The organism is Micromonospora sp. NPDC050276 (assembly GCF_044459545.1).
In the GTDB taxonomy this organism is placed as follows: Bacteria; Actinomycetota; Actinomycetes; order Mycobacteriales; family Micromonosporaceae; genus Micromonospora.
Map to the genome: position 1 here is coordinate 170302 of NZ_JBITJA010000003.1, position 57173 is coordinate 227474.

A 57173-nucleotide genomic window follows, 5' to 3' on the forward strand; every position below is an offset into this window, starting at 1 on the left:
CGCGTACCTCGGCACCAAGACCTTCCTCGCTGAGACCGACCTGTGGGGTGCCACGGCGGAGAACCCCAGCGGCATCGGGGTCCCGCTCTACGTGTTCATGGCTTTCCAGATGGTCTTCGCGGTGATCACCGTCGCGCTGATCAGCGGTGCCATCGCCGACCGGGCCAAGTTCGCCGGCTGGCTGCTGTTCGCCTTCGGCTGGGCCACCCTGGTCTACTTCCCGGTCGCCCACTGGGTGTGGGGCGGCGGCATCATCGGCGCGGACATCCACGCACTGGACTTCGCTGGCGGCACCGCGGTGCACATCAACGCCGGTGCGGCGGCCCTGGCCGTGGCCCTGGTCCTCGGTAAGCGGCTCGGTTGGCCGCGCGAGGGCATGAAGCCGCACAACATCCCGTTGGTCGCGCTCGGTGCGGGTCTGCTGTGGTTCGGCTGGTTCGGGTTCAACGCCGGTTCGGAGCTGACCGTCGACTCGGTCGCCGGCCTCGCCTTCATCAACACCCAGCTCGCCACGGCGGCTGCGGTGCTCGGTTGGATCGCGGTCGAGTGGGTCAAGACCCGTAAGCCGACGATGGTCGGCGCCTCGTCCGGCGCCATCGCCGGCCTGGTCGCCATCACCCCGGCCTGTGGCTTCATCGCGCCGTGGGCGTCCGTCCTGCTCGGCATCGTCGCCGGTGCCGTGTGCGCGCTCGCCGTCAGCCTCAAGTACCGGCTCGGCTACGACGACTCGCTCGACGTGGTCGGCGTGCACTTCGTCGGTGGTTGGATCGGCTCGCTCTGGCTCGGCCTCTTCGCCACCAACTCGGTCAACGCCGCGATCACCGACGTGGTGGGCGCCTCGGACGGCCTCTTCTACGGTGGCGGCGCGACCCAGCTCGGGCGGCAGGCCCTCGCCGGCCTGATCGTCACCGTCTGGTCGTTCGGCATCGCCTGGGTGCTCGCCTTCGTCATCGAGAAGACGATCGGCTTCCGGGTCAAGGGTGAGGCGGAGGTCGAGGGCATCGACATCGCCGAGCACGCCGAGAGCAGCTACGACCTGTCCCCGGCCGGTGGCGGCACGGGCAGCGCGTTCGCGATGGCCGGCATCGGCACCCCCGGTGGCGGCGCGACGAGTGGTGCCAAGCCGGAGGCGGAGCCCGCCGAGCCGGTCAGCGAAAAGGTCGCCGGTTAACGTTCCTTGGATGGAGGGGTTGGACATGAAGCTGGTGACCGCAGTCATCAAGCCGTACCAACTGGATGCGGTGAAGGAGGCCCTGCACGCCCTCGGGGTGGCCGGGCTGACCGTCAGCGAGGTTCAGGGGTACGGGCGGCAGAAGGGGCACACCGAGGTCTACCGGGGTGCCGAGTACACGGTCGAGTTCCTGCCCAAGATCCGGGTCGAGGTGCTCACCGACGAGATCGACGTGGAAAAGGTCGTGGACGCCATCGTCGGGGCGGCCCGTACGGGCAAGATCGGTGACGGCAAGGTCTGGGTCACCGGTGTCGAAGAGGTCGTCCGGGTCCGTACCGGCGAGCGCGGCCTCGACGCACTCTGACCTCGACCACGACTGACATGACCTCGTTGATCAAGAAGAACGCGTCAGGGCACGCCGGTGACGGCGACGCGAACCTCTTGATCAACGAGGTCGTCGGCGTTCCCGGGGGAATCGGTGAAGCGGCCCGGCGGGGGAGGGCTGCGGCGTACGACGGCTTTTTGCGGGGGTTGTTGCCGGCGCGGGACGGGGTGGCGCTGCTCGCCGTCGGGGGACTGGGTCGGCGGCAGTGCGCCCCGTACAGCGACCTCGACCTGGTGCTGCTGCACTCCGGGGTGCCCGGCACGGACGAGTTGGCCGCCTCGGTCTGGTACCCGATCTGGGACGCGGGCCTGCGGCTCGACCATTCGGTCCGCACCGTCGCCGAGGCGCTCTCGGTGGCCCAGGACGACGTCAAGGTCGCCCTCGGACTGCTCGACGCCCGGCTGGTCGTGGGCGACCAGGCCCTGGCCGACGGGCTGATCCGCACCGCCGCCGACCACTGGCGGCGCACCGCCGTCCGGCACCTGCCCGGTCTGCGCGAGGTCACCGAAGCCCGTTGGCAGGCCCACGGTGAGTTGGCGTTCCTGCTGGAGGGTGACCTCAAGGAGGCCGCCGGCGGTCTACGCGACGTGGGGCTGCTGCGGGCGATCTCCGCGGCCGGCATCACCGACGCGCTGCGCCCCGCCGTACGCGCCGCCCACCTGCGTCTGTTGGACACCCGCGACGCGCTGCACCAGCAGGTCGGCCGACGGGTCGACCGGCTCGTCGCCCAGGAGCGCGACGGAGTGGCCGTCCTGTTGGGTCTGGAAGACGGCGACGCCCTGCTGCGCCGGGTCGCCGGTGATGCCCGCACGGTCAGCCACGCCCTGGACGACGCCTTCCGGGCCGCGGACCGGCTGCGGTCCGGCCGATCCCGGGGCGGCAACGGCCGCCCTGCTCGCCGCCCGGTCGCCCGAGACGTGGTCGAACACGACGGCGAACTGGTGCTCGCCCGAACGGCGATCGGGGCACGCCCCGACCCGAGCCTCTCCCTGCGGGTGGCCGCCGCGTCGGCCACGACCCGACTCCCCATCGCTCGGGCCACCTGCGAGTGGCTGGCGGCGTACTGCCCGCCACTGCCCGCCCCCTGGCCGGCCGAGGCCCGGGCCGCGCTGACCACGCTGCTCGGCGCCGGTCCCGGCCTGGTGCCGGCCTGGGAGACCTGCGACCGGTACGGGCTGGTCGACGGCTGGCTGCCCGAGTGGACCCGGCTGCGCAGCCTGCCCCAGCACAACCCGGTGCACCGCTTTACCCTCGACCGGCACCTCGTGCAGACCGCGCACGAGGCCAGCCGGCACGCCCGCGAGGTGGAACGCCCCGACCTGCTGCTCCTCGGCGCCCTCCTGCACGACATCGGCAAGGGCCTCCCCGGTGACCACAGCACCGTCGGTGTGCCCGTCGCCGAGGCGGTGGCCACCAGGATCGGTCTGCCCGCCCCGGAGGTCGAGCTGATCGGCAAGCTCGTCCGGCTGCACCTGTTGCTGCCCGACGTGGCCACCCGCCGGGACCTCTCCGACCCGGTCACCATCGCCTCGGTGGCCGAGGCGGTCGGCGACACCGGCACCCTCGAGCTGCTGCACGCGCTGGTCCGCGCCGACGCGGCGGCGACCGGGCCGGCGGCCTGGTCCGACTGGAAGGGTCGACTGGTCGCCGAGTTGGTCGCCCGGGTGCGCACCGCGCTGGACACCGGCGTACTGCCCGAGCCACCCGCCCCGGACCCGGCGTTGCTGGCCGGGCCGCTGCCGGTCGTGCACCTGACCGGGGACCGGGTGTCGGTCGCCGCGGCCGACCGGCGTGGTCTGCTCGCCACGGTGGCCGGCTGCCTGGCGTTGCACCGGCTGGAAGTGATCTCCGCGGACGCCTCCGCCGTCGACGGCCGGGCCCTGGTCGAGTGTCGGGTGCAGCCCCGCTACGGCCTCCCGCCCGACCCGGTCCCCCTCCGTGCCGACCTGCGCCGGGCGGTCGCCGGCGACGTGTCGGTCACCCAACGGCTGCGCGGCCGAGCACTCGCCAGCCGTGGCGGTGGCGCGGCTCCCCGCGTGGTCTGGCACCGCGAGGCGGCCACCGACGCCGTGCTGCTGGAACTGCGCGCCGCCGACGCCGCCGGACTGCTCTACCGGGTCGCCTGCGCGCTCGACGAGGCCGGTGCTCTGGTCCGCGCGGCCCGCATCTCCACCCTCGGCGCCGACGTGGTGGACGCCTTCTACCTGGTCGGGGGTTGGCCCGACGACGCCACCCGGGCCCGCCTGGAGGCCGCGGTGCTCGCCGCCGTCTAACCCCCCACTCCCGCGCCGATCTTGTACTTACTGTCCCCGCATACCGCGCAGAAGACGCATTGCGACGACACAAACTGCAAGATCGCGGGGGTGGGGGTACGCCCGGGGGCGTAGCGGCGGTGCCGCTCGTGGGCGCACGTGAAGGGGCGTCGGCGCGGGCAGAATGACGGCCATGCGACGAGTCGGGCAGTGGCGGTGGCCGGAGGTGGCGGCGGATGCCGCGCTCGCCCTGGTGCTGCTCGGGTTCGGGCTGCTCGCCACCGGTCTGGCCGGAGACAATCAGCCGGGGTCGAGGCCGGTGGACGCCGCCAGTCGGCTGCTGCTCGCCATCGCCGCGCTCGCCATGGTGGTTCGGCGCCGTACTCCGGTCGCCACCCTCGCCGTGGTCACCGTGGCCACCTCGACGTATCTCGTGCTCGGCTATCCGTACGGGCCGATCCTGGTCACGTTCCTGATCGCGGTGTACACCGTGGCGGTGCGGCTGCCGGTGCGCCCGGCGGCGCTCGCCACCGGTGGGGCGTTCGTCCTGTTGTTGGCGCACGTCTTCGTCGGCCGGGGACCGGCTCCGGGTTGGGCGGGAGTGCTGCCCGCGTCGGCCTGGGTGGTCGTACCGTTCGCGGTGGGGGTGGTGGTGCGGGTGAGTCGTGAGGCGGCCGCGCGTACCCGTGCCGAAGAGGCCCGCAGTCGTGCCGAACAGGCTCGACGGCAGGCCGACGAGGAGCGGCTGCGGATCGCGCAGGAGGTGCATGACGTGGTGGGGCACGGGCTCGCCGCGATCAGCATGCAGGCGGAGATCGCCCTGCACCTGTTGCCGAAGCGACCGGAGCAGGCGGAGGTGGCCCTGACCGCGATCAGCCGGACCAGCCGCGAGGCGCTGGACGAGCTGCGGGTCACCCTGGGCGCGGTGCGGCGGGGCGCGGAACGCGAACCGGTACCCGGCCTGGCCCGGCTCCCCGCGCTGCGCGACCGGCTCGCCGGAGCCGGGCTCGCCGTCGACGTGCGCGTAATCGGTGACCCTCGGGAGTTGCCGGCCGCGGTGGACCTGGCCGCGTACCGGGTGGTGCAGGAGGCGTTGACCAACGTGCTGCGGCACGCCGGGGTGGCGAGCGCGCAGGTGACCGTGGGCTACCGCAAGGACGAGGTGACCGTCGAGGTCACCGACCGGGGGACGGGTGCCGGACGCGCCGGGACAGCTCCCGCCGACGACGAGAGCGGGCACGGTCTGGCCGGGATGCGGGAACGGGTCGCGGCGCTGGGTGGGCGGTTGGCCACCGGGCCGCGCGCCGGCGGCGGGTTCCGGGTGTATGCCGCGCTCCCCGTGGAGCCGGCGACGTGATCCGGGTGTTGGTCGCCGACGACCAGGACCTGGTTCGGCTCGGGCTGCGCGCGCTGGTGGAGAGCGAGGACGACCTGGCGTTGGCCGGCGAGGCGTCCGACGGGCTGCGGGCGGTCGAGTTGGCCCGTCGGGAACGGCCGGACGTGGTGCTGATGGACATCCGGATGCCCGGTATCGACGGCATCGAGGCGACCCGCCGCATCGTCGCGGACCCCGACCTGACCGGTACGCGGGTGGTGGTGCTCACCACGTTCGAGCTGGACGAGTACGTCTTCGACGCGTTGCGGCACGGTGCGAGTGGCTTCCTCACCAAGGACACCCGACCGGCCGAGTTGCTGCGGGCGATCCGGCTGGTCGCCGAGGGGGAGGCGCTGCTGTCGCCGTCGGTGACCCGCCGGGTGGTGCGGGAGTTCGCCACCCGGCCGTCCCGGGTGCTGCGTCCGCACCCCCGGCTGGACTCGCTGACCGATCGGGAGCGTCAGGTCGTCGGCCTGGTCGGTGAGGGGCTGAACAACGAGGAGATCGCCGTGCGGCTGGTGGTCAGCCCGGCGACCGCGCGGACCCACGTCAGCCGGGCGATGGGCAAGCTGGGCGCCCGGGACCGGGCCCAGCTCGTCGTCTTCGCGTACCAGTCGGGTTTGGTGTCGGGGTGAGACCCCGGGCCGGGCGACAGCGGCCCTGCGGCCGGGCGGCTACCCTAGCGGTGGCCGGACTCCGCAGTGCCGGTCGCGTTGTGCCCGCCGGAACACTGACAAACGGGATGTTCGCGTGTTTGACACCTTGAGTGACCGCCTGTCCGGGATCTTCACCAAGCTCCGCGGCAAGGGACGGCTCACCGACGCCGACATCGACGCCACCGCGCGCGAGATCCGTCTCGCGCTGCTGGAGGCGGACGTCGCGCTGCCGGTGGTCAAGGGCTTCATCGCGGCCGTCAAGGAGCGCGCCCGCAGCGCCGAGGTCTCCCAGGCACTGAACCCGGCCCAGCAGATCATCAAGATCGTCAACGAAGAGCTGATCAACGTGCTCGGCGGCGAGGGGCGGCGGCTCCAGTTCGCCAAGCAGCCCCCCACGGTGATCATGCTGGCGGGTCTCCAGGGTTCCGGTAAGACCACCCTGGCCGGCAAGCTGGCCCGCTGGCTCAAGGGCCAGGGGCACCAGCCGCTGCTCGTCGCCGCCGACCTCCAGCGCCCCAACGCCGTCGGGCAGCTCCAGGTGCTCGGTGGCCGGGCCGGCGTCGAGGTGTACGCCCCGGAGCCCGGCAACGGCACCGGCGACCCGGTGCAGGTGGCCCGCGCCTCGATCGAGCACGCCAAGCGTGCCGCCCGCGACATCGTCATCGTCGACACCGCCGGCCGGCTCGGCATCGACGCCGAGATGATGCAGCAGGCCGCCGACATCCGCGACGCCGTCTCGCCGGACGAGGTCATCTTCGTCATCGACGCGATGGTCGGTCAGGACGCCGTCCGCACCGCCGAGGCGTTCCGCGACGGCGTCGGCATCACCGGTGTGGTGCTCTCCAAGCTCGACGGCGACGCCCGTGGTGGTGCCGCGCTGTCGGTCCGCGAGGTCACCGGGCAGCCGATCCTGTTCGCCTCCACCGGTGAGAAGTTGGAGGACTTCGACGTCTTCCACCCCGACCGGATGGCCAGCCGGATCCTCGGCATGGGCGACGTCCTCACTCTGATCGAGCAGGCCGAGCAGGCCTTCGACTCCGATCAGAAGGAGAAGATGACCGCCAAGCTGATGGGCGGTGAGCAGTTCACCCTGGACGACTTCCTCGACCAGCTCATCGCGGTGCGACGGATGGGCCCGATCGCCAACGTGCTGGCCATGATGCCCGGCATGGGGCAGATGAAGGACCAGCTCGCCGACCTGGACGACAGCCACTTCGACCGGGTCACCGCGATCATCCGGTCGATGACCCCGGGCGAGCGGACCAACCCGAAGATCATCAACGGCTCCCGCCGGGCCCGCATCGCCAACGGCTCCGGGGTCACCGTGATGGACGTCAACCAGCTGCTCAACCGCTTCGCCGACGCGCAGAAGATGATGAAGCAGATGGGCGGCATGATGGGCCTGCCCGGCGGTGGCCGCCGTAAGGCGACCAAGTCGCCGAAGAACAAGCGCAAGGGCACCAAGGGCGGCGGTCGTCCACGCACCGGGGCCGGCGCCGGCATCCCGGGCGGCTTCCCGGGTGGCATGCCGCAGCTCCCGCCGGGGATGGACCCGAACGACCTCGCCGGCGGCCAGGGCCTGCCGCCCGGCTTCAAGCTCCCGAAGATCGACTTCAACAAGCTCGGCAAGGGTGGCGACAAGGGCCCGCGCTGACGCGTGTTGGTGACGGCAGGCGACTGATCCGGCGCTTAGGGTGATGTCGCCCTCTGGAAGGAGATGTCATGACCGCAGCCCCGATCCTGCCGGAGCGGCACGAGTGGACGGTCGACGACCTCGGTGACCTACCGAAGGACCTTCCGTACGAACTGATCAACGGAAGGTTGATCGTGCCGTCGCCCACTGCCGTGCACCAAGATCTCTGTGTCCGACTGCTGCTGGCTGTCGAAGTCAACTGCCCGCCGGAGTACCTGGTCAGCATCGACCTGTCGATGCGGGTCGACCGGCGCAACGAGCCACGTCCCGACGTGGTGGTCATCCGCCGCAAGCACGCCGGCCGGTCGCCCGTCCCGGTGGAGGACGCCCTGCTCGCCGTGGAGGTCGTCTCACCGACCTCCACCTTCCGCGACATGTACGACAAGGCGAAGGTCTACGCGCACGCCGGCGTCCGGTCCTACTGGGTGGTGGACCCGCTCCAGGAACGCGTCACGCTCACCGAGTACACCCTCGGGTCGACCCGTGAGTACGAACAGGTCGCCCACACCGAGGACCTGTTCGTCACCGAGCGCCCCTGGAAGGTCTCCGTGGACCTGCCCGCGCTGACCACCCGGAAGAACCACCTGCTCGCCCCCGACGAGGAGTGATCGGGTAGGACTGTGCGCATGGCCCTTCATGTGCGCGGCGTGCTGCTCCCCGACGACGAGGTCCGGGAACTCTGGCTGGTCGGCGACCGGGTGACCTTCACCCCGGTGCCCGGCGCGGAGACGGTGGTCGACGGCGGCTTCGTGCTGCCGGGGCTGGTCGACGCGCACTGCCACATCGGCATCGCCCGAGGTGGCGCCCCGATCACCTCGCTCGACCAGGCCCGCGAGCTGGCCCACATCGACCGGGACGCCGGAGTGCTGGCGATCCGCGACGCCGGCTCGCCGTACCCGTACCCGGAACTCGACGACGAGCCGGGCCTGCCGCGACTGGCCCGCGCGGGCCAGCACGTCGCCCCGCCGAAGCGCTACCTGCGCGACATCGGCGTGGAGGTCGACGCGACCGAGGTGGCCGCGACGGTGGCCGCGCAGGCCCGGGCCGGCAACGGCTGGGTCAAGCTGGTCGGCGACTGGATCGACCGGGGCGTGGGTGACCTGGCGCCGGCCTGGGACGCGGACACCCTCACCGCGGCCGTGCGCGCGGCACACGACGCCGGGGTACGCGCCGCGGTGCACACCTTCTCCGAGTCGGCCGTCGAGATCATGGTGCGAGCCGGCGTCGACTCGGTGGAGCACGGCACCGGGCTGAGCCTCGACCTCATCGACGAGATGGCCCGCCAGGGCACCGCGCTCGTCCCCACAATGATCAACATCGCGACCTTCGGAGGCATCGCCGAGCAGGCGCAGGGCAAGTTCCCGGGGTACGCCGAGCACATGCTCACCCTGCGCGACGGCTTCCCCGAGGTGGTCCGCGCCGCGCACGAGGCGGGCGTGCCGATCTACGTGGGCACCGACGCCGGCGGCGGCATCGACCACGGGCTGGCCGCCGAGGAGATGCTGCTGCTGCACGAGCGGGCCGGCATGGCACCCATCGACGTACTCGCCGCCGCCTCCTGGGGCGCCCGCGCCTGGCTCGGCTTCCCCGGCCTGGTCGAGGGCGGCCTCGCCGACCTGACCGTCTACCCCGAGGACCCCCGCAGCGACCTGCGCGTCGTCCGGGCCCCGTCCCGCACGATCCTCCGCGGCCACGTCATCCGCTGACCCCCCGCAAGCGCGCCGCGCTCCGTGCGTGGCGTCGCGTGGCATGGCGTGGCGTGGCGTGGTGTGGCGTCGCGTCGCGTCGCAATATCACGCTCGAAGCAGGATGTAGTGGCCTCGGGCACGGGGGATGCCACTACATCCAGGGCAACACCGTTGCGTTAGCGATCGGTTGCTGGGCGCAAGGGCACGGTGAACCCAGGTCCGTCACTCCAGAAACGCCCCGCCCGCGCCGATCTTGCAGTTTCGGTGGCCGATATGTGCGGAATACCCTCTTATGTCGCGACAGTAAACGCAAGATCGCGGAGGAGGGGCAGCCTGCCCTCGTCGATGATGGAGTTACGGTGCCTGGTTGGCTCGATGCGGGCACTTTGCCACCCATCACAACTCCATGATTGACGGGACAGCGCGGGGTTGACGAACAGCCACTCCGTCTAACGCAACGGTGTTGACATCCAGGGTCGAGCGCGATCTTGCGGCACGAGGCGAGATCAACGAGGAAGATCCGCGCAACATCAGGGATGTTGCTGCCTCCCGCGCGCCGCAGGCAGCAACATCGGGGAAGTTGCTCGGATCTTGCTGCGGGCTGCGGGCTGCGGGCTGCGGGCTGCGGGCTGCGGGCTGCGGGCCTGCGCGGCGCAGGGCCTGCGGGGGTGCGGGGCCTGCGGGGGTGCGGGGCCTGCGGGGTGCGGGGAATGCGGGGTGGGGCCTGCGCGGGGTGTAGGGCCTGCGGGGTGCGGGAGCGTGCCCGGTGCCGACTTGTGGGGCTTCGGGGAGGGTCTCAGCGGGGCGGGCGGGCGGCTGACATGAAGAGGTGCACGGCCAGGTCGGCGAGGGCGGTCGCGGTCTGCTCGATCGGTTCCCGGGGGAGGACGATGTGGCTGACCACCAGGCGGACGATGGTGTCGGCGGCGAAGGCCAGCGTGGTCGGGTCCGCCCCCGGCAGGTGGTCGCCGGCCCAGTCGATCAGCGCGCCGGACGCCTCGGTGAGCACCACCTCGGCACGGGTGGTGAGGTACGGCAGTAGCTCGTCCGACCCGCCCCGGGCGCTGGTCAGGATCGCCTTGACCAGCGGGTTGTCCGCTGCGGTGGCGAGGGTGTGTGCGATGGCGGCGTACGCGCCGGCGCGCACGTCGGAGCCGTGTGCGAGCAGCGCGTCGCGAACATCGCCGACGAATCGGTCCACCTCGGCGCGGGCGAGTGCCTCGGCCAGCCCCGCCTTGCTACCGAACTCGTTATAGACGGTCTGTCGGCTCACCCCGGCCGTGGTGGCCACCCCGCCCATCCGGACCGCGTCCCACCCGGCGGCGATGGTCCGGGCGCGGGCGGCGTCCACGATCGTGTCCCGCAGCCGTTGGCGAGGGGCGTCAGTCGATGCAGCCATGGTGGTCGAATTCTACGGGCGAGCCGCCAGCGCAGCGGGACGGCGCGGGCGCGACGCGGTCCCGGCACGACGCACGGCGCGACGCACGGCGCGACGCGGGGCACGCTGCGACGCGGGGCACGCTGCGACGCGGGGCGACTCCCGGGCGCGGTGTCCGCCCGCGCGGCGCATAGGATGTGCGGTCATGGCACGCGTGCTCACTCCCCGTGCGGAGGATTTCCCCCGCTGGTACCAGGACCTGATCGCCAAGGCGAAGCTGGCCGACAACGGCCCGGTTCGCGGCACCATGGTCATCCGACCGGCCGGCTACGCCATCTGGGAGCGGATGCAGCTCGAGATGGACGCCCGGATCAAGGCGGCGGGTGCGGAGAACGCGTACTTCCCGCTGTTCATCCCGGAGAGCTACCTCAAGCGTGAGGCCGAGCACGTCGAGGGCTTCTCGCCGGAGCTGGCGGTGGTCACGCACGGTGGCGGCAAGCCGCTCGCCGAGCCGGTGGTGGTACGCCCCACCAGCGAGACGGTCATCGGCGAGTTCATGGCCAAGTGGATCGACTCGTACCGGGACCTGCCGCTGCTGCTCAACCAGTGGGCGAACGTGGTCCGGTGGGAGCTTCGCCCGCGGATCTTCCTGCGTACCAGCGAGTTCCTCTGGCAGGAGGGGCACACCGCGCACGCCACCCGTGAGGATGCCCGGGCGTACGCGCGGCGGATCCTGCACGAGGCGTACGAGGACCTGATGGTCAACGTGATCGGCATTCCGGTGGTGGTCGGCCTGAAGACGGCGCGGGAGCGCTTCGCCGGCGCGACGGCCACGTACACCTGCGAAGGCATGATGGGTGACGGCAAGGCGTTGCAGCTGGGCACCAGCCACGAGCTGGGCCAGAACTTCGCCAAGGCGTTCGACATCAGCTACTCCGCGAAGGAGGGCGGCCGGGAGCACGCCTGGACCACCTCCTGGGGCACGTCGACCCGGATGCTCGGTGGCCTGATCATGGCGCACGGCGACGACAACGGTCTGCGCGTGCCGCCGCGGCTGGCCCCGATCCAGGCGTACGTCATGATCGTCAAGGATGGCGAGGGCGTCGCGGAGGCGGCGGCCAAGCTGCGCGACGGCCTGCGCGACGCCGGTGTCCGGGTCGCGCTCGACGACCGGACCGACACCCCGTTCGGCCGCCGGGCCGTCGACGCCGAGCTGCGTGGCTATCCGGTACGCGTCGAGGTCGGCCCTCGTGACCTGGCCGCCGGTAACGCCGTGGTGGTGCGCCGCACCGACGGGTCGAAGACCCCGACGCCGGTGGCCGACGTGGTCGCCGCGGTGCTGGCCGCCCTGGAGACCGATCAGCAGGTGCTACACGACCAGGCGCTGGCGAACCGCGAGGCGCGCACGGTGGACGTGGCCACCCTGGCCGAGGCGATCGAGGCCGCCGCGACCGGCTGGGCGCGGGTGCCGTGGTCGGCGGTCGGCGTGGCCGGCGAGGCCGAGGCGAACGGTCAGGGCGTCACGGTGCGCTGCCTGCTGCGCGCCGACGGCTCGGTGCCGGACTCCGAGGACGAGCCCGACCTGATCGCCATCCTCGCCCGCGCCTACTGAGGTGCGGCCGGGCAACCCGATCGACCGGTTCGAGCCGGGCCGGCTGATTCTGCACCGGAACGTGCGGCATGGGCGGATCGGGTGGGTCCGACCGGCTCGCGTGGTCAGCGACGACGAGCGGGGCCTGCTGCTGTGGATCGCCCGGGACTCGCCGGTGGCCCACGAGGTGACCGAGGAAGGGCTGGGGGCGCGGTCGATGCCGTTCGCCCAGTGGGTTTCGTCGACGTACCGGGTGGCCCAGGGGCGCTGGAACGGCCCGCCGGTGCTGAAGTTCCTGCCCACCGGGGCGGCGCACTCCGTCTGGTGGTTCCGGGACGAGCAGGGTCGGTTCGCCAACTGGTACGTCAACCTGGAGGAGCCCGCTGTCCGCTGGGACGACGGCCCGGTGGCCGGCGTCGACATGGTCGACCAGGATCTGGACGTGGTGGTGCGACCGGACCTCAGCTGGGACTGGAAGGACGAGGACGAGTTCGTCGAGCGGCTCGCCTTCGGTGCGGACTACTGGGTGACCGACGAGAAGGCGGTCCGCGCCGAGGGGGAGCGGGTGATCAGGGTCGCCGAGGCCGGGGAGTTCCCGTTCGACGGCACCTGGTGTGACTTCGTCCCCCCGCCAGAGTGGGGCGTACCGGACAAACTTCCGCCGGGATGGGACCGCCCACCGGTGCGCTGAACGGTGTTCCGGATCACCGGTGACGCGGTGTCCGGGTCCGATGCGGGAGATCGGCATCGGATCTGGCAGAATGGGTCGCTGGTATCCGGCGCGCGTCCGGCGCCCTCTAACCCGGGCACGTCGCCAGTCCACCGAGTAGTCTCCGGCCCAACCCCACTGTGCCGTCGGCGCTCACCCATGCACACCGCCCGTACGGGCCGGTGAGATCGCAACAGGAGCGAAACAACTGTGGCCGTAAAGATCCGGCTCCTGCGGATGGGCAAGATCCGCAACCCGCAGTACCGCATCGTCATCGCCGACTCGCGCACCAAGCGTGACGGCCGGGCGATCGAGTTCGTCGGGGTGTACCAGCCGAAGGAAGACCCTTCGGTCATCGAGGTCAAGTCGGAGCGCGTCCAGTACTGGCTGTCCGTCGGCGCTCAGCCGAGCGAGGCGGTGCAGCGGCTGCTGGAGCTGACCGGTGACTGGCAGAAGTACAAGGGCCTGCCGGCCCCGCCGCCGCTGAAGGTCGCCCCCGAGCGGGCCGACCGCAAGGCGGCGTACGAGGCTGAGGCGAAGGCCGCTGCCGGGCTCGCCCCGGAGACCCCGGCCAAGCCGGCCAAGAAGGCCGCCAAGGCTGCCGAGGCTCCGGCCGAGGCGCCGAAGACCGAGGCTCCGGCCGAGGCTCCGGCCGCTGCCGACGCCGGTGAGCAGGCCTGACATGCCACTGCGTCCGGCGTTGGAGCACCTGGTCAAGGGCATCGTCGACCACCCGGACGACGTCCGGGTGCGGATGGTCGATTCCCGTCGGGGCAAGCGGCTCGAAGTCCGCGTGCACCCGGAGGACCTCGGCACGGTGATCGGGCGGTCCGGCCGGACCGCCAAGGCGCTGCGCCAGGTGATCGGCTCCATCGGCGGGCGCGGGGTTCGCGTCGACATCGTCGACTCGTACTGATGCAACTCGTCGTCGGCAGGATCGGCAAGCCGCACGGGGTCCGCGGTGAGGTCACCGTGGAAGTGCGGACCGACGAACCCGAGGCACGGTTCGCCCCTGGCGCAGTGCTGCGCACTGAGCCAGGGGCGACGCCCCCGCCCGCGCGCAGCACTGAGCCGGGGACGACGCCCGCGCCGGTAGGCGGGCCTGGCGTGCCGTTCCGGGTTCCGGCCGAGCTGACCATCGAGGATGCCCGCTTCCACCAGGGCCGGATGCTCGTCGCGTTCGACGGCATCCTGGACCGCGACACCGCCGAGGCGCTGCGCGGGACCCTGCTCGTGGTGGACAGCGCCGACGTGGCCCCGCCGGACGACCCGGAGGAGTTCCACGACCACCAGCTGGTCGGGCTGGCCGTGGTGACCCCGGCCGGCGAACGCCTGGGCGAGGTCGCCCGCATCGACCACGCACCCTCGTCCGATCTGCTGGTGCTGCGGCGCCCCGAGGGGCGTACCGCGTTGATCCCGTTCGTCCGGGCGATCGTTCCGGAGGTCGACCTGGCCGGCGGACGTGTGATCGTCGACCCGCCAGCCGGACTGCTCGACCTTTAGGACCACCCCGCATGCGCGTCGACGTCGTGTCGATCTTTCCGGAGTACTTCGCCCCGCTGGACCTGTCGCTGATCGGACGGGCGCGGGCCAACGGCGTACTCCAGCTCGCCGTGCACGACCTGCGGACCTGGACCCACGACGTGCACCGCACGGTCGACGACACCCCCTACGGTGGCGGACCGGGAATGGTGATGCGCCCGGAGCCGTGGGGTGAGGCGCTGGATGCCCTGGCGCCGGCCGAGGCTGCGCCGCCCCGGCTGCTGGTGCCGTCGCCGGCCGGTGCCCCGTTCAGCCAGGCCATGGCGTACGAGTTGGCGGCCGAGCCGCATCTGCTCTTCGCCTGCGGCCGCTACGAGGGGATCGACCAGCGGGTCCTGACGTACGCCGCCACCCGGATGCCGGTCACCGAGGTCTCGCTCGGTGACTACGTGCTCTTCGGCGGCGAGGTCGCGGTCCTGGTGATGCTGGAGGCGATCACCCGGCTGCTGCCGGGGGTGCTGGGCAACGCCGGCTCGCTGGACGAGGAGTCGCACGCGCACGGGCTGTTGGAGGCTCCGATCTACACCAAGCCGCCGAGCTGGCGCGGGCACGACGTGCCGGAGGTGCTGCGCTCCGGTGACCACGGCAAGATCGCCCGCTGGCGGCGCGAGGAGGGTCTGCTGCGGACCGCAGCCCGCCGCCCGGATTTGCTGGCCGCGCTGCCCGCCGATCGGCTCGAGAAACGGGACATCGCGGCCCTGGACCAGGCCGGATTTCAACCTCCGCCGGGAGATGTGGCAAAGTAGGGGGGTTGCCGCATCCGTCCGCGCCCGCGGTCGGCTGCGAGGATCCCCGACCGGGGTCGGCTCGCCGATCACCACCCGGGAATCAGAATCACCCACCCGCGCACCGAGTGACGGTGCGCCGTGAGCCTTACGAGGACGCAGCGATGAACATCCTGGACGCCCTTGACGCCCAGTCGAAGCGGACCGACCTTCCCGACTTCCGGGCCGGTGACACCGTCAAGGTGCACGCCCGCGTCGTCGAGGGCAACCGGTCCCGTGTCCAGATCTTCCAGGGCGTCGTGATCCGCCGCCAGGGTGACGGTCTGCGCGAGACCTTCTCGGTCCGCAAGGTCAGCTTCGGTGTCGGCGTCGAGCGGACCTACCCGCTCAACGGCCCGGGCATCGACCGGATTGAGATCGTGACCCGCGGTGACGTGCGTCGCGCCAAGCTCTACTACCTGCGCGAGCTGCGCGGCAAGAAGGCCAAGATCAAGGAGAAGCGGGAGAAGCAGCCCAGCTGACTTCCCGCTCGCCACGCCGCCCGAGCTGCGCGTATGCCGTACCGACCAGAGCGCACTACCCTGGTCGTACGGGCGCAGCTAGGCGGCGGTCCCGCCCACCTGGCGGGCAGCTGTCCACTACCGCCCGTGGAGCCTCGACGAGGCTCCCGGGCGGTGGTTTTTCTGCGGACCGGGGAGTGGCGTGGTGCAGACGCTTGACGAGGACGGCACCGTCGATCCGTGGCGCCGACGGGCTCGCCGCGTCCGCCGGCAGATGCCCCTCTGGCAGGAGTTGCCGCTGCTGCTGGTGGTCGCGTTCTGCCTCGCGGTGTTGATCCGCACCTTCCTGCTCCAGGCGTTCTTCATCCCCTCCGGCTCGATGGAGGACACCCTCCTCATCGGTGACCGGGTGCTGGTCAACAAGGTCGTCTACGACGTGCGTGACCCGCTGCGGGGCGAGGTGGTGGTCTTCCGGGGCACCGACCGCTGGGCGCCGCAGGTCGACGAGCAGCCGAAACCCGGTGTCGCCGGCCGGCTCGCCCGCACCGTCGGCGACCTGGTCGGGGTGAGCCGACCCGGTGAGAAGGACTTCATCAAGCGGGTGATCGGTCTCCCCGGCGACCGGGTCAAGTGCTGCGACAGTCAGGGGCGGGTGACCGTCAACGGCACGCCGCTCAACGAGTCGTACGTTCTGCGGGACTCACCACTGGACCTGCCGCCCAACCCGTCGGAGTGTCGCTCCCGGCGCTTCGACGAGGTCGTCGTGCCGCCCGGTCAGATCTTCGTGATGGGCGACCACCGGGAGGTCTCCCAGGACGCGCGTTGCCAGGGGCCGGTGCCGATCGACAACGTGGTCGGCCGCGCCTTCATGGTGGTCTGGCCGTCGTCGCGCTGGAGCGCGCTGTCGGTGCCCGCGACGTTCGAGGATGTCTCCGCGCCGGCCACGGCCTCTTCCGGGCAGCCTCCGGCGCGGCCGACTCCGCAGGGCGGTGTGCTGCTGATTCTCCCGTTGGCTGCCGCACTCCGTGGTTCCCGCGCGTTCCGGACGGTGCCGTCCAGCCCGGCAACGTAGGCTCCTTGGCGTGATTGACGAGCAGACCGACAAGCCGCGCAGCTCCTTCTGGAAGGAGCTGCCGATCCTGCTGGGTGTGGCGATCCTGGTCGCGGTGCTGGTCCGCGCCTTCGTGCTGCAGACCTTCTTCATCCCCTCCCCGTCCATGGAAAACACCCTCATGATCGATGACCGGGTGCTGGTCAACAAACTGGTCTACGACTTCCGATCACCGCATCGCGGCGAGGTGATCGTGTTCAAGGCTCCGATCGAGTGGAGCGGCAACCCCGACGGTGAGGACTTCATCAAGCGGGTGATCGGCATCCCCGGCGACCACGTGGTCTGCTGCGACCCGGAGGAGCGCCTGGTGATCAACGGCAAGTCGCTGGACGAGCCGTACATCTTCTCGCGGGACGGGATTCGCGACAAGCCGGCCGACCAGGAGTTCGACATCACCGTGCCGGAGGGCCGGCTGTGGGTGATGGGCGACCACCGCTCGGCCTCCGGTGACTCACTGGAGCACTGGCAGCAGTCCGGGCAGAACATCACCGAGGCCACCATCCCCGAGAAGGACGTGGTCGGGCGGGCGTTCACCGTCTTCTGGCCGGTCAACCGGGCCACCTGGTTGACCGTGCCAGATGAGTTCGACGGCATTCCCAAGCCGTAGACCGACGGGGCGTGGGCGATCCGGCGTCGGTCTGGCAGGCTGGTGCGGTGACCGTGAGCGCGAGGAGTGAGCTTCCGAGCCCCGCAGGCGCGAACAGCGCCGACCGTGTCCACACCCCTCGACGGGCGGCCCGCGTGCTGCTCGTGGACGCGTCCGGCCGGGTGCTGCTGTTCGAGGGCTTCGACCCGGCTCGACCCGGGCACCGCTACTGGTTCACCCCGGGCGGCGGGCTCGACCCGCTGGAGTCCCCGGCGGCGGGCGCGGCCCGCGAGTTGGCCGAGGAGACCGGTCTGCGGCTCGACCCGGCAGAGTTGGGCGAGCCGGTCTGGTCCGACGCGACAGAGTTTTCGTTCGACGGCATCTGGTACCGCCAGGAGCAGGATTTCTTCCTCTTCCGGGTGGACTCCTGGCAGGTGGACACCACGGGCTTCAACGACATCGAGCGGCGCAGCATCGCCGATCACCGCTGGTGGATTCCCGACGAGTTGGTGGCCAGCGGTGACCGGTTCTACCCGCCCGAGTTGCCCGCCCTGCTGACCCGGCTGGGGCAGTCGACCGCCACCGGGCAGGACGAGGCGCCGTGCTGACCCCGCCGCGCACCGTGGTGCGCCGCGAAGCCGGCCTGTATGCCCTGGAGCGGGCGTTGCAGCGGCGTGGCTTCCGGTACGTCGCCGGTGCCGATGAGGCGGGCCGGGGGGCGTGCGCCGGTCCGCTGGTCGCCGCCGCGGCGGTGCTGCCCGAGGGGCGACGCGGCGAGATCGACGGGCTGGCGGACTCGAAACTGCTCACCCCGGCCAGCCGGGAACGGGTCTACGCGGAGGTCGTGGACCGCGCACTCGCGTACGCCGTGGTGGTCATTCCGGCCGAGGAGGTCGACGCCCGGGGCCTGCACGTGTGCAACCTGGCCGCGATGCGCCGCGCGCTCGCCTCGCTCACCACCCGCCCGGAGTACGTGCTGACCGACGGCTTCGGCGTGGACGGCCTGGGCGTTCCGGGGCTGGCGGTGTGGAAGGGCGACCGGGTGGCCGCGTGCGTGGCGGCGGCCAGTGTGCTCGCCAAGGTCACCCGGGACCGGCTCATGGTGGAGCTGGACGGCGTGTTCCCGGCGTACGGCTTCGCCGAGCACAAAGGCTACATCACCCCGGAGCACTCGGCGGCGCTGCGGGAGCACGGTCCGTGCCGGGAGCACCGGTTCTCGTACGTCAATGTCGCCGCGGTCTCCGGCCGCGACGGCCGGCCGCCGCGCGCCCGACGGCCCGGCGGCCACGGCCCGGATGAGCCGATGGAGCGCTCGTGGGCGTCAGGGGGTACCGTCGGCGTGGCGTTGGGCGAGCAGCCTCGGCCTCCGACGCCGGTGGGGGAAGATGTGGCCATGGAAGGCGGAGTGCGATGAGCGCGGAAGATCTCGAGAAGTACGAGACCGAGATGGAGCTGCAGCTCTACCGGGAGTACCGCGACATTGTCCGCCAATTCTCCTACGTGGTGGAGACGGAGCGCCGGTTCTACCTGGCCAACCAGGTCGACCTGCACGTGCGCAACTCCGACGGCGAGGTCTACTTCGAGGTCGAGATGCACGACGCCTGGGTGTGGGACATGTATCGTCCTGCCCGCTTCGTGAAGAACGTCCGAGTGATGACCTTCAAGGACGTCAACGTCGAGGAGCTGGAGAAGCCCGACATCTCGCTGCCCGCCGACTCCGGCTTCGGCGGCTGAGCACAGCCGAGCCGCTGGGCACAGCCGAGCCGCTGGGCACAGCCGAGCCGCTGGGCACAGCCGAGCCGCTGGGCACAGCCGAGCCGCTGGGCACAGCCGAGCCGCTGGGCCGTGCCACGGGCCCCCCACCCGTGGCGTGACGCCCGCCACCGGTCACTCGGCCGGCACCACGACCTCGACCCGCTGCACCAGGTTGTTGGCGAAGCCGCCACGGTTCCACGGTTGCTCGACCGGCTGGGTCCGCCCGGACGCGTCGGTCGCCCGCGCGCCGAGCACGTACCGACCCGGCGTGGCGACCCACTCGTGCCGCCAGCGTCGCCAGGCGAAATCCCCCGCGTCCGCCGGGTCCAGCTCGGCCGGTGTCCAGCTCTCCCCGCCGTCGGTGGTCACCTCCACGGCGACCACCGGCGCGTGCCCGGACCAGGCCCGGCCGTCCAGGGTGCACGGGCCGGGCCGCAGCACCCGGCGGCGGGACATGAAGTCGGGGAAACCGGGCGGGCGGACCAGCGCGCGCGGCTCGATCCGGGTGACCGGGACGCCCGGGTCGTCGGCGTCGCGGCGCACCCGGTAGGCCACCGCGTTCTGGTACCCCTCGAACGGCTCGGTGCGCAGCTCGATGGAGTGCAGCCACTTGACGTGCGCCATGCCGTACCAGCCCGGCACGATCAGCCGCAGCGGCGCGCCGTGCTGCGGCAGCAGGGGAGCGCCATTCATCTCGTACGCCAGCAGCACCTCCTCGCGCAGTGCGTCGGCGACCGGAAGCGCCCGCTGGTAGTCCTGCTCGACCCCGCGCTCGACGCCGTGATCGGCACCGGTGAAGACCACGTCCACGGCGTCCGGGCCGATGCCCGCCTCGCGCAGCAGCGGAGCGAGGGGGGTGCCGGTCCACTCCGCGTTGCCGGCGGCCTCGACCAGCCACGGCTGGCTGACCGGCCGGGGGTGCAGCAGGGCTCGCCCGTTGCCGGCGCACTCCAGGGTCACCTGCCGGGTGACCCGCGGCCGCTCCCGAAGGTCGGCGAGGGTGACCGACAGCGGTCGGTCCACCGCTCCGCCGATACTCAGCGTGTGCGTCGCCGGGTGCAGCTCCGGGATGTCGTAGTGGATCAGCAGGTAGTGCAGCCCGGCCGGGGTGACGTCGTAACGCAGCGCCTCCAACGGGATGCCGTGGTTGCGGGCCGCGAGCTGCAACTCCTCGGCGCTGATCGCCTCGTCCGGCTCCGCCAGCCGGGACGGGCCGCTCACGTCGGCCACCGTGGGCGGGCGGTCGTCGACAGCTGTCATGCAGGGCCTCCCCGGTCCAGGCGGCGGCACCCGCCGCACGCGGCCCAGCCTAGGCCCTCCGTGGCGACCCGGAACGGCCCGGAGGCGCCGGTTGCGCGGGGGGCAGCCAGGAGGAGAGGGAGACTGGTGCTGGGTTCGGTCGGGCGATCATTGAGGATCTTGATGCTTGCGGATGAAGAGTTCTGGCGGTTCGTCGCCGTGCTGGGCGGTCGGCCCGAAACCCAGGACGACCGGCCGTACGAGCGGTTGACCGCCGTGCTGTCAAAAGAGCCGGTGGAGCGGATCATCGATTTCGCCGAGACGCTCGCGTTCACGCTCCACCAACTGGACCGCCGGGTGCTCGCTCAGGCTGTTCCAGCGGGCGCGGACGCGCTGACCGATGACGACTTCCTGTACGCCCGTTGCGCGGTGGTGGTGGCGGGACCGGCGGCAGTCGATGCCGTGCTAACCGACCCGTCGGCGTTCGAGTGTTTCACCAGCGAGGAGGCCGCGCACGCGGAATCGATTCTCGATGTCCCATCCAACGCCTACCAGAAGGTGACCGGCGAGGAATGGGACCACGTCGAGGAGTACGACTACGAGACCGGTGCCAACACGCAGTGGTGGTGACCTCCCGGTCATAACAGATCATCGACGCCGTCGGGTGGTCGTCCACAGCACCGTCGGTTGTCCACAGCCGCGTCGGCCGGGCTGGCGGACGACCCGGCCTCGGCCGGAGGCTGCCGTCATGCGACCGCCATCCCCCGGCTCGATCGGCCGTACCCTGCTGCTCTGCGCCGCCCTTCCCCTCGGGCTGACCGTCCAGCTCTGCGGGCTGGCGGTGCTGGTCGCGGCGATGCCCGGCCAACCACCGACGCCGACCGTGCCGGTCGCCGCCCTGACCGTGCCGGTCGCGGCCCCAGCGCCCGCCGGCCGGTTCCGCTGGCCCCTTGACGGGCCACCTCGACCGGTACGTCGTTTCGACCCGCCGCCCCGACCGTGGCTGGCCGGGCACCGGGGCGTCGACCTGGCGGCCCCGGCGGGAGCGGTGGTCCGCAGCGCGGGGCCCGGCACCGTGCTCTTCGCGGGTCTGGTGGCCGGTCGACCGGTGGTCACCGTGGGGCACGCCGACGGGCTGCGGACCACCCACGAGCCGGTCCAACCCGCCGTACGCACCGGCCAGCCGGTCACCACCGGCGCGCCGCTGGGCGAGCTGCTGCCCGGCCATCCGGGCTGCCCCGCCGAGGCGTGCCTGCACTGGGGGTTGCGCCGGGGCGAGGACTATCTCGACCCGTTGGCCCTACTCGGCCTCGGCCCGGTGCGCCTGCTTCCGGTCCGTCCGGTCAGCGCTGAGCGAGCAGTGCCGGCAGCCGTGCGGCCAGCCGTTCGTACTCGTCGGCGGCGTTGTAGACCTGGCCGGTGAGCCGCAGCCACCCCCGGCCGTTCCAGCTCATCACGGCCACCTCGGTGGCGAGCCGCTCACCGATCCGCGTCTGCAACGCCCGCGCGGCGTCGATCGTGGTGCCCAGGTCGGGTGGCAGCGGAATGATGCGCAGAGACACCCCCGGCCCGCCGGGGTCGGGCAGGTCGGTGGGAGGCACCCCCAGGGCGTCCCCCACCACCCGCTGGCCGTACGCGGCGAGCGCCGCGTTGTGTGCCCGCACCCGGTCGACGCCGAGACTGCGCATCGTGAACAGGCCCGCCGGAGCGGCCAGCCAGGGCGTGTAGTCCAGAGTCGCCTGCCACTCGATCCGAGCCGGGAACCCGGACTCCTGCTCCCAGGACACCACCAAGGGCTCGATCCGGTCCCGCCACTGCGGTGCCACCGCCAGCAGGGCGGTCCCGCGTGGGGCGTACGCCCACTTGTGCAGGTTGCCCACCCAGAAGTCCGCGCCGATGCCGCTCACCGGGGTGGACAGCATGCCCGGGGCGTGCGCGGCGTCCACCAGGACCGGCACGCCGTGTTCCCGGGCCACCCCGACGATGGCCGCGATCGGGAAGAGCTTGGCGGTGGCCGAGGTGAGCTGGTCGACGACGAGCAGCCGGGTCCGCCCGGGGCGCAGGCCCGCCCGAATGGTCTGCACGATCTGCTCGTCGGTGGCGGCCAGCGGGATCGGCAGGACCCGGCTGACCGCGCCGGTGCGGCGGCACTCGCGCTGGATGGTCAGGCTCACCGCCCCGTACCCGTGGTCGGTGCTCAGCACCTCGTCGCCGGCTCGTAGGCCCACCGACTGGAGCACCACGGCGACGCCGGTGGTGGTGTTGCCCACCAGGGCGCTGCCGTCCGGGTCAGCGCCCAAAAAGCCGGCGAGGTGCCGGCGGGTGTGCGCGATCCGGTCGACCAGCCCCTGGGTGAAGAAGCGCAGGGGGTTGGCCTCCATCTCGTCGCGCAGCCGCTGCTGGGCGCGTTGTACGCCGATCGGCACCGCGCCGAACGAGCCGTGGTTGAGGTGGCTGACCGCCGGGTCCAGGGAGAAGAGCAGGCGGGCGCCCGGGATCGGCTCAGGGGGCTGCGGGACGCTCACCTGATGATCGTAACCGTCGGGCTGTCTCGCCTTTCGGCCTCTGATCAGGCGCGCGGATGGGCCTGCCGGTAGGCGGCGCGCAGCCGCTCGACCGACACGTGGGTGTAGATCTGCGTGCTGGCCAGCGACGAGTGACCGAGCAACTCCTGCACGGCGCGCAGATCCGCACCACCCTCCAGGAGGTGGGTGGCCGCCGAGTGGCGCAGCCCGTGCGGGCTGGTTCGGGGTAGTCCGGCGGTCTCGGCGTACGCCCCGACGATCTGCCGCGCGGTCGTCGGGTTGAGTCGACCGCCCCGGGCACCCAGCAGCAGCGCGTCACCGGAGCGGGCGCCCACCATCGCCGGGCGGCCCCGACGCAACCAGTCGTCCAATGCTCGCTGGGCGGGCACCCCGTACGGCACCGAGCGCTCCCGCCCGCCCTTGCCGAACACCCGGATCACCCGCCGGCCGTGGTCGACGTCGCCGACGTCCAACCCGCACACCTCGCTGACCCGTACGCCGGTGGCGTAGAGCAGCTCCAACAACACCCGGTCCCGTAGTGGCACCGCCTCGACCCCTTCCGCCGCGCCTCGTGCTGGCCCGGCTGGTAGGTCCGGGTGAGGTGGGACCGGGTGAGGTGGGTCCGCGAGTGTCCGGTCTACGGGTGCTGTGTCCGTGGGTGGTGGGGCCATGGCCGGCGCTTGCTGGGCTGGTGCTTGCTGGGCTGGTGCCTGCCGGGACGGCGCCTCGACCAGAGCGGCGGCCTGGTCGGCGCGCAGCACGCTGGGCAACTCCCGGTGGGCGCGAGGGCTGGCCAGCGCGGCGCCCACATCGGCGGGGAGCAGCCCGGCCCGGTGCGCCCAGGCGCTGAACGCCCGCGCCGACGCGGCCCGACGGGCCAACGACGTGCGTGCCGCACCGGTGGTGCGCTGGCGCGCCAGCCAACTGCGCAGCACCGACAGGTCCAGCTCGGCGAGGTCGACGCAGCCCATCCGGACGGCGTGGTCGAGCAGCGAGACGAGATCGGTGACGTACGCGCGGACGGTGTGCGCCGACCGGTTACGAACCCGGGACAGGTGCTCGGCGAAGTCGTCGACCGCGTCGCGCAGCGCCGACGGCAGTGCCTGGTGCATCGCGCGGGTGCCCCGGTCGGGTCGACTCATCGTGGTCGCCCCGGCGTGGCGGCCGGTCCAACGGCCCAGGCACCCTGACTCACAGCTGGCACGGCACCAGCCTACGGCCGATCCGCGTACGTCACCGGACACGACGATGCCGCTGTTCACCCCGACTGCCGGCGGTTGCTCCTCTTGATCAGGAAGACGATCAGGCCGGCAACGAGCACGGCGGTCGTGATGAGACAGCAGAGCACGCTGATGTGCCACGGCTTGATTGCACCCATGACCGCGCACCGTACCGGCAAGAGCGGCAGCCCGATGCCCCGCGCACGCTCGCCTCAGACCAGCCCGGACGTCTCCTCCGCTGCCGCACGCTTCGGTTTGGTGGGTGGGGCGAGGGCGTAACCATCCTCGCGACGGACCACCATGGACAGCTCCTCCAGCAGCGACAGCTTGCGCAACGCGGTCCGTACGTCGACACGGGCGCGGGCGGCGAGCCGGTCCACGCCCATCGCGCCCCGGCGGGGCAGCGCCTCCAGCAGGGACCGCGCGTCGTCGTCCAGCACGTCGGCGGGCCGCTGTGGTCCGCGCGCCAGCGGGGCCAGGTCCGCGCCGATCCGGCCCACCTCCTCCAGCACGTGCGCCACTCCGGTGACCAGCCGCGCCTTGGGGTGCTCGCGCAGGAACTCGTGCGCACCGACGGACATCGCCGAGGTCACCGGCCCCGGCACCACCATGGCCACCCGATTGGCGTAGATGGCTCGGCGCGCGGTCTGCGTCGCGCCACTGCGCGCCGACGCCTCCACCACGACGGTGCCCAGGGTGCCTGCGGCGATCACCCGGTTGCGGATCAGGAACCGGGGTCGCAGCGGCTCGGCGCCCGGCGGCCACTCACTGACCAGCAGCCCGGTGTCGGCGATCCGGTCGAAGAGCGCGGTGTTGCCCATCGGGTACGGCCGGTCCAGCCCGCAGGCGAGCACCGCCACGGTCAGCCCGCCCGCGTTGAGGGCGCCTCGGTGGGCGGCGGCGTCGATGCCGAACGCCCCACCGGACACGACGGTCCAGTCCCGCTCCGCCAACCCGTACCCCAGCTCGGTCGCCACGTGCTGGCCATAGCCGGTGGCCGCCCGCGCGCCGACCACGGCCACCGAGCGATCCAGGGCCTCGCCGAGCGGCCAGCTTCCGCGTACCCAGAAGCAGAGCGGTGGGGCGGTCTCACCGTCCACCCGCCGGCTGACGTCCGGCAGGCGCAGCGTGGCCAGGCCGGCGACCTGGGCCGGCCACTCCTCGTCGTCCGGTGTGACCAGGCGGGCACCCAGCCGGTCCGCCCGCTCCAACGCCTCCGCCGCCACCGCCCGTGCGTCGCCGGCCGCCGAGCGTGCGGCGACCGTGGTGTGCAGCCAGCCGTCCGGGCTGCCGCCGTCGAGCAGCAGATCCAGGGTCGCCACCGGACCGTGTCGTTCGACCAGGCGGTGCACCGCGCGAGTACCCGGCTCTGCCAGCCAGGTCAGGGCGACCCGGGCCAGCCTTCGTTCCTCCTCGGCGCTCACGTCGCCTCCCCCGTTCGTAGTTGCAGCGCTTCCCGGACGTCGTCCCGGTCCGGCCGGTGCCGGCCGTCGAGATCGGCGATGGTCCAGGCCATCCGGATCACCCGGTCGAAGCCGCGCGCGGACAACGAGCCGGAGTCGAGCCGGCCCCGCAACTCGGCGGTGACCCGGGCCGGCAGTCGCCACGGCGGTCGGCGCAGGTGCGGGCCGTCCACCTCGGCGTTGAGTCGTCGGCCGAGCTCGGCCCACCGGGTGGCCGCCGCCTGCCGCGCCGTCGCCACCCGGGCGGCGACCGTCGCCGATGGCTCGACGTCGCCGTCGGTGGCCATCAGCTCCGCCGCCCGCACCGGCATCAGCCGCACCTGGACGTCGATCCGGTCGAGCAGCGGCCCGGAGAGCCGGCCCAGGTAGCGGCGGCGGACCAGCGGGCTGCACTCGCAGTGCGCGTCGCCGGACGGCTTCGCGCACGGACACGGGTTGGCCGCCAGTACCAACTGGGTCCGGGCCGGGTACACGGTGCCGCCCCCGCTGCGGCTGAGCTGGATGTGGCCATGCTCCAGTGGCTGGCGCAACGCCTCCAGCGCGCCCTTGCTGAACTCGGGAGCCTCATCCAGGAAGAGCACCCCGCGGTGCGCGAGCGACACCGCGCCGGGCCGGGCCAAGCCGGTGCCACCACCGACCAACGCCGGCACGGTCGCGGTGTGGTGTGGCGCCTGGAACGGTGGGCGACGCAGCAATCGCCCGCCCGGCGGCAGCAGCCCGGCGACCGAGTGCAGCGCGGTGACCTCCAGCGCCGCGTCGTCGTCCAGCTCGGGCAGGATCGACGGCAGTCGTTCGGCGAGCATCGTCTTGCCGGCACCCGGAGGGCCGAGCAGTGCCAGGTGGTGCCCGCCGGCCGCGGCGACCTCCAGGGCGCGTCGGCCCATCTGCTGCCCGGCGACGTCGGCGAGATCCGGCCCACCGACCACCGGTGCCGGGACGTCCGCCGGTGGCTCGATCAGCGGGGCGCCGTCGCGAACGAAGGTGACGAGCCGGTGCAGGGTGTCCACGGCGCGCACCCGTACCCCGGGGATCACGGCGGCCTCGGCGGCGTTGCCGACCGGGACGATCACCCGCGCGACGCCGGCCTGGGCCGCGGCGGCGACCATCGGGAGCACCCCGCGCACCGGGCGGACCGTTCCGTCCAGCCCCAACTCGCCGAGGATCACCACGCCCTCCAGGGGAAGCAGTGGCAGCTCACCTGAGCCGCCGAGCAGCGCCGCGGCGATGGCCAGATCGAAGGCCGAGCCGAATTTCGGCAGCGTGGCGGGCAGCAGGTTGAGGGTGATCCGTCGGTTGGGCCAGCGCTGGCCGGAGTTGACCACGGCGGCGCGGACCCGGTCGCGGGCCTCGTGCAGGGCGGTGTCCGGCAGGCCGGAGATCACCACCGCCGGTAGGCCGGCGGCCAGGTCAGCCTCCACCTCGACCAGGTGGCCGGTCACCCCGACCAACCCCACGCAGAGCACCTTCGCGTAGCTCACGGCGCGTCACCGATCCTCCGGGTGCCCATCTCAGAACGCGCCCTTGAGGTGGTCGACCTGCGCCGGACCCAGGTCGGGCAGCCGTACCGACAGCACGTCGAAACGCACCTCGTCCGCGGTCGTACCGGTCTCGGACAGCCATCGCGCGGCGAGCCCTCGCAACCGGCGTGCCTTGGCCGGCACGACCGCCTCCGCCGGGGTGCCGAAGTCGTCACCCCGGCGGGTCTTCACCTCGCAGAAGACGAGCACCGGCCCGTCCCACGCGATGATGTCGATCTCCCCGGCCGCGCAGCGCCAGTTTCGGGCGATCGGGCGCAGCCCCGCCTCGGTCAGGTGCCGGGCGGCGCATCGCTCGCCGTACGCGCCAACCGCCTGGTTCCGCTTCGTCATGGTCGGCACGGTGCCCGCAGGAGTGCGATCGCCGCGACCCGGCGGGGGCCCACCTGTGGACAACGGGTGCGCTGTGGACAGCCGGACGATCAAGCCCACGCTGTGCTACCGGCGTCGCGCCTCCGTCCGAGGGCCGGCACCGCGGGTTGCCGCAGTCCATCGGCCGGCCGCCATGATCAGGTGATGGAAAGTAGGTGTCAGGGCCGCCGCCGACCTACTTTTCATCACCTGATCAAGGTGCGGGGCCGCGGCGGCGCCACCCTGGGCGCGGCTCGTGCCGCGCGCTACGGGTAATCGGCGGGGCTGCCGGCGGGCTGAAATGGCGCGGGCGTGGCCGGTCGCATACGGTGCCTGACGTGGACGGACGACGGAGTTTCCCGGAAGATCAGGAGTCGCGCTGGTACCCCGACGAGCGGGGTCGCGGTTACGGCGAGTCGGAGTGGCGCGGTGCGGGCGAGCCGCGATACCGGGACAGCGAGATCCCCGAGCAGCGTGGCACGGAGGACGGCCGCTCCGTCGAGGACACCGGCGTCGGCCGCCGCCGGGAGCCGGACTCGGGACGCTTCGGCGCCGTCGACGCGGGCCGCTTCGGCGGTACGCCTGAGTCGGACTCCGGTCGCTTTGGCGCCCTGGACGTCGAGAGCGGCCGGTTCGGTGCGAGTGAGGCTGATTCGGGACGATTCGGTGCGGTCGACCCCGGAGCAGACGCCTACCGGGCCACCCGGTCGTGGCGGGCGGATCGGGACCCCTCGGAGACCTCCGGTGAGCTGCCCGGACGCCGGGCTGCCCGGGAGTCGACCGATGCGGGATCCCCGCTGACCAGCGCCACACCGGAGGCGGCCCGCGACACCGCGTCGCCGGCCGTCGCCCCGCCGGCCAGCGTGCTCGCTGACCAGGCGCGTCCCGCGCCGCTCGGCGGGTACCCGATCATCGAGCCGACCCGGGGCGGCGGCGACACGCCGCACCCGCTGGAGATGCCGACCGGCCCGATGCCGGGGATCGGCCCCCGCCCCGACCTGCCCGTGAGCGAGCCGCCGGCGTATCCGCCAGCCGTCGATGGCGTCTATCGGACCCGTCGTCCGGTGCTGGCCGTACTCTTCGCCCTGCTGGTCTTGATCTTCGAGGTTCCCGCACTGCGGGTGCTGCTGGCGGGCGTGACCGGCGATCCGGTGGACGCCGGGAACGTGGTGGTCGGTATCGCCCTGGTTGCCGGACTGCCGATCTTCGCAACCGGGCTGTACGGGCTCCGAACCGGAGGTCTGGCGCTGGCCGACAGCGGCCGGGGCTGGCTCCGCCCGCCAACGGCCTACCTGACCGTCGGGCTGGTGCTCTTCCTCGCCGCCGCGCTCGCCGCCGGCTGACCTGGCCCGGCCTGCCCCGCTGGCTGACCTGGCCTGGCCTGCCCCGCCGGCTGACCCGGCCTGGCCTGCCCCGCCGGCGGCGCGCGCCGGCGATCCGGACAACAACCAGGAAGACGATCCGGACAACCAGGAAATAGTGGCCTCCGACGACGCGGCGGCCACTATTTTCACGACCTAGCGCGATCGTGTCAGCAACTCGCGCGGCGGAGCAGCACCCCAGACGCACCCCGGGGCGGCTCAACGCGGTAGGGGCGTACACTGGCCAACTGGCGACCGCCTCGTGCGGTCGACCTCGCGCGCCCTCTTCACGAATCGTCGTGGAGCGACGGCCTCCCTGGTCCCGATCTTGATCGGGTCCACCATGGGTCGGCGACCAGGCGCCAGGACGCCCGGCCACCGGCCGGGCGTGACAACCAGGGACCTTGAGGAGTACCCCAACCATGGCCGTCGTGACCATGCGTCAGCTGCTGGAGAGCGGTGTCCACTTCGGGCACCAGACCCGGCGCTGGAACCCGAAGATGAAGCGCTTCATCATGACCGAGCGCAACGGCATCTACATCATCGACCTGCGGCAGACCCTCGAGTACATCGAGAAGGCGTACGAGTTCGTGCGTGGGACCGTCGCCGAGGGTGGCAGCATCCTGTTCGTCGGCACCAAGAAGCAGGCCCAGGAGGCGATCGCCGAGCAGGCGACCCGGGTCGGCCAGCCGTACGTGAACCACCGCTGGCTCGGTGGCATGCTGACCAACTTCCAGACCGTGTACAAGCGCCTTCAGCGGATGAAGGAGCTGGAGGCCCTGGGTGACCTCAGCGGCACCGCCGCCGGGTACACCAAGAAGGAGACCCTGCAGCTCTCCCGCGAGAAGATCAAGCTGACCCGCACCCTCGGTGGTCTGCGGGACATGCAGAAGCTCCCCGCCGCGGTCTGGATCGTCGACACCAAGAAGGAGCACATCGCCGTCGACGAGGCCCGCAAGCTGGGCATCCCGGTGATCGCGGTGCTGGACACCAACTGTGACCCGGACGAGGTCGACTTCCCGATCCCGGGTAACGACGACGCGATCCGCTCGGCCGAGCTGCTGACCAAGGTCGTCGCCGCCGCCGTCGCCGATGGCCTGATCGCGCGTTCCGGCCGCCGCCGGGGCAACGACGAGAAGCCCGAGGGTGTCGCGAGCGACGAGCCGCTGACCGAGTGGGAGCGCGAGCTGCTCGAGCCGAAGAAGGCCGACGAGTCGGCCGAGCAGCCCGCCGCTGCCGCCGCCGAGCAGCCCGCCACCCCGGAGCAGCCGGCGCAGGCCGCCACCGAGCAGCCGGCGGCAGCCACCGCGGAGTGATCGCACCGTCGCTGCCCCGCTGTCCGTTTTCCCGGACGGCGGGCAGCGGCGGCACGCCGGGCACGATCAGCCCGGATCCGGGTAACCGGCACCTCTGACCATCCACACGCCGTCTCAACACCGAAGAGAGAGCCATGTCCCAAATCACCGCCGCGGACGTCAAGAAGCTCCGCGACCTCACCGGCGCCGGCATGATGGACAGCAAGAAGGCGCTGACCGAGGCCGAGGGCGACTTCGACAAGGCCATCGAGATCCTGCGCGTCAAGGGCGCCAAGGACGTCGGCAAGCGGGCCGGCCGTACGGCCGCGAACGGCCTGGTCGCCCACTCCGGCAAGGCGCTGCTCGAGCTCAACTGCGAGACCGACTTCGTCGCCAAGACCGAGTCGTTCATCGCGCTGGCCCAGCAGCTGGTCGAGCACGGGGAGCGCTCCGGCGCGAACTCCGCCGAGGAGCTGCTCGCCACCGAGCTCGACGGCAAGGTCGTCGCGGACCTGATCCAGGAGCAGTCCGCCAAGATCGGCGAGAAGCTGGTGCTCAACCGGTTCGCCCGGGTCGAGGGCACCACCGCCGTCTACCTGCACCGCAAGGCCCAGGACCTGCCGCCGTCCGTTGGTGTGCTGGTGTCGTACACCGGCAAGACCGACGAGGCCGGCGACGCCGACGCCCGTGGTGTGGCCATGCAGATCGCCGCGATGCGGCCGAAGTACCTCACCCGGGACGAGGTTCCGGCCGAGGTCGTCGAGTCCGAGCGGCGCATCGCCGAGCAGACCGCCCGCGAGGAGAACAAGCCCGAGGCGGCCCTGCCGAAGATCATCGAGGGTCGGGTCAACTCGTTCTTCAAGGACTACGTCCTGATCGAGCAGGCGTCCGTGGCCGACAACAAGAAGTCGGTGAAGCAGCTGCTGGCCGAGGCCGGCATCGAGGTCACCCGCTTCGTGCGGTTCGAGGTCGGCCAGGCCTGAGCCGCCATCGGGCGCCGCTGGCGCCCGTGGGCAGAAGACGTCAACGAGGAGGCCGCCGGTGTACGTGACAGGCACCGCGGCCTCCTCGTCACATAGGGTCAGCAGCGGCAGGTTCGCGGTACGCGCCGCACGGGGCGTGCGCGTGGGGAAGGGCGGGGCGGATGACGCAGGTTGTGAGTGACCGGACGCTGGAACTGGACGACCCGACGGCACCGCCGCCGGGGCGCGCCCGCCGGGTGGTGCTGAAGCTCTCCGGCGAGGTGTTCGGTGGCGGCGCTATCGGCGTCGACCCGGACGTCGTCCAGGCCATCGCCCGGCAGATCGCCACCGTGGTCCGCCGCGGCGTACAGGTCTCCGTGGTGGTTGGCGGTGGCAACTTCTTCCGTGGCGCGGAGCTGCAGAAGCGTGGGATGGACCGGGCCCGCGCCGACTACATGGGCATGCTCGGCACCGTGATGAACTGCCTCGCTCTCCAGGACTTCCTGGAGAAGGAGGGCATCGAGACCCGGGTGCAGAGCGCCATCACGATGGCCCAGGTCGCCGAGCCGTACATCCCGCTGCGGGCGATCCGGCACCTGGAGAAGGGCCGCGTGGTCATCTTCGGTGCCGGCGCCGGGATGCCGTACTTCTCCACCGACACGGTGGCCGCCCAGCGGGCGCTGGAGATCCGGGCCGACGTGGTGCTGATGAGCAAGAACGGCGTGGACGGTGTCTACACCGCCGACCCCCGGATCGACCCCACCGCCAGCAAGCTCGACTCGATCACCTTCTCCGAGGTGCTGCGCCGCAACCTGCGGGTGGCCGACGCGGCGGCGTTCAGCCTCTGCATGGAGAACGGCCTGCCGATGCTGGTCTTCGGCGCGCAGGGTGACGACACCATCATCCGCGCGGTGGGTGGCGACAAGATCGGCACCCTGATCACCGCCTGAGCCCCGCCGACGGCGACGGCAGCGGCGGTCTGACGACTTTCAGCAAGGCCCACGACGAGCACAGAAGGAGGCGAGGAGACCGGTGATCGACGACACCCTCCTCGAGGCCGAGGAGAAGATGGAGCGTGCGGTCGAGCACGCCAAGGAGGAGTTCGGCGCCATCCGCACCGGCCGCGCCAACCCCGCCATGTTCTCCAAGGTCATCATCGACTACTACGGCACGCCCACCCCGTTGACGCAGATGGCGTCCATCGCGATCCCCGAGCCGCGGATGGCCATCATCAAGCCGTACGACAACTCGCAGATCAATGCGATGGAGAAGGCGATCCGCGACTCGGACCTCGGGGTGAACCCGAACAACGAGGGCACCCAGCTGCGCATCCTGCTCCCGCAGATGACCGAGGAGCGCCGCCGCGACATGATCAAGGTGGCCCGGCACAAGGGCGAGGAGGCCAAGGTGGCGATCCGCAACGTCCGCCGCCGTGGCAAGGAGGAGCTGGACCGGATCGTCAAGGACGGCGAGGCGGGCGAGGACGACGGTCGCCGTGCCGAGAAGGAACTCGACGACCTCACCCAGCGCTACGTGGCCAGCGTCGACGACTTGGTGAAGCACAAGGAAACCGAGCTGCTCGAGGTGTGATCGCCCATCCGTTGGGCGGGTGAGTTGCTCCGAGGCCCGTTCCCGACTTCGGGAACGGGCCTCGTGCTGTGGGTCAGCAGGGAATCCAGACGGTCCTGGTGCTCTCCGCGAACTGCTCTCCGGTGTTCGAGTCGCGCAGCGAGAAGTGGGCGGTGGCCCGTCCGGGGTGCAGCGCCGGAGCGATCCGGGCGAACGCCATCCCGAGCTCGACGGTGCCGCCGTCGCAGAGGATCTCGCCAGCGCCGTGTCCGCCGGTGGCCCAGAGAGTCGGCAGGCCGTCCTGCACCAGCGAGGCCGACATGAGGACGATGCCGGCCGGGCAGTTCCGGGCGGTGGCCGTGACCGCTGTCGCCGGGTACGTCACTCCCGGCTCGCCGACGGGCGGCTCGAACGGGAACAACTCGCTGGCGTGGCGGTCGATGGTGATCCTGGTACGTGCCGCGGTGGCGGCGGCCGGTGCCCCTGCTCCCAGGACCATGGCGGTCACCGTCAGCACCGCGAGACCGAACTTGTACATGTGAGTGCCCTTCCCCCGATCGGACGCGCAGGCTCGGGCCGGCGCGCCACCAGCGGACCACGCCGGGCGTGTGCGGCTCAGTACTCGATCGTGCACCGGACGAGTCGGATCGACGGCTGCGGATCCGCTGCGGCGTGCCGTACCGAATGGGTGTGCGTCGCTGGTCGGCGGGCTGGCGGCGCGGGTGGCGTCCGTCGGCGTGCCTCGTCGGCCGTGCCGATCCGGCGTGTGCAGTAGGCTCGGCAGGATTCCCGGCCACCGGGCGGTGAACACCGGGGATCGACCGACCGTCGGGGCGGTCAATCGGAGGAACATCGCACGTGTAGGGGATGCTTGTGGTCTTGCGTCATGTGGTGGTTCTCGTGCCGCGTCGCGGTGCGTGATGTCCCACCCCGACCCCTACGGCAGCGAGCCTCGCGGCTGGGACCGGCCGGAGCGCCCGGTGGCGCTGCCCTGGCCGGACCAGGACCTGGACGCCGGCCCGTGGAGCCGCCGTCCAGCCGCCGGCCCTGAGCTGTACGCCGACCCGCACGCCCGGCCGTATGCCGACCCGCTCCCGGCGGACCCGTACGACGAGCGTGGTCGCCCGGTCCGTCCGGACGACCGTTTCGACGACCGCGACCGGCATGATCGTTTCGACGACCGCAACCAGCCCGACCGGTACGACGACCGGGGTCGCGGTGACCGGTACTTCGACCGTCCCCCCGCCCCTGGCGACGGGCCGACCCGTTTCGACGGCCCGGACCGTGGTCGCTTCGACGACCCGACCCGTTTCGACGGCCCGGACCGTGGTCGCTTCGACGACCCGACCCGTTTCGACGGCCCGGACGAGGGTCCGCCCGTGCGCTTCGACGACCCGGGATATCCGACCGAGCAGCTCGCGCCCGTCCGGGCCGAGGTGGCGCCGGACGAGCCTCCGGTGGCCGGTCGACGGACGAAGGGGCGACGTCGGGCCAGCCTCGACCGCCCGGCCACCCAGCAGGTGGGCACCGGGCGGGCCGGCCGCAACCTCCCCGCGGCGATCGGGGTCGGGCTCGGCCTCGGCGCGCTGATCGTGGTGCCGCTGGTGGTCTACCCGTTGGCGTTCCTGCCGGTGATCGCCGCCGCCGTCGCCGTCGGCAGCTGGGAGATGGCCCGGGCGGTCCGGCGCAGCGGCGCTCACCCACCGCTGGTGCCGCTGATCGCCGGCGGCGTACTGACCGTGGGCCTGGCCTGGTTCGCCGGCCCGGACGCGCTCAGCCTGGGGCTGCTGGTCACGGTGCTGGGCACGATGATCTGGCGGCTGGGCGACGGGCCGGCCGGCTTCCAGCGCGATCTCACCGCGGCCACCCTGATCGCCGTCTACGTGCCGTTCCTCGCCGGTTTCGCGGCCCTGCTGGCGGCGGCCCCCGACGATGGCCACCTGCGCATTCTGGCCACGCTGATCGGTGTGGTCCTCTCCGACACCGGCGGGTACGCGGCCGGCGTCTCCTTCGGCCGCCACCCGATGGCCCCGTCGATCAGCCCGAAGAAGTCCTGGGAGGGCTTCGCCGGTTCGGTCACCGCGGCGGCCCTGGGTGGTGCGGTGCTGCTGTGGTTGATGTTCGAGGTGGCCCCCTGGTGGGGTGCGCTGTTCGGGGTGGCCGTCTCCTGCGCGGCGGTCCTCGGTGACCTGGCCGAGTCGATGATCAAGCGGGATCTCGGCGTGAAGGACATGAGCAACCTGTTGCCCGGCCATGGCGGTCTGATGGACCGACTGGACTCGATCCTGTTCGCGGTGCCGACGGCCTACCTGCTGCTGGCGGTCTTCGTGCCGGTGGTGAACTGAGGTATGAATCACGGCGTCCCGGTCCTCCGCCTGCGGCGGTCGCGGCCGGTTCGGCACCTCCGCAGCGGCACCCGCCGCCGACGGCGTGACACACTGGACCAGCCATGACGAGCCTGCCCCTGATCCCCGCCATCTCGGCCGCCCCCGCCGCGCGCCGGGCCTCCATGCCCCCTCAACACCTCGCTGACCTGGACCTGGCCGGCCGCCAGGCGCTGGTCACCGGGCTGGGGGAGCCGGCCTTCCGCGCCAAGCAGGTCTCCAACCACTACTTCGGTCGGTTGGTCCGGGACCCGCAGGCGATGACCGACCTGCCCGCGGCGACCCGGGAACGGCTGGCCGAGACGTTGCTGCCGCCGCTGCTCAACCCGGTGCGCGAGCTGGCCTGCGACGACGGCGCGACCCGCAAGGCCCTCTGGCGGCTGCACGACGGCGCGCTGGTGGAGAGCGTGCTGATGGGCTACCCGGACCGGGTGACCGTCTGCATCTCCAGTCAGGCGGGCTGCGGCATGGCCTGTCCGTTCTGCGCGACCGGCCAGGCCGGGCTGACCCGTAACCTGTCGACGGCGGAGATCGTCGACCAGGCGGTGTACATGGCCGGGGTGGCCGCCTCCGGCGTGGTCGCGGGCTCCCCGCCGAGGTTGTCGCGCGTCGTCTTCATGGGCATGGGCGAGCCGCTGGCCAACTACAACCGGGTGATCGCGGCGATCCGTCGGCTGGTCAGCCCGGCTCCGGAGGGGCTCGGCCTGTCCCAGCGACACATCACCGTTTCCACGGTCGGCCTGGTTCCGGCCATCCGCCGACTGGCCAGCGAAGACCTCTCAGTGACCCTTGCGCTGTCGTTGCACGCGCCCGATGATGATCTGCGCGACGAACTCGTGCCGGTAAACCAGCGCTGGAAGGTAGCCGAGGTGCTGGACGCAGCGTGGGACTACGCCGCCCGGACGGGCCGTCGCGTGTCGATCGAGTACGCAATGATCAAGGACGTGAACGACCAGCCGTGGCGAGCCGACCTGCTCGGGCGGCTGCTGGCCGGCAAATTGGCCCACGTGAACCTCATTCCGCTCAATCCGACGCCGGGTAGCCGCTGGGACGCGAGCCCGAAGCCGGTCGAGCGGGAGTTCGTCCGGCGGTTGCGCGACGCCGGGGTGTCCACCACAGTTCGGGACACCCGAGGTCGCGAGATCGACGGCGCGTGTGGCCAACTCGCCGCCGCCGAGGACAACGACACCAACACCGACCGCGCCGGAGAGGCACCGGCGTGACCGGGCGTGGCGAACGAGACCAGGAGACATAGTGGCGAGTCAGGGTCAGCGTTTCCGGCGCAAGGCGCTCCGCCGGGGATACAAGGTCGACGAGGTGGATGCCTTCCTCGACCGGGTCGAGGCGACGCTCGACGGCCGACAGGTCGGCGCCCCGGTGGCCTCCCAGGAGGTTCACGACGTCGTCTTCCGGGTCCGCTTCAACGGCTACGACGAGTGGCAGGTCGACCTGCACCTGGACCGGGTCGAGCGGCAGCTGGCCGAGCTGGAGGAGCGCAACAGCGCCGGGCGCGGTGGTGACCCCCGGATGGGTGACCGGATGGGCCCACCGGACCGGATGGGTCCGCCGATGCGTGACGACCGGGGCATGGTCCCGCAGCCGATGCCGCCCCGGCCGATGCCCGCGCAGGCCGCCCCGCCCTACGGCCGCTATGACGAGCCGACCGGCGCCTTCGCCGGTGGGTACGACGCCCCCCGCGGTGGTTACGACGCGCCACGTGGCCCGGCCGGCCCCGGCCAGATGGGTCCCGGTGGCCCGATGGGCCCCGGCCCGATGGGTGGCCACGGTGGCCCGCCGCGCGGCCTGCCCGCCGGCCCCAGCGGGTACGGCCCGGATGACCAGCGCGCGCCCAGCGGGTACGGCCCGGATGACCAGCGTGGTGGGTACGGCCCCGACGACCAGCGTGGCGGGTACGGCCCCGACGACCAGCGCTCGCCCGGTGGTTATCCGCCGCCGCCGGAGGAGCCGCGCTTCGACGGCTTCGAGGCCGGGCGGCACGGTCGTGCCGACATGACAGCCGAGATCCGGATGCCGGAGCGGGATCTGCGCGACATGCGCCGTGGTCCGGCCGGTCCGCCTCCGCTGCCGCAGCAGGGCATCGGTGGCCCGCCGATGGCCGGTCCGCCCGCTGTGGCCGGCCCGCCCATGGGTGGCCCCCCGATGGGTGGCCCGCCGATGGCCGGCCCGCCCGGCAGCGACCTGTACCGGGTCGACCAGATCCGCCGTAGCTTCCAGGTGCGCCGGTTCGGCAGCGGGTACGACCCCGATCAGGTCGACCGGTTCTTCGAGACCCTGCTCGGTGGCATGCAGCGCCGCAACCCGATGCCGGTCGACCCGAAGGACCTGGACACGCTCCGGTTCGGCCTGGTGCCCGGCGGCTACTTCGAGGCTGAGGTCGACGCCGCACTCAAGGACGTGCAGGACATTCTCTTCGGGCGCTGACCCGGACGCGCCACGGACGAGGGCCCGTCCCCCGGGTGGGGGCGGGCCCTCGGCGTACGTCGGCCGGTCGTCCGGCGGTGGGTCGGCTCAGGAGCGCAGGCCGTTGCGCCGCAGCACGACGTCGCCGATCACGATGATCAGCAGCAGCGCGGCCAGGCCGATCAGCCAGATGTCCTCGACCCTGCCCTCGTGGTTGCCGCAGATCATCGCCAGCAGCGCCAGTGCGGACAGCACGGCGCCGATCTGCCCGGCCTTGCGGTGCCCGGGCTTGTGCTGGTCTGGCGACGTTACCGGCTCGCTTCCTGCCACTGTCGGTCCTTCCCTCGCGATCGGATCTTTGGTTAGTCTGGCACGCCTCGTGCGCGGCGCGGTGGGGTGGGGGTTTCCTGTCCATCGGCCCGGCCTACCTGGGCTGAACGGCACTACCGGCGTCGCGGGGCGGCGATCAGACTCGCTCCGGTAGCGTTTGGCGTACACCTGATTGTCTGTTTGAGGGGGACTGTGCGGTGCGAGTGACCGGAACCGGGCACGCCAGCATGCGGATCGACACGGCAGCGGGCAGCATCCTGTGCGACCCGTGGGTCAATCCGGCGTACTTCGCCTCGTGGTTTCCCTTCCCGGACAATTCCCTGCTCGACTGGGAGAGCCTGGGCCAGGTCGATTACCTGTACGTCTCCCACCTGCACCGGGACCACTTCGACGCGAAGCACCTGCGGGACTTCGTCTCCAAGGACGCCACGGTCCTGCTCCCCGAGTTCCCCACCTCGGAGATGGAGGACGAGTTCCGGGCGCTGGGCTTCACCAAGTTCCTGAAGGCACCCAACGAGCAGGTGGTGGAGCTCCCCGGCGGTCTGAAGATCATGATTCAGGCGCTGACCAGCCCGACCGACGGGCCGATCGGCGACTCCTCGCTCTGGGTCGAGTACGAGGGGGTGCGGCTGCTCAACCAGAACGACGCCCGCCCCACCGACCTGAGCGTCTTCGCCGAGTTGGGGCACGTGCACGCGCATCTGCTCCAGTTCTCCGGCGCGATCTGGTACCCGATGGTCTACGAACTGCCGCAGGCGGCGAAGACCGCGTTCGGCAAGCAGAAGCGGGACCGGCAGTTCGACCGGACCTGGCGGTACATCGACGACCTGAAGGCGTCGCACGTCTTCCCGATCGCCGGCCCGCCGTGCTTCCTCGACGACGCCCTGTGGCAGTTCAACGACATCCACGGCGACGAGGGCAACATCTTCCCCGACCAGTCCGTCTTCCTGTCGGAGTACGCAAAGGTCGGCGGCAGCAACGGCATCGTGCTGCTGCCAGGCAGCGTCGCCGAGGTCACCACCGAGGGCGCGAGCACCACCCACCCGGTGCCGGTGGAGGAGTTCTTCGCGAACAAGGTCGCCCATCTGGAGGAGATGCGGGAGCGTAAGCGCCCGATCATCGAGGCGGAGAAGGCGTCCTGGCGGCACCCCGAGGTGGACGTGCTCGGCGAGATGAAGCGCCGGATCGAGCCGCTGCTCGACGAGTCGATCTACCTGGCCAAGGGGGTCGGCGGCCCGGTCCGTTTCGACCTGGTGGGCACTGACGACTCGGGCGGCGAGACGATCGAATCCATCGTGGTGGACTTCCCGGGCAAGGAGGTCCGGCCGTACGCGGACGAGAAGGTGCGCTACCGGTTCCGGACCGAGCGGTCGCTGATCGAGCATCTGCTCTTCATCGACGAGGTGGACTGGGTCAACTCGCTCTTCCTGTCCTGCCGGTTCTCGGCGGCCCGGATCGGCCAGTACAACGAGTTCGTCTACGCGTTCTTCAAGTGCCTCTCCGAGGAGCGGCTCCAGTACGCCGAGGGCTGGTACGACGAGCACGAGCGCAGCACCGACGCCGAGGACATCACGTTGGGCGACTGGGTGGTGCAGCGGCGCTGCCCGCACCTGAAGGCGGACCTGACCCGCTTCGGCATCGTCGAGGGTGACCAGCTCACCTGCCAGTTGCACGGCTGGCGCTTCGACCTGCCCAGCGGCCGCTGCCTCACCAGCGTCGGCCACAAGGTGCGCGCCCACCGGGTAGACGCGGAGACCCCGGCCCCCGCCGGCGAAGCCACGATCTAATCCCACCCCCCTCCCCCCGCGATCTTGCACTTTCGGTGGATGCAAAGCGGGACAATGGCCGCAAAACGGCGACCGAAAGTGCAAGATCGCGGGGGAGGGGTGCTGGGGCAGCACCGGGAGCGGGGCGGGAGTGGCGGCGGGCACCCAGGAGGACGAGTTTCGGTACGGACGCGGCCGGGAGAAGACCCGGGACGCGGCCCGGGTGGAGACGTTCAGCGACGGGGTCTTCGCGGTCGTGCTGACGGTGATGGCCGTCGAGCTGCTGCAGAGCGGCCCGGCGCGGGAGAGCGGGCGGGAGCTTCCGGACGCCCTGGCCCACGCCTGGCCGTCCTACCTGGCGTACGTCATCACCTTCGCCATCGCCGGGCAGGTCTGGCTCGCCCACCACAACCTGTGGCGGTACGTGGCCCGGGTGGATCAGATGCTGCTGGTCCTCAACCTGTTCGTGCTGCTCTTCATCGCCACCATCCCGTTCACCGCCGACCTGCTCTCGGACAACCTGCGCGGCGGGGTGACCGAGCAGCGGCTGACCGCCGCGCTCTACGTCGGCACCGTGCTCGGTGAGGCGATCTTCGTCAATCTGACCTGGTGGTGGGCCCGTCGGCGCGGGCTGCTCCTGGCCGACCTGGATCCCCGGCTGGCCCAGGCGATCGCACGTCGGATACTCCTCAAGCCCCTGCTCTACCTGGTGGCCTTCGCTGTCGTCTTCGTCGACCCCATCCTCAGCCTCGGCGCGTACCTCCTGCTGGTCGGCTACTACCTGATCGGGGGCGCGGGCGACCTCCGACCCTCGGCCAGCCCGGCCGAGGGCGGGTCAGCGGCCTAGGTCGGTGAGGATGCGGCGGGCGGCGTTGTGGCCGGCCGCACCGATGACGCTGCCGGCGGGGTGACAGCCGGCGCTGCCCGCGTACACGCCGTCGACGCCGGTGGCGTAGGGCATCCGGTCGGTGAACGAGACGGTGTTGTCGACGTGGTGGATGTGCCCGCCGGTGATGCCGAAGTGTGCCTCGATGCCGGGCGGCGGCAGGGGCACCGCGTCGGCGATCAGGTCGGCGGTGCCCGGGGCGTACCGCTCGACGATCCCGATCAGCCGATCGACGTAGCCGGGCAGTTCCGCATCCCAGGTGGTGCCGGCCAGCTGGTAGGGGACCGACTGGACGAACAGCGCCGACGAGTGGTGCCCGGCGGCGTCGGAGAGGGACGGGTCGACGGTGGTGTGCAGATACCACTCGATGGTGGGCTCCGCCGGCAGGAGCCCGGCCTGCACATCCGCCCACATCGCGCGCAGCGCGGTCATCGGCGAGGTCGCCTCCCCGCCGACCAACGACGCGGACCCGGGCAGCAGGTGGATGGTCGAGCCGAACGGGCTCGGCGTACCGTCCGGCAGGCAGGAGAACCGCGGCAGACCGCTGAGCGCCAGGTTGAGCTTGAGGGTGGTGCCGGGCCGGCGGACCGCCGCCATCCGTTCGCCGAGCCGCGCCGGGAGCGCGCCGTCGGGCAACAGGTCCATCAATTGGTACGGGTCACACGCGCCGAGCACCACCCGGGCGGCGACCTCCCGACCGTCGGCCAGCACCACTCCGCTCGCCGCACCGCCGTCCAGGGTCACCGCGCGTACCGGCGTACCGGTCAGGATGGTCGCCCCGGCGGCGCGGGCGGCCTCGGCGAACGTCCGGGAGACCGTGCCCATCCCGCCCTCGGCGATCATCCAGGTTCCGCCGGAACCGGGCAATCTGCACATATTGTGCACGAGGAAGTTGTGACCCGTGCCGGGGTCGTCCGGGCCGGCATTGAGCCCGGACAGGCCGTCGGTCACCGCGTACATGCTGACCAGCAGCTCGGAGCGGAACTCGAACCGGGCCAGGTAGTCGGCGACCGAGCCCTGGACGAGGTCGACGAAGGCCTGGCGCAGCGCCGGGCGTACGTGCCGCTCGGCGGTCTCCTGCACGCTCAGCGGCTCGGCCAGCCAGGCCGGGGCGAGGTCTTCCCGTAGCGCGGCCAACTCGGCCTGCATGGCGTCGTCGGCGGCCACGTCGGCGGCGGAGAAGAACTCGGCGAGCTGCGCCCGGGTGGCGGCGGTGTCGCTGCCGAAGAGCAGGTACGGCGAGCCGAGGCCGCCCGGGGTGGGGAGGAAGTAGTGCGGGTCGCGGCGCAGCACCGGGATCCGTACGTCGAGCGTGGCGAGCAGTTCCGGGGGCATCAGCCCGAGCAGGTACGAGCCGGTGGAGTGGCGCAGCCCCGGCACCTTCGGGAACGGGTTCTCGGTGCGGGTCGCCCCGCCGATCACGTCGGCGGCCTCCAACACCAGGACGTCCAGGCCGGCGCGGGCCAGCAGGACTGCGGAGACCAGACCGTTGTGCCCGGCACCGACGATCACGACGTCGGCGCGGGTCGGAATCTCACTGCTCATGCCGCGGCAGCCTAGTCCGCGCGGCGGCGCCAGGGCAGCCCAACTCCTGCCGACCCGTCACCGCTCGTTCACCGGACAGTGGCTGTGGTCGATGCCCTGGAGCCCTACCGTCGGTCGGACATCGCGCACTCCGGGAGGTTCACCGATGGATCGTCGTACCGTCCTGCGTTCCGCCGTCGCCGGCGCGGCCGCCTTCTCCGGCAGCCTTTGGGCCGGCGCGGCGCTGGCCGCCCCCGCCCAGCCCGGCCCCGGCCCGTACGGGGAGCTGCTGGCCGCCGACGCCAACGGCATCCAGTTGCCGGCCGGGTTCACCAGCCGGGTGATCGCTCGTTCCGGCCAGCGGGTCGCCAACACCTCGTACCTCTGGCACTGGGCTCCGGACGGCGGCGCCTGTTTCCCCGCCGGCGATGGCTGGATCTACGTGTCGAACTCGGAGGTCCCGATCATCGGCGGCGCGTCGGCGGTCCGCTTCGCCGCGGACGGGTCGGTCGTCTCGGCGTACCGGATCCTCGGTGGCACGAACGTCAACTGCGCCGGTGGTGCGACCCCGTGGGGCACCTGGCTCTCCTGCGAGGAGGTGCCGCTCGGTCGGGTCTTCGAGACCTGGCCGGACGGTAGTCGGTCGGCCGAGGAGCGGACCCGGATGGGCCGGTTCACCCACGAGGCCGCCGCCTGCGACCCGGATCGCAAAGTGGTCTACCTGACCGAGGACGAGGAGGACGGCTGCTTCTACCGCTTCGTTCCGGACAGTTGGGGTGACCTGCGCACCGGGCGGGTGCAGGTGCTCTGCGCGCCGGCCGACCAGGTTGCCGGGCCGGTCACCTGGCGGGACATCCCGGACCGGGACGGCTTCCCGATCCCGACTCGGTTCCAGGTGGGCGCGGCGAAGCACTTCGACGGTGGTGAGGGCTGCTGGTACGACCGGGGCATGTGCTGGTTCACCACGAAGGGCGACAACCGGGTCTGGGCGTACGACGCGGTCAACCAGCGTCTCGACCTGGCGTACGACGACTCGTTGGTGCCGGCCGGCGCCGCGCCGCTGACCGGGGTGGACAACATCACCGGCACCGCCGCCGGCGACCTCTACGTGGCCGAGGACGGCGGCAACATGGAGATCAACGTGATCACGCCGGCCGGTGTGGTGGCGCCGATCGTGCGGATCCTGGGTCAGTCCTCATCGGAGATCACCGGCCCGGCCTTCTCCCCGGACGGCTCCCGCCTCTACTTCTCGTCCCAGCGCGGCACCAGCGGTGCCTCCACCGGCGCCAACGGCCTCACCTACGAAATCCACGGCCCCTTCCGCCGCTAACCCAACCCCACCCCACCCCACCCCTTGGTGATCAAGAGGTTTGCGTCAGGTTCCGGCCCTCCGGTGACGCAAACCTCTTGATCAACCATCAAGGGGTGGGGGTAGGTGGAGGGTGAAGGTGGAGCCTTGGGTGGGGATGCTGGTGGCAGTCACCGAGCCGCCGTGGGCCTCGGTGAGCTTGCGCACGATGGCGAGGCCCAGGCCGCTGCCGCCGGTCTGCCGGCTCCGGGACTTCTCGGCCCGCCAGAAGCGGTCGAAGACCCGGGTCAGGTCGTCGGCGCTGATGCCGCTGCCGGTGTCGGTCACCGAAACCGTGACCCCGGCGTCGGTCGCGCTGGCGCTGATCGTCACACGCCCGCTGGACGGGGTGTGCCGTACCGCGTTGGCGACCAGGTTGCCGACGACTTGGCGCAGCCGCACCGGGTCGGCGTCCACCTGCGGGTCGGCCTCGGTGCGTACCGTGATGGTGACGCCGACCCGGTCGGCGTGGGCCCGGTGCGCCTCCGCGACCTGGGCGAGCAGGTCGGTGAGGTAGACCCGTTCGCGGTGCAGCCGCAGCGCGCCCGCGTCGGCCTCGGCCAGGTCCTGCAGGTCGGTGATCACGTGCTGGAGTAGGGTCGCCTCCTCCAGCAGTGAGGCGAGCAGCCTGCGGTCGGGGGTCGCGACGCCGTCCTCGACCGCTTCGAGCCAGCCCCGGATGTTGCTCACCGGCGTCCGCATCTCGTGGGCGATGTCGCTGACCATGGCCCGGCGTAGCTGCTCCAGCCGTTCCCGCCGTTCGGCCATGTCGTTGAAGACCTCGGCCAGCCGGGCGATCTCGTCGCGGCCGGTCACCCGGACCCGGGCGGAGCCGTCGCCGTCGCGCATCCGCTGGGCCGCCCCGGTCAGGGCGTGCAGCGGGCGGGTCAGCCGGATGCCGGCGAGGACCGTGAAGCCGATCGTCACCAGCAGGACGAGACCGGCGACCGCGACGATGCGGGTCTGGTTGGCGGGGGACAGGTCGAAGGTGGTCGAGGGGCGACCACCCGGGTCGGTGACGAAGAGGGTCGCCGCCGGGGCGACGTACGGGAGGAGCTGTTCGCGTCGGCTGGTGCCGACGCAGGCGTTGATCGCCCGGTTGTGCTCCTGGCCGACGCTGGCCGCGGTCCGGAAGTCGGGTGCGCTGGCCGCCGGCTGCCTCGTCCAGGTCCAGTTCAGGTCCACCTGTACGCCGGGCAGGCGTTGCCGGGCCAGGCAGGTGTTCACCAGGGCGTTGAGCTGGGCGAGCGCCTTGCCCTCGGTGGCCGTACGGGCTGCCAGGGCCGCTCTCGACTGGGCGCAGAGGGCACTGTCGGTGAGGTCGGTGTCGGGGGTGTCGATTCGTGGGCGGCCGGTCGGCCCCTCCACGACGACGGCGTCGATCTGCGCGTCACCCCGCAGGCACCGGACCGCCTCGGCCGCCTTGCCGCGCAGGGCCGCGCGCTCCTCCGGCGGGAGCAGGTACGGCCCGGTGGTGCGCGGGTCGATGCGGCTGCTGCCGCCGTCGGAGCTGCTCGGCGGGGCGGTGCCGGCCATCAGGGCGGTGTTGACGGCGAGCGCGTCGACGGTCGCGGACGACGTCGTCGGCAGCGGACCCGCGTCGGGTGCCGAGTCCGCGAGCAGCGCACCGCTGTCGGTGGTCAGGGCGATCCGCCGGCCGACGTCGTGCGCGAGCGGCCGAAGGGCCGCGTCGACCCCGTCCCAGTTCGGGTGGGTCGCCGCGTACGCGAGCAGGGTGTCGTAGATGCGCGCGTCGTCGGCGAGCGCCTGGCCCTGCTCCTGCCGGATCGCTCCGGTGGTGGTGCGGACGGCCAGCCACGCGGTCGCCGCGATCGAGCCGATGGCGATGAGGACGGCCAGCGCCAGCAGCCGGAGCAGCAGGCTGCGGCGCAGCGGAACCTCACTCGACACGGGGTGACTCTTCGACCAACTTGTATCCAACGCCGTACACGGTCACCAGCCGGGCCGGCTTGCGCGGGTTCGGTTCGATCTTTCGGCGCAGGTTCATGACGTGCACGTCGACGGTTCGGTTGGTGATGTACCTGTCGAACCCGTGCAGATAGCCCAGGAGTTGGTCGCGGGTGAACGCCCGGGCGGGCTGGGCGGCCATCGCCTGAAGCAGTTGGAACTCGCCGGGTGTGCAGTCGACGAGGCGTCCGTCGCTGTGCACCTCGTGGCGTACCGGGTCGACGTGCACGGCACCGACCCGCAGCACCGGGTCCGCCGGTGTCCGCCTGCCCCGGCGCAGCAGGCTCCGGGCCCGGGCGACCAGCTCACGCGGGCTGTACGGCTTCGTCATGAAGTCGTCGGCGCCCAGGTCGAGGCCGAGCAGCAGGTCGTCCTCGGTCGACCGGGCGGTCAGCATGAGCACCGGGAGATCGGACTCCCGGCGCAGGATGCGACAGACGTCCAGGCCGTCGACCTTCGGCATCATCACGTCGAGGATCAGCAGCGCCGGGGGTCGTTGACGGATCTGCTCCAGGGCGGCCCGTCCGTCGGCCACCACCACCACCTCGTGCCCCTCGCGTTCCAGATAGCGGCGCGCCAACTCCGCCTGCTTCTGGTCGTCCTCGGCTACCAGCACGTACGCACACACGGCAGCGACTGTACGTGGCCCCGGCCGCCTCCGACGCTGCCGCTGAGCTGGGGCTATCGGATGACGACCGGTTCCTGACAGGTCTCTTACACCTGGGCGTGAAGCTCCACCCCATGACCAACACAACCCACCGGTTCGCGGCCGGGCTCGCCGCGGTCACCCTGCTCGCCGTCGCCCTCACCGGCTGCGGCGGCGGCGCGTCCGGCGCCGACGAGGGCACCTCCAGCGGTGACGTCGCGTCACTCACCACCCCGTCCGCCCCGGCGAGCGCGACCCCCGCCGGGGGTGCCGCCAATGGTCGGCCGCAGCTACGCCTGGACACGACGGACGAGGAGGAGCAGCAGTTCTGGCAGACGTATCAGATCTGCCTGCACGAGCACGGTGTGAAGCTGAACACCGGACAGGCGCCCGGAGCGGCGGGGACCGGCACCGGCCTCTCCCTCGACCCGAGCGGGGAGCCGAAGGCGGCGTACGTGGCGTGCGCCAACAAGCTGCCGCTCCAGCCGCCGGAGCTGGACCGGGAGAGGAACCCGAACTTCGCGAGTCAGTGGAACGACTACGTCCAGTGCCTGCGGGGGCGCGGCCTGAAGGTCCACTCGCTGCCGGACAACTCCGGCTGGACCTACGACGACGGGGTCGCCGACCCGACCAACGGACTTGATGAGGCCGCCCAGTCCAAGGCCGACAAGGACTGCACTCAGGAGGAGTTCGGTGCCAAGAAATAATCCGGCCGACGGGCATGGCCGGCGGACGACTCGGCGTACGGCGATCGTGGTAACGGCGGTGACCCTGGTGGTCGCCGTCGGTGCCGGCGTCGGGGCGCTGGCCTTGCGGCGTCACCCCGGCGGTGGCGTCGCGAGCGCCCCACCGCCGGTGACGACGACGAAGGTGACCCGGGCCGACCTGTCGGACACTCGCTCGGTCGCTGGGACGCTCGGCTTCGGCCCGGAACGGCTGGTGAAGGGGGCCGGGGAGGGTGTCGTCACCCGGTTGCCGAAGGTGGGCGACACGGTCACCCGGGGCAAGCCGCTCTACTGGGTCAACGACCGACCGGTGCCGGTGCTGTTCGGCGGGGTGCCGCTCTTTCGCACGCTCGACAAGCCAGGTCTGGTGGGCAGCGACGTACGGATCGTGTCGGACAACCTGAAGGCGCTGGGCTACCGGGTCGGGTCGCAGCCGTCCCGGGGCAAGGACGGCGCGAAGATCGCCGCCGGCCAGGCCCTGCTCACCGAGGTCCTGGTCGCCGCGATCAAGAGGTGGCAGAAGGACCTCGGCCTGGAACCCACCGGGATGATCATGGTCGGGCAGGCCACAGTGTTGACCGGGCCGGTCCGGGTCAGCACCGTGACGGCTCTCCCCGGTGATCCGGTCGCCGGTGAGCTGCTGGCCGTCACCGAGAAGGTGAAGCTGGTCACCGTACCGGTCGCGGCCACCGACGTGGGCACCGTCACGGTGGGCGGGAACGCGGCCATCGTGCTGCCCGATGGCTCCGAGATCGCGGCCAAGGTCGCCTCGGTCTCGCGCACGGTGCGCGGCGGCGGCTCGGCCGGCGGAGCCGGTCAGAACGGCCCACCGACCGTGGACGTCCTCGTCGCGCCGGTCCGGGCTGCGGACGTGGCGAAGCTGGACGCGGCGGCGGTCCAGGTCCGGTTCACCACCACCGTCCACAAGAACGTGCTCGCGGTGCCGGTCGGCGCGTTGGTGGCGCTCCGCGAGGGTGGGCACGCGCTGCAACTGCCCGACGGCGCTCTGGTGGCCGTGCAGACCGGGATGTTCGCCCGGGGTCTGGTCGAGATCAGCGGCACCGGCGTGACCGAAGGGCTCGACGTGGTGACGGCATCGTGATCGCCGACCCGGTGCTGGCCGTCGAGGGGGTGAGCAGGACGTATCCCGGCGGGGTGACCGCACTGGACGACGTCTCACTGACCGTGCGCGCTGGCGAGATGCTGGCCATCGTCGGGCCGTCCGGGTCCGGCAAGTCCACCCTGCTGAACATCATGGGCACCCTCGACCTGCCGACCAGCGGCCGCCTGCGCATCGCCGGTCAGGAGGTCACCGCCCTCTCCGACCGTCGGCTCTCCGCGCTTCGGGGCCGCTGGCTCGGCTTCGTCTTCCAGCAGTTCCACCTCTCCGACGGGCTGGACGCCGCCGAGAACGTCGCCACCGGCCTGCTCTACGCCGGGGTGCCCCGCCGTCGTCGTCGCCGCACCGCGATCGAGGCGTTGGCCCGGGTCGGTCTGGCACATCGGGTCGACCACCGGCCGCATCAGCTCTCCGGCGGGGAGCGGCAGCGGGTGGCGATCGCCCGGGCACTCGTCAACGAGCCGGCGCTGGTGCTGGCCGACGAGCCGACCGGTGCACTCGACACCGCCAACGGCGAGGCGGTCCTGGCGCTGCTCATGGACCTGAACGCGGAAGGGACCACCATCGCCGTGATCACCCACGACCGCGATCTCGCCGCCCGTACGCCTCGTCAGGTGGAGATCCGCGACGGCCGGATCGTCACCGACACCGTTGCCGGGGGTAGGGCATGAGCGCGTCCCCGGGTGACACCCGGTCGACCCGGCTCGCCCCTACCGACGTACTCCGGCTGGGTCTGCTCGGGCTGACCACGCGCCGGATGCGGGCGGTCCTCTCCGCCCTGGGCATCTCCATCGGCATCGCCACGTTGGTCGTCGTGGTGGGCATCCCGGCGTCCAGTCAACGCGACCTGATGAACCAACTCTCCGCCCTCGGCACCAACCTGCTGCGCGCCGAGCCCGTACCGGATCAGAACCCGCCGGCGCTCCTGCCCGAGGACGCCGCCGCCATGGCATCGCGGATCGGGCCGGTCGAGATGGCGAGCGCTGTCGCGAACACCCACACCGCAGTGCGCCGCAACGACCTGCTGGACAGGTACGACACGTCCGGGCTCAGTGTGCTCGCCGCCCGGCCGGACCTGTTGGAGACGGTCAACGGCCGGATCCGCAGCGGCCGGGCCCTCGATGCCGGGGCATCCGGACTGCCGACCGTGGTCCTCGGCTACGTCGCGGCGAGCCGGCTCGGCTTCGCCACTGTGGACCCCCGGCAACCACCCCAGGTGTTCATCGGCGAGCGCTGGTTCACCGTGATCGGCATCCTGGAGCCGCTGCCGCTCTCCCCGGATCTGGACCGCTCGGTGCTGGTCGGGTGGGATGCCGCCAAGGCCATGCTCGGCTTCGACGGTCATCCCACGGTCCTCTACCTGCGGGCCAGGGAGGACGCGCTGGAGGATGTCCGTGCCGTGCTGCCAGCCACCCTCAATCCGCAGTTGCCCGGGTTGGTCCAGGTCAGTCGCCCCTCCGACGCGCTCGCCGCGAAGCGGGCCACAGAGAACAGCTTCTCCGGGCTGTTCCTCGGCCTGGCGGCGGTGGCTCTGCTGGTCGGCGGGATCGGCGTGGCCAACACGATGGTCATCTCGGTGCTGGAACGCCGTCGGGAGATCGGCCTGCGCCGGGCGCTCGGCGCTAACCGTGGCCAGATCCGGGTGCAGTTCCTCACCGAGTCGGTGCTGCTCAGCGTGCTCGGAGGGGCGGCCGGCGCGGTCCTCGGGGTGCTCGCGACGATCGGCTACGCCAGCTACCAGGGCTGGCCGCCCACGATTCCGCTGACCGCCGTGCTCGGCGGAATCGTCGGCGCCCTGCTCGTGGGCGTGATCGCCGGCGTCTACCCATCGATCCGAGCCGCCCGCCTAACCCCCACCGAAGCCCTCTCCACCCCCTAACACCCACCCACCCCACCCCCCACCCCCCACCCCGCGTCGATCATGAAGTTATTGCCGCTCGGCACGGCGTGTCGTGGCAATAACTTCATGATCAACCGGGCTCAGGGGTAGGGGGGTGGGGTGGGTGGTGGGGGGTGGGGGTGGGGGTGGTGCGCCAGCGGGAGAGGGCCAGGGTGGCGGAGTAACCGGCCAGGACGATCACGTGGAACAGGTAGAGCCAGAGGAGGACGGCCACGCCCGCGCCGATCTCGTCGAAGCCGCCGAACGGCACGCCCAGATCCAGCGGGAGCGAGGCGAAGAGCACGAAACCGTGCAGGAAGCCGGAGAGGTTCGCCGCCGTGAAGGAACCGATCCCGAGGGTGGAGAGCCAGTCCGGTGCGGCCGGCCCGACCACCCGGAAAACCCAGACCAGCACCGGCGTGAGCACCAGCCAGACCGCCAGGAACGACAGCACCACGCCGAGTGCGCCGAGCCAGCCGCCCTGGCGGACCAGTCGGGTGGTGAGCGGGAGCGCCAGCAGGATCGACAGCAGCAGCGCGGGGGCCGGTGCGAGCAGTGGCAGCAGCAGAAGTCGGCCCCGCCAGCCGACCAGGTGCTCGTCGGAGCGGGACGCGGCCACCGAGACGAACGCCCGGCGCAGACCCTCGCCGTACAGCGACGCGGGCAGCAGGGACGCCAGCGCCAACAGCGGCGTCAACCCCACCCCGGCCTCGACCAGCGCCTCCACCGCCCGGGGCGCGCCGATCGCGGTGGGCAGGGCCTCCACGGCGTACGAGGTGAGCCGGCGTACCCGATCGGCCCCGGCTACCAGTGCGGTGAGCCAGATCGCCAGCAGGGCGACCGGCACCACGGCGATCGCCCCGTAGAAGGTGATCGCGGCGGCATGCAGTGACAGGTCCCGCCCACGCACCGGACGGAACGCGGCACTGGTGATCCGTTTCGCGCGCTGCCATCCGTTGCCCATCGGGTCCTCCTTCCCTGCCGCCGGGGTGGTCACTCCTTAAGATCGCCCGTCATGACTGTTCTCACCACCGAACGCCTGATCCTGCGTGATTGGACCGACGATCCGGCCGATCTGGCCCGGATCTACGACATCTACTCCCGTGCCGATGTCACCCGGTTCCTGGGCGCACCAGGGTTGCCGATGACCGACCCGGCGCAGGCCGCCGAGCGGCTGCGGTTCTGGCAGGAGCGGCACGCCGCCGACGGCGGCCGGTACGGCACCTGGGCGATCGAGGTACGTGAGACCGGTCAGCTGGCCGGCACGGCGCTGCTCAAGCCGCTGCCGGGGCGGGACGAGGCGGTGCGCACCGAGGACATCGAGGTGGGCTGGCATCTGCACCCGGATTCGTGGGGTCACGGCTACGCCACCGAGGCGGCGGGCGCGCTCGTCGCCCGCGAGTTCGCAACCGACACGTCGGAGATCTACGCGGTCGTGTCGCCGGGCAACGAGGCGTCGATGGCGGTCTGCCGGCGTCTCGGTATGACGCACGTGGGCCGCCGCAGCGACTGGTACGGCGGGGAGCTGTTGGAGACCTTCGTCCTCGCGGCACCAGATGCCTGATCGTTCCCGGATGAGCGGCCGACAGGGACAGGCAAGGCCGTCAATAGTTACCGCGGTCGAAGTGTTGACGCTCCCGTAGCACGTCAGTAACCTTTGGTCAAAGTAACGCAAGATTTCGACAAAGCCGTGCAAGGTTCTGCACGTGCGCTCGGAAGATTCAACGGGTCTCCTCGGGAGGCCCGTTGATAGTCGTACCCATCTGGTGGTTCCAGGTCGGGCGGTGCCCCCGCGCCGCCCGCACCACCTGTCCCCTCGACACCGGCCCTCGCGCATCGGCCGGCGCACCGCCGCACCCCCACCCCGTGGTCACGCCACCGCGGCAACCGTCCCCCGACGACAAGGACAGTGATGAGACGAACGAATCTGTTCAGGATGGTGGCGGCCACGGCCGCCGCCGCGCTGATCGCCACGGCCGGGGCGACCGTTGTCGCGAACCCGGCCGCCGCCCGCCCCGCCGCACCGGCTGCCGCGCCGAGCAGCGGCTTCGCCCCGGCGGCCACCAACCTCGCCCAGGGCCGCCCCACCCAGGAGAGCGGCCACGCCGACGTCTACGACTCGTCGAAGGTCGTCGACGGCAACGCGGGCAGCTACTGGGAGAGCGTCAACAACGCGTTCCCGCAGTGGGTGCAGGTCGATCTCGGCTCGTCGCAGAGCGTCAACCAGGTCGTGCTGAAGCTGCCGACCTCCGGTTGGGGCACCCGGACGCAGACGTTGAGCGTGCGGGGTAGCGCCAACGGCTCGTCCTTCACCGACCTGGTCGGGTCGCAGACGTACACCTTCAACCCGGCGAGCGGCAGCACCGTCACGATCAACTTCAGCTCGACCTCCACCCGCTACGTCCGGATCACCATCACCGCCAACAGCGGCTGGCCGGCCGGGCAGCTCTCCGAGCTGGAGGTGTACGGCAGCGGCGGCACCACCCCCGACACCACCGCGCCGAGCGTCCCGGGGACGTTGTCGCACAGCACGTCGGGCAGCACGATCACCCTCACCTGGGGAGCCTCCACCGACTCCGGTGGCAGCGGGCTCGCCGGCTACAACGTCTACCGGGGCGGCAGCCTGATCGCCACGCTGGGCACCGTCCTCACCTATCAGGACACCCAACCGGCGACGGCGACCGTGTCGTACTACGTCCGCGCCCGCGACGGCGCCGGCAACCTCTCCGGCACCAGCAACACCGTCACCCGCACCGGCAGCAACCCGCCCGCCTGCATCAACGTGGCGCAGGGCAAGAGCATGACGGCGAGCGGCTCCACCTTCAGCTTCACCCCGGACAAGGCGAACGACGGGCAGCTCACCACCTACTGGGAGGGTGCGGCGAGCTACCCGCAGAACCTGACCGTGGCGCTGGGCGCGAACCACTCCATCTCCGGGGTCACCGTGAAGCTCAACCCGGACCCGGCCTGGGGCACCCGGACCCAGACGATCCAGGTCCTCGGCCGCGACCAGGCGTCGTCCACGTACACCAGTCTGGTGTCGGCGGCGACCTACCAGTTCGTCCAGGGCACCAACGTGGTCACCATCCCGGTCACCGCGACCACTGCGGACGTGCAGCTGCGGTTCACCGGCAACACCGGCGCCCCGTCCGGCCAGGTCGCCGAGCTTGAGGTGTGTGGTACGCCAGCGCCCAACCCGGACCTGGTGGTCAACTCGGTGACCTGGTCGCCCACGTCGCCCAGCGAGGTCAGCCCGGTCACGCTCTCGGCCGTGGTGCAGAACATCGGCTCGGCCGCCGCGGCCGCGACCACTGTGAACTTCAGCCTGGCCGGCGCGGTCGTCGGCAGCGCCACGGTGGGCGCGCTCAACGCGGGCGCGTCGACCACCGTCTCGTTCAACGCCGGTACCCGTCCGATGGGCAGCTACGCCGTCTCGGCGGTGGTCGACCCGACCAACACGATCGTCGAGCAGAACAACGGCAACAACAGCCGCACGGCAGCGTCGCCGCTGGTGGTGGTGCAGGCCCCGGGCCCCGACCTCCAGGTGCTCAGCATCGCCTCGAACCCGCCGAACCCGGCCGTCGGGGCCTCCGTCACCTTCACCGTGTCGGTCCGCAACCGGGGCACCACCGCGACCGGCGCGACCACGGTCACCCGGCTGGTGGTGGGCAGCACCACGCTCAACACCAACACCGCGTCGATCGCCGCCGGCGCGACGGCCACCGTGGCCGTCACCGGCAGCTGGACCGCCACCAGCGGCGGTGCCACCATCACCGCGACCGCCGACGCCACCAACGTGGTCGCCGAGACCAACGAGACCAACAACGCGTTCAGCCAGTCGATCGTGGTCGGCCGCGGAGCCGCCGTCCCGTACGTCTCCTACGAGGCGGAGGCTGGCCGGTACCAGGGCACGCTGCTGGAGGCCGACCCGCTGCGGACCTTCGGGCACACCAACTTCGCCAGCGAGTCCTCCGGCCGCAAGTCGGTACGACTCACCAGCACCGGCCAGTTCGTCGAGTTCACCTCGGTCAACCAGGCCAACTCCATCGTGGTGCGTAACTCCATTCCGGACGCGCCCGGTGGTGGCGGCATCGAGGCGACCATCAGCCTCTATGTCAACGACGTCTTCTCCCGGAAGTTGACCCTGTCGTCTAAGCACAGCTGGCTCTACGGCAACACCGACGGGCCGGAGGCGCTGACCAACACCCCGCAGGCCGACGCCCGACGGCTCTTCGACGAGTCGAACGCGCTGCTGGCGCAGTCGTACCCGGCCGGCACCCGGTTCAAGTTGCAGCGCGACTCGGGTGACACCGCCTCGTTCTACGTCATCGACATGATCGACCTGGAGCAGGTGGCGCCGGCGGCGAGCCAGCCGGCCGGGTGCACCTCGATCACGTCGTACGGTGCGGTCCCGAACGACGGGCTCGACGACACCGCCGCCATCCAGCGGGCGGTGACCGACGATCAGAACGGTGTCATCAGCTGCGTCTGGATCCCCGCCGGGCAGTGGCGGCAGGAGCAGAAGATCCTGACCGACGACCCGCTGAACCGGGGTACGCACAACCAGGTCGGCATCAGCAACGTCACGATCCGGGGCGCCGGGATGTGGCACTCGCAGCTCTACACGCTGACCGAGCCGCAGAACGTGGTGGGTGGCATCAACCACCCGCACGAGGGCAACTTCGGCTTCGACATCGACAAGAACACCCAGATCTCCGACATCGCCATCTTCGGGTCGGGCCGGATCCGGGGTGGTGACGGCAATGCCGAGGGCGGCGTCGGCCTGAACGGTCGCTTCGGCACCGGCACCCGGATCAGCAACGTCTGGATCGAGCACGCCAACGTGGGTGTCTGGGTGGGCCGCGACTACGACAACATCCCCGACCTGTGGGGGCCGGCCGACGGGCTGGAGTTCAGTGGCATGCGGATCCGCAACACGTACGCCGACGGCATCAACTTCAGCAACGGCACGCGCAACTCGCGGGTGTTCAACTCGTCGTTCCGCACCACCGGCGACGACGCGCTCGCGGTCTGGGCCAACCCGTACGTCAAGGATCGCAACGTCGACATCGCCCACGACAACCACTTCGTCAACAACACCATCCAGCTGCCCTGGCGGGCCAACGGCATCGCCATCTACGGCGGCTACGACAACTCGATCGAGAACAACCTGATCTACGACACCGCCAACTACCCGGGCATCATGCTGGCGACCGACCACGACCCGCTGCCGTTCTCCGGCACGACCCTGATCGCCAACAACGGGCTGTACCGCACCGGCGGCGCGTTCTGGAACGAGGACCAGGAGTTCGGTGCCATCACCCTCTTCCCGGCCACCAGAGACATCGTCGGGGTCACCATCCGGGACACCGACATCATCGACTCCACCTACGACGGCATCCAGTTCAAGAACGGCGGCGGCAACATGCCGAACGTCGCCATCACCAACGTGCGGATCGACAGATCCAACAACGGCGCCGGCATCCTCGCGATGAGCGGCGCGCGCGGCAACGCCAACCTGACCAACGTGACCATCACCAACTCGGCCGACGGCAACATCGTCATCCAGCCGGGCTCGCAGTTCGTCATCAACGGCGGCTGAACCCGGTCGGGGGCCGCTCCGGCGGTCCCCGACCGTTCCACCACCCTTGATCAACACGTCTTCAGTGAAGTCGGGGTATCCGCGTGCGGCGGATACCCCGATTCCCATGAACCCGAGTCGATCACCGTGGCGCAGGGCCCGTCGTGGGCGTCGGGCCGTCGGCAGCGGCCGACGCCGCCGAGCTTGGCGTCACAGAACACTCGGGTACGCAGAAACTGCGCGTCCTCCTCGCTGAGCGTGGTCTCGCCGAAGTCGAGAACGCTGAGCTGGCCGAGCGAGTCGCGCAGCGCCACGGCCAGGGCGGTGACCTCGTCGAGGCTGGTCAGCGTGGTCGGCAGGTGGATGATCCACCGTGACGCGGTCACCGCGTCCACCGGCATGGGCACACGGGTTGGGCGCGCCGGCGGTCCGGGCAGGGCCAGCGCAGCCCACAGGTGCAGTACCGACCCCACCTTGCCCAGTTGCGGCGATGCCTCGGTGTCAGCGGCACCGACCCGACCTGCTTGCCCATTGCGCCCACCTTCCTCGCGCCTGTTCACACTCTGCTGTGGACGCGACTACCGTCGGAAGGTGGCGAGCGCCCTCAGCGCCGGGTGTGCCGATCCGCCGAGACGCGGTGATGGCCGGTGGTGATTGGTGGGCGAGTTGTGGTGGAGGTGTGATGGACAACGGGCCGGCGTCGACGCTGGAGTTCCTCGGGGCGGAGCTGCGACGGGCTCGCCGGGAGCGCGGGCTGAGTCAGGAGGAGTTGGCGCAGCGCATCAGCTACTCGTCGTCGCTTGTGGGGATGGTGGAGATCGGTCACCGCACTCCCTCGCAGGACTTCATCGCCCGGGTCGACGGGACGTTGGAGGCCGGTGGGCTGTTCGAGCGGCTGCTCACCCTGGTCCGGGCCGATGCCGCTCCGCCCTGGTTGCGTGAGTGGATCACCGTCGAACGGGAGGCGACCATGATCCGCTGGTTCGAGCCGTCCCTGATCCCCGGCCTCCTACAGACCGAGGCGTACGCCCGGGCGGTGCTGCGCGGCGGGGGAATGCTGCGGGAGCCGGAGGTCGAACAACGGGTGGGCTCACGGATGGACCGGCAGTCGGTGCTGAGTCGGGAACACCCGCCGGAGTTCGTGGCCGTGGTCGACGAGGCGGTGCTGCGGCGGGCGATCGGCGCCCCGGCCGTGATGGTGGCGCAGTTCGAGCACCTGCTCCAGATCACCGAGCAGCCCCACGTGGACCTTTACGTCGTGCCGGCCGAGGCGGGCATGCATGCCGGGTTGGCGGGCCCGTTCATCCTGGCCCGCACACCGGACAGCGGCGAGGTCGCGCACCTCGACACCGCGGTGCGCGCGCACGTCACCGACCGCCCGGAGGACGTTGATAACCTTCGGCGCAGATGGGAGAGCCTGCGGGGCGAGGCGTTGCCCCGGCGTGCCTCTCGGGATCTCGTACGGGAGCTGGCGAAGTCATGGACCTGACCGGTGCGGTGTGGCGCACGTCCACCCGTAGCGACAACGGAGGCTCCACCTGCGTGGAGGTGACCACCAACCTGTCGCACCTGGTCGGCGTGCGCGACAGCAAGGACCGGCACGGGCCGGTGCTCACCTTCACCCCCTCGGCCTGGGCCGCCTTCATCGAGTTCACGGTGGCCAGCCAACCGTCGCGATGACCGCGCCCTGCCCTGCCATACCTGTCCTGATCGGCGGCCCGCCTGGCTGGCCGCCGTGCGCACCGGATCACGAGCCCGGTGCCGAGGTGATCGCTGGCGGACTGGGTGTGCGACGACGCACAACCGGTGCTGCGGTGGCTAGGCTGACCTGAGCAGGATGGTCCGCTTAGGGGGTGAGCCCGGATGGCCCAGGCCGCGTTCGCGCCGGAGCCGGCGCCGCAGCACACCGAGCCGTCGTTCGACGTGCTTCGGTGGCACGACGAGCCGTGGACCGCGCA

Annotated in this window: 56 protein-coding genes (2 of these 56 only partly in view); 42 read left to right on the forward strand and 14 right to left on the reverse strand. The window is 71.6% G+C overall.

All coding sequences use genetic code 11. The features are described from left to right. The 8 genes from ACIBF8_RS06865 to ACIBF8_RS06900 all read left to right on the forward strand — a co-directional run. Positions 1-1171: the 3' portion of an ammonium transporter gene (locus ACIBF8_RS06865; protein ID WP_396781406.1), read on the forward strand. It extends 242 nt beyond the left edge of the window; the window shows 1171 of its 1413 coding nt (coding positions 243-1413); its start codon lies off the left edge, out of view; the stop codon is at positions 1169-1171. A gap of 25 nt (positions 1172-1196) precedes the next feature. Continuing rightward, the gene (locus tag ACIBF8_RS06870; RefSeq protein ID WP_208648869.1) at positions 1197-1535 is read left to right on the forward strand and encodes a P-II family nitrogen regulator; all 339 of its coding nucleotides are present in this window, start codon (positions 1197-1199) and stop codon (positions 1533-1535) included. 17 nt (positions 1536-1552) lie between these two features. Continuing rightward, on the forward strand, positions 1553-3829 hold the full coding sequence (locus ACIBF8_RS06875; RefSeq protein ID WP_396781407.1) for a [protein-PII] uridylyltransferase: 2277 nt from the start codon (positions 1553-1555) through the stop codon (positions 3827-3829). Positions 3830-4001: 172 nt separating this feature from the next. Further along, positions 4002-5165, forward strand: a complete 1164-nt coding sequence (locus ACIBF8_RS06880; protein ID WP_396781408.1) for a sensor histidine kinase — start codon at positions 4002-4004, stop codon at positions 5163-5165. Next, positions 5162-5818, forward strand: coding sequence for a response regulator (locus ACIBF8_RS06885; RefSeq protein WP_396781409.1), 657 nt, complete (start codon positions 5162-5164; stop codon positions 5816-5818). The genes ACIBF8_RS06880 and ACIBF8_RS06885 overlap by 4 nt, the downstream gene beginning before the upstream one ends. A 115-nt stretch (positions 5819-5933) precedes the next feature. Next, entirely contained in the window at positions 5934-7493 is a 1560-nt protein-coding gene (ffh, locus tag ACIBF8_RS06890; RefSeq protein ID WP_396781410.1) for a signal recognition particle protein, read from the forward strand. A gap of 68 nt (positions 7494-7561) precedes the next feature. After that, positions 7562-8140: a Uma2 family endonuclease gene (locus ACIBF8_RS06895; protein ID WP_396781411.1), complete on the forward strand. Its 579-nt coding sequence runs from the start codon at positions 7562-7564 to the stop codon at positions 8138-8140. A gap of 18 nt (positions 8141-8158) precedes the next feature. Then, positions 8159-9238, forward strand: coding sequence for an amidohydrolase family protein (locus tag ACIBF8_RS06900; RefSeq protein WP_396781412.1), 1080 nt, complete (start codon positions 8159-8161; stop codon positions 9236-9238). Positions 9239-10016: 778 nt separating this feature from the next. On the opposite strand, the gene ACIBF8_RS06905 is transcribed toward ACIBF8_RS06900, so the two are convergent. Beyond that, positions 10017-10619 (reverse strand): TetR family transcriptional regulator, encoded by a 603-nt coding sequence (locus tag ACIBF8_RS06905; RefSeq protein WP_396781413.1) that lies wholly within the window; start codon positions 10617-10619, stop codon positions 10017-10019. A 184-nt stretch (positions 10620-10803) separates the two neighbouring features. Between ACIBF8_RS06905 and proS the strand changes: the two genes are divergently transcribed. The 12 genes from proS (at position 10804) to ACIBF8_RS06965 (ending at position 19096) form a co-directional block, all read left to right on the forward strand. After that, the gene (proS, locus tag ACIBF8_RS06910) at positions 10804-12210 is read left to right on the forward strand and encodes a proline--tRNA ligase (protein ID WP_396781414.1); all 1407 of its coding nucleotides are present in this window, start codon (positions 10804-10806) and stop codon (positions 12208-12210) included. A gap of 1 nt (position 12211) precedes the next feature. Next, a complete protein-coding gene (locus ACIBF8_RS06915) occupies positions 12212-12880 on the forward strand; it encodes a DUF402 domain-containing protein (RefSeq protein WP_396781415.1) in 669 nt (222 codons plus the stop codon). A gap of 228 nt (positions 12881-13108) precedes the next feature. After that, positions 13109-13579 carry a 30S ribosomal protein S16 gene (gene rpsP, locus ACIBF8_RS06920; protein ID WP_396781416.1) on the forward strand — a complete coding sequence of 157 codons (471 nt, stop codon included), beginning with the start codon at positions 13109-13111 and terminating at the stop codon, positions 13577-13579. Continuing rightward, positions 13554-13814 carry an RNA-binding protein gene (locus ACIBF8_RS06925; protein ID WP_172862164.1) on the forward strand — a complete coding sequence of 87 codons (261 nt, stop codon included), beginning with the start codon at positions 13554-13556 and terminating at the stop codon, positions 13812-13814. Before rpsP ends, ACIBF8_RS06925 begins: the two co-directional genes overlap by 26 nt. Then, entirely contained in the window at positions 13814-14401 is a 588-nt protein-coding gene (rimM, locus tag ACIBF8_RS06930; protein WP_396781417.1) for a ribosome maturation factor RimM, read from the forward strand. Before ACIBF8_RS06925 ends, rimM begins: the two co-directional genes overlap by 1 nt. 11 nt (positions 14402-14412) lie before the next feature. Beyond that, positions 14413-15186, forward strand: a complete 774-nt coding sequence (gene trmD / locus ACIBF8_RS06935) for a tRNA (guanosine(37)-N1)-methyltransferase TrmD (protein ID WP_396781418.1) — start codon at positions 14413-14415, stop codon at positions 15184-15186. A gap of 143 nt (positions 15187-15329) precedes the next feature. Then, on the forward strand, positions 15330-15686 hold the full coding sequence (gene rplS / locus ACIBF8_RS06940) for a 50S ribosomal protein L19 (protein WP_007456548.1): 357 nt from the start codon (positions 15330-15332) through the stop codon (positions 15684-15686). Positions 15687-15867: 181 nt separating this feature from the next. Continuing rightward, a complete protein-coding gene (gene lepB / locus ACIBF8_RS06945; RefSeq protein WP_396781419.1) occupies positions 15868-16737 on the forward strand; it encodes a signal peptidase I in 870 nt (289 codons plus the stop codon). A gap of 10 nt (positions 16738-16747) precedes the next feature. Next, positions 16748-17383 (forward strand): signal peptidase I, encoded by a 636-nt coding sequence (gene lepB / locus ACIBF8_RS06950; RefSeq protein WP_396781420.1) that lies wholly within the window; start codon positions 16748-16750, stop codon positions 17381-17383. Between the two features lie 47 nt (positions 17384-17430). Continuing rightward, positions 17431-17970 (forward strand): NUDIX hydrolase, encoded by a 540-nt coding sequence (locus tag ACIBF8_RS06955; RefSeq protein WP_396781421.1) that lies wholly within the window; start codon positions 17431-17433, stop codon positions 17968-17970. Then, entirely contained in the window at positions 17964-18776 is an 813-nt protein-coding gene (locus ACIBF8_RS06960) for a ribonuclease HII (protein ID WP_396781422.1), read from the forward strand. Before ACIBF8_RS06955 ends, ACIBF8_RS06960 begins: the two co-directional genes overlap by 7 nt. After that, positions 18773-19096: a DUF2469 domain-containing protein gene (locus ACIBF8_RS06965; RefSeq protein WP_007075222.1), complete on the forward strand. Its 324-nt coding sequence runs from the start codon at positions 18773-18775 to the stop codon at positions 19094-19096. The genes ACIBF8_RS06960 and ACIBF8_RS06965 overlap by 4 nt, the downstream gene beginning before the upstream one ends. Before the next feature lie 153 nt (positions 19097-19249). On the opposite strand, the gene ACIBF8_RS06970 is transcribed toward ACIBF8_RS06965, so the two are convergent. Then, on the reverse strand, positions 19250-20377 hold the full coding sequence (locus tag ACIBF8_RS06970; protein ID WP_396781423.1) for a sulfite oxidase: 1128 nt from the start codon (positions 20375-20377) through the stop codon (positions 19250-19252). Between the two features lie 126 nt (positions 20378-20503). Here ACIBF8_RS06970 and ACIBF8_RS06975 point away from each other — a divergent pair, with 126 nt between their 5' ends. Both ACIBF8_RS06975 and ACIBF8_RS06980 read left to right on the forward strand, forming a co-directional pair. Further along, a complete protein-coding gene (locus ACIBF8_RS06975) occupies positions 20504-20986 on the forward strand; it encodes a DUF4240 domain-containing protein (RefSeq protein ID WP_396781424.1) in 483 nt (160 codons plus the stop codon). 226 nt (positions 20987-21212) lie between these two features. Next, positions 21213-21779: a murein hydrolase activator EnvC family protein gene (locus tag ACIBF8_RS06980; protein ID WP_396781757.1), complete on the forward strand. Its 567-nt coding sequence runs from the start codon at positions 21213-21215 to the stop codon at positions 21777-21779. On the opposite strand, the gene ACIBF8_RS06985 is transcribed toward ACIBF8_RS06980, so the two are convergent. The 5 genes from ACIBF8_RS06985 to ACIBF8_RS07005 form a co-directional block, all read right to left on the reverse strand. After that, positions 21700-22881, reverse strand: a complete 1182-nt coding sequence (locus ACIBF8_RS06985) for an aminotransferase class V-fold PLP-dependent enzyme (RefSeq protein ID WP_396781425.1) — start codon at positions 22879-22881, stop codon at positions 21700-21702. The genes ACIBF8_RS06980 and ACIBF8_RS06985 overlap by 80 nt on opposite strands. Positions 22882-22925: 44 nt before the next feature. Beyond that, on the reverse strand, positions 22926-24023 hold the full coding sequence (locus tag ACIBF8_RS06990; protein ID WP_396781426.1) for a tyrosine recombinase XerC: 1098 nt from the start codon (positions 24021-24023) through the stop codon (positions 22926-22928). A gap of 290 nt (positions 24024-24313) precedes the next feature. Continuing rightward, positions 24314-25525, reverse strand: coding sequence for a DNA-processing protein DprA (locus ACIBF8_RS06995; protein WP_396781427.1), 1212 nt, complete (start codon positions 25523-25525; stop codon positions 24314-24316). Further along, positions 25522-27042: a YifB family Mg chelatase-like AAA ATPase gene (locus ACIBF8_RS07000; protein ID WP_396781428.1), complete on the reverse strand. Its 1521-nt coding sequence runs from the start codon at positions 27040-27042 to the stop codon at positions 25522-25524. Before ACIBF8_RS07000 ends, ACIBF8_RS06995 begins: the two co-directional genes overlap by 4 nt. A gap of 30 nt (positions 27043-27072) precedes the next feature. Continuing rightward, on the reverse strand, positions 27073-27432 hold the full coding sequence (locus tag ACIBF8_RS07005; protein ID WP_396781429.1) for a YraN family protein: 360 nt from the start codon (positions 27430-27432) through the stop codon (positions 27073-27075). Positions 27433-27788: 356 nt separating this feature from the next. On the opposite strand from ACIBF8_RS07005, the gene ACIBF8_RS07010 reads away from it, so the two are divergent. The 5 genes from ACIBF8_RS07010 to frr all read left to right on the forward strand — a co-directional run bounded on the left by ACIBF8_RS07010 (position 27789) and on the right by frr (position 32658). Continuing rightward, entirely contained in the window at positions 27789-28793 is a 1005-nt protein-coding gene (locus ACIBF8_RS07010) for a hypothetical protein (protein ID WP_396781430.1), read from the forward strand. 440 nt (positions 28794-29233) lie between these two features. Next, a complete protein-coding gene (gene rpsB, locus ACIBF8_RS07015; RefSeq protein WP_396781431.1) occupies positions 29234-30127 on the forward strand; it encodes a 30S ribosomal protein S2 in 894 nt (297 codons plus the stop codon). Between the two features lie 134 nt (positions 30128-30261). Next, entirely contained in the window at positions 30262-31089 is an 828-nt protein-coding gene (gene tsf, locus ACIBF8_RS07020; protein ID WP_396781432.1) for a translation elongation factor Ts, read from the forward strand. A gap of 161 nt (positions 31090-31250) precedes the next feature. Next, positions 31251-32018 carry a UMP kinase gene (gene pyrH, locus ACIBF8_RS07025; protein WP_030335195.1) on the forward strand — a complete coding sequence of 256 codons (768 nt, stop codon included), beginning with the start codon at positions 31251-31253 and terminating at the stop codon, positions 32016-32018. Between the two features lie 82 nt (positions 32019-32100). Continuing rightward, a complete protein-coding gene (gene frr / locus ACIBF8_RS07030) occupies positions 32101-32658 on the forward strand; it encodes a ribosome recycling factor (RefSeq protein WP_396781433.1) in 558 nt (185 codons plus the stop codon). A gap of 73 nt (positions 32659-32731) precedes the next feature. Here frr and ACIBF8_RS07035 read toward each other — a convergent pair whose 3' ends face one another. Beyond that, positions 32732-33175 (reverse strand): hypothetical protein, encoded by a 444-nt coding sequence (locus ACIBF8_RS07035; protein ID WP_396781434.1) that lies wholly within the window; start codon positions 33173-33175, stop codon positions 32732-32734. Positions 33176-33557: 382 nt separating this feature from the next. Between ACIBF8_RS07035 and ACIBF8_RS07040 the strand changes: the two genes are divergently transcribed. From ACIBF8_RS07040 to ACIBF8_RS07050, 3 genes are all read left to right on the forward strand, one after another. Further along, positions 33558-34982: a phosphatidate cytidylyltransferase gene (locus tag ACIBF8_RS07040; RefSeq protein WP_396781435.1), complete on the forward strand. Its 1425-nt coding sequence runs from the start codon at positions 33558-33560 to the stop codon at positions 34980-34982. 104 nt (positions 34983-35086) lie between these two features. Continuing rightward, complete coding sequence (gene rlmN / locus ACIBF8_RS07045) at positions 35087-36244, forward strand: 23S rRNA (adenine(2503)-C(2))-methyltransferase RlmN (RefSeq protein ID WP_396781436.1); 1158 nt, start codon at positions 35087-35089, stop codon at positions 36242-36244. 31 nt (positions 36245-36275) lie between these two features. Then, a complete protein-coding gene (locus ACIBF8_RS07050) occupies positions 36276-37463 on the forward strand; it encodes a DivIVA domain-containing protein (protein WP_396781438.1) in 1188 nt (395 codons plus the stop codon). Positions 37464-37550: 87 nt separating this feature from the next. Here ACIBF8_RS07050 and ACIBF8_RS07055 read toward each other — a convergent pair whose 3' ends face one another. Further along, the gene (locus ACIBF8_RS07055) at positions 37551-37772 is read right to left on the reverse strand and encodes a DUF2631 domain-containing protein (protein WP_036391268.1); all 222 of its coding nucleotides are present in this window, start codon (positions 37770-37772) and stop codon (positions 37551-37553) included. 197 nt (positions 37773-37969) lie between these two features. Here ACIBF8_RS07055 and ACIBF8_RS07060 point away from each other — a divergent pair, with 197 nt between their 5' ends. Together ACIBF8_RS07060 and ACIBF8_RS07065 are read left to right on the forward strand one after the other, a co-directional pair. After that, positions 37970-39559, forward strand: coding sequence for a Rieske 2Fe-2S domain-containing protein (locus ACIBF8_RS07060; protein ID WP_396781439.1), 1590 nt, complete (start codon positions 37970-37972; stop codon positions 39557-39559). A 130-nt stretch (positions 39560-39689) separates the two neighbouring features. Then, on the forward strand, positions 39690-40385 hold the full coding sequence (locus ACIBF8_RS07065) for a TMEM175 family protein (RefSeq protein ID WP_396781440.1): 696 nt from the start codon (positions 39690-39692) through the stop codon (positions 40383-40385). Here ACIBF8_RS07065 and ACIBF8_RS07070 read toward each other — a convergent pair. After that, entirely contained in the window at positions 40374-41969 is a 1596-nt protein-coding gene (locus ACIBF8_RS07070) for a phytoene desaturase family protein (RefSeq protein ID WP_396781441.1), read from the reverse strand. The genes ACIBF8_RS07065 and ACIBF8_RS07070 overlap by 12 nt on opposite strands. Positions 41970-42114: 145 nt before the next feature. Between ACIBF8_RS07070 and ACIBF8_RS07075 the strand changes: the two genes are divergently transcribed. Continuing rightward, positions 42115-43278 carry an alkaline phosphatase PhoX gene (locus tag ACIBF8_RS07075; protein ID WP_396781442.1) on the forward strand — a complete coding sequence of 388 codons (1164 nt, stop codon included), beginning with the start codon at positions 42115-42117 and terminating at the stop codon, positions 43276-43278. Between the two features lie 81 nt (positions 43279-43359). Here ACIBF8_RS07075 and ACIBF8_RS07080 read toward each other — a convergent pair whose 3' ends face one another. Together ACIBF8_RS07080 and ACIBF8_RS07085 are read right to left on the reverse strand one after the other, a co-directional pair. Next, complete coding sequence (locus tag ACIBF8_RS07080) at positions 43360-45207, reverse strand: ATP-binding protein (protein WP_396781443.1); 1848 nt, start codon at positions 45205-45207, stop codon at positions 43360-43362. Then, the gene (locus tag ACIBF8_RS07085) at positions 45197-45892 is read right to left on the reverse strand and encodes a response regulator transcription factor (protein ID WP_396781444.1); all 696 of its coding nucleotides are present in this window, start codon (positions 45890-45892) and stop codon (positions 45197-45199) included. The genes ACIBF8_RS07080 and ACIBF8_RS07085 overlap by 11 nt, the downstream gene beginning before the upstream one ends. Before the next feature lie 113 nt (positions 45893-46005). On the opposite strand from ACIBF8_RS07085, the gene ACIBF8_RS07090 reads away from it, so the two are divergent. From ACIBF8_RS07090 to ACIBF8_RS07105, 4 genes are read left to right on the forward strand one after another with little or no spacing between them, the layout of a single operon-like run. Next, the gene (locus ACIBF8_RS07090) at positions 46006-46617 is read left to right on the forward strand and encodes a hypothetical protein (RefSeq protein ID WP_396781445.1); all 612 of its coding nucleotides are present in this window, start codon (positions 46006-46008) and stop codon (positions 46615-46617) included. Further along, the gene (locus tag ACIBF8_RS07095; RefSeq protein WP_396781446.1) at positions 46604-47737 is read left to right on the forward strand and encodes a peptidoglycan-binding protein; all 1134 of its coding nucleotides are present in this window, start codon (positions 46604-46606) and stop codon (positions 47735-47737) included. Before ACIBF8_RS07090 ends, ACIBF8_RS07095 begins: the two co-directional genes overlap by 14 nt. Beyond that, complete coding sequence (locus ACIBF8_RS07100) at positions 47737-48426, forward strand: ABC transporter ATP-binding protein (RefSeq protein WP_396781758.1); 690 nt, start codon at positions 47737-47739, stop codon at positions 48424-48426. The genes ACIBF8_RS07095 and ACIBF8_RS07100 overlap by 1 nt, the downstream gene beginning before the upstream one ends. Further along, on the forward strand, positions 48423-49634 hold the full coding sequence (locus tag ACIBF8_RS07105; RefSeq protein WP_396781447.1) for an ABC transporter permease: 1212 nt from the start codon (positions 48423-48425) through the stop codon (positions 49632-49634). Before ACIBF8_RS07100 ends, ACIBF8_RS07105 begins: the two co-directional genes overlap by 4 nt. A gap of 91 nt (positions 49635-49725) precedes the next feature. Here ACIBF8_RS07105 and ACIBF8_RS07110 read toward each other — a convergent pair whose 3' ends face one another. After that, positions 49726-50598 carry a YhjD/YihY/BrkB family envelope integrity protein gene (locus ACIBF8_RS07110; protein WP_396781448.1) on the reverse strand — a complete coding sequence of 291 codons (873 nt, stop codon included), beginning with the start codon at positions 50596-50598 and terminating at the stop codon, positions 49726-49728. A 51-nt stretch (positions 50599-50649) separates the two neighbouring features. On the opposite strand from ACIBF8_RS07110, the gene ACIBF8_RS07115 reads away from it, so the two are divergent. Together ACIBF8_RS07115 and ACIBF8_RS07120 are read left to right on the forward strand one after the other, a co-directional pair. Continuing rightward, positions 50650-51198, forward strand: a complete 549-nt coding sequence (locus ACIBF8_RS07115) for a GNAT family N-acetyltransferase (protein WP_396781449.1) — start codon at positions 50650-50652, stop codon at positions 51196-51198. Between the two features lie 348 nt (positions 51199-51546). Then, complete coding sequence (locus ACIBF8_RS07120; protein ID WP_396781450.1) at positions 51547-55236, forward strand: CARDB domain-containing protein; 3690 nt, start codon at positions 51547-51549, stop codon at positions 55234-55236. Positions 55237-55286: 50 nt separating this feature from the next. On the opposite strand, the gene ACIBF8_RS07125 is transcribed toward ACIBF8_RS07120, so the two are convergent. Continuing rightward, positions 55287-55601 (reverse strand): hypothetical protein, encoded by a 315-nt coding sequence (locus ACIBF8_RS07125; protein WP_396781451.1) that lies wholly within the window; start codon positions 55599-55601, stop codon positions 55287-55289. Positions 55602-55897: 296 nt separating this feature from the next. On the opposite strand from ACIBF8_RS07125, the gene ACIBF8_RS07130 reads away from it, so the two are divergent. The 3 genes from ACIBF8_RS07130 to ACIBF8_RS07140 all read left to right on the forward strand — a co-directional run. Beyond that, a complete protein-coding gene (locus tag ACIBF8_RS07130; protein WP_396781452.1) occupies positions 55898-56704 on the forward strand; it encodes a Scr1 family TA system antitoxin-like transcriptional regulator in 807 nt (268 codons plus the stop codon). Continuing rightward, a complete protein-coding gene (locus ACIBF8_RS07135; RefSeq protein ID WP_396781453.1) occupies positions 56695-56895 on the forward strand; it encodes a DUF397 domain-containing protein in 201 nt (66 codons plus the stop codon). The genes ACIBF8_RS07130 and ACIBF8_RS07135 overlap by 10 nt, the downstream gene beginning before the upstream one ends. A gap of 183 nt (positions 56896-57078) precedes the next feature. Further along, on the forward strand, positions 57079-57173 hold the start of the coding sequence (locus tag ACIBF8_RS07140; RefSeq protein WP_396781454.1) for a Uma2 family endonuclease. 565 nt of this gene lie beyond the right edge of the window; only the first 95 of its 660 coding nucleotides appear in the window; its start codon is at positions 57079-57081; its stop codon lies off the right edge, out of view.

Coding starts and splice junctions, on each gene's coding strand:
- ACIBF8_RS06870 (WP_208648869.1), top strand. CDS start 1,197: ATGAAGCTGGTGACCGCAGTCATCAAGCCGTACCAACTGGATGCGGTG.
- ACIBF8_RS06875 (WP_396781407.1), top strand. CDS start 1,553: ATGACCTCGTTGATCAAGAAGAACGCGTCAGGGCACGCCGGTGACGGC.
- ACIBF8_RS06880 (WP_396781408.1), top strand. CDS start 4,002: ATGCGACGAGTCGGGCAGTGGCGGTGGCCGGAGGTGGCGGCGGATGCC.
- ACIBF8_RS06895 (WP_396781411.1), top strand. CDS start 7,562: ATGACCGCAGCCCCGATCCTGCCGGAGCGGCACGAGTGGACGGTCGAC.
- ACIBF8_RS06900 (WP_396781412.1), top strand. CDS start 8,159: ATGGCCCTTCATGTGCGCGGCGTGCTGCTCCCCGACGACGAGGTCCGG.
- ACIBF8_RS06905 (WP_396781413.1), bottom strand. CDS start 10,619: ATGGCTGCATCGACTGACGCCCCTCGCCAACGGCTGCGGGACACGATC.
- proS (WP_396781414.1), top strand. CDS start 10,804: ATGGCACGCGTGCTCACTCCCCGTGCGGAGGATTTCCCCCGCTGGTAC.
- rimM (WP_396781417.1), top strand. CDS start 13,814: ATGCAACTCGTCGTCGGCAGGATCGGCAAGCCGCACGGGGTCCGCGGT.
- trmD (WP_396781418.1), top strand. CDS start 14,413: ATGCGCGTCGACGTCGTGTCGATCTTTCCGGAGTACTTCGCCCCGCTG.
- rplS (WP_007456548.1), top strand. CDS start 15,330: ATGAACATCCTGGACGCCCTTGACGCCCAGTCGAAGCGGACCGACCTT.
- ACIBF8_RS06965 (WP_007075222.1), top strand. CDS start 18,773: ATGAGCGCGGAAGATCTCGAGAAGTACGAGACCGAGATGGAGCTGCAG.
- ACIBF8_RS06970 (WP_396781423.1), bottom strand. CDS start 20,377: ATGACAGCTGTCGACGACCGCCCGCCCACGGTGGCCGACGTGAGCGGC.
- ACIBF8_RS06980 (WP_396781757.1), top strand. CDS start 21,213: ATGCCCGGCCAACCACCGACGCCGACCGTGCCGGTCGCCGCCCTGACC.
- ACIBF8_RS06990 (WP_396781426.1), bottom strand. CDS start 24,023: ATGAGTCGACCCGACCGGGGCACCCGCGCGATGCACCAGGCACTGCCG.
- ACIBF8_RS07005 (WP_396781429.1), bottom strand. CDS start 27,432: ATGACGAAGCGGAACCAGGCGGTTGGCGCGTACGGCGAGCGATGCGCC.
- rpsB (WP_396781431.1), top strand. CDS start 29,234: ATGGCCGTCGTGACCATGCGTCAGCTGCTGGAGAGCGGTGTCCACTTC.
- tsf (WP_396781432.1), top strand. CDS start 30,262: ATGTCCCAAATCACCGCCGCGGACGTCAAGAAGCTCCGCGACCTCACC.
- pyrH (WP_030335195.1), top strand. CDS start 31,251: ATGACGCAGGTTGTGAGTGACCGGACGCTGGAACTGGACGACCCGACG.
- ACIBF8_RS07035 (WP_396781434.1), bottom strand. CDS start 33,175: ATGTACAAGTTCGGTCTCGCGGTGCTGACGGTGACCGCCATGGTCCTG.
- ACIBF8_RS07040 (WP_396781435.1), top strand. CDS start 33,558: ATGTCCCACCCCGACCCCTACGGCAGCGAGCCTCGCGGCTGGGACCGG.
- rlmN (WP_396781436.1), top strand. CDS start 35,087: ATGACGAGCCTGCCCCTGATCCCCGCCATCTCGGCCGCCCCCGCCGCG.
- ACIBF8_RS07070 (WP_396781441.1), bottom strand. CDS start 41,969: ATGAGCAGTGAGATTCCGACCCGCGCCGACGTCGTGATCGTCGGTGCC.
- ACIBF8_RS07075 (WP_396781442.1), top strand. CDS start 42,115: ATGGATCGTCGTACCGTCCTGCGTTCCGCCGTCGCCGGCGCGGCCGCC.
- ACIBF8_RS07090 (WP_396781445.1), top strand. CDS start 46,006: ATGACCAACACAACCCACCGGTTCGCGGCCGGGCTCGCCGCGGTCACC.
- ACIBF8_RS07105 (WP_396781447.1), top strand. CDS start 48,423: ATGAGCGCGTCCCCGGGTGACACCCGGTCGACCCGGCTCGCCCCTACC.
- ACIBF8_RS07110 (WP_396781448.1), bottom strand. CDS start 50,598: ATGGGCAACGGATGGCAGCGCGCGAAACGGATCACCAGTGCCGCGTTC.
- ACIBF8_RS07115 (WP_396781449.1), top strand. CDS start 50,650: ATGACTGTTCTCACCACCGAACGCCTGATCCTGCGTGATTGGACCGAC.
- ACIBF8_RS07120 (WP_396781450.1), top strand. CDS start 51,547: ATGAGACGAACGAATCTGTTCAGGATGGTGGCGGCCACGGCCGCCGCC.
- ACIBF8_RS07130 (WP_396781452.1), top strand. CDS start 55,898: ATGGACAACGGGCCGGCGTCGACGCTGGAGTTCCTCGGGGCGGAGCTG.
- ACIBF8_RS07135 (WP_396781453.1), top strand. CDS start 56,695: ATGGACCTGACCGGTGCGGTGTGGCGCACGTCCACCCGTAGCGACAAC.